The sequence below is a fragment of the Maribacter sp. IgM3_T14_3 genome (genome assembly GCF_049603095.1).
Taxonomy (GTDB): Bacteria; Bacteroidota; Bacteroidia; order Flavobacteriales; family Flavobacteriaceae; genus Maribacter.
On sequence record NZ_CP187138.1, the window covers coordinates 3429040 to 3486710 of the forward strand.

Consider the following 57671-nt stretch of genomic DNA (forward strand, 5'->3'; position numbering starts at 1 on the left):
TTAAACATCGTAAAACAACGTTTTGATGAGGTTTCAGACCTTATAATTCAACCGGATATTATTACCGATCAGGAAAGATATGTGAAACTCACAAAAGAGTATAAGGATCTTAAGGATTTAATGGAAAAACGAGAAGAATACCTTGAGTTGACCAATAATATCGCGGAGGCTGAAGAAATTATTGCTGATGGTAGTGATGCAGAAATGCTAGAGATGGCAAAAATGCAAATGGAGGAGGCTAAAGGTGCTATACCAAAACTTGAAGAGGATATAAAGCTCATGTTGATTCCTAAAGATCCGGAAGATGCAAAAGATGTAGTTGTTGAGATAAGAGCAGGAACGGGTGGTGATGAAGCTAGTATTTTTGCTGGTGATCTTTTTAGAATGTATACTAAATACTGTGAGTCTAGAGGATGGAAAACTAATGTAATCGACCTTAGTGAAGGTACTAATGGCGGATATAAAGAAATTCAGTTCGAAGTTACCGGTAACAATGTTTATGGTACATTAAAATTTGAAGCTGGTGTACACCGTGTACAGCGTGTACCACAAACAGAAACTCAAGGTAGAGTACATACTAGTGCTGCTACGGTTATGGTTTTGCCAGAGGCCGAAGAGTTTGATGTGCAAATAGAACCTAAAGATGTACGTATAGATTTTTTCTGCTCATCTGGTCCTGGTGGTCAGTCGGTGAATACAACATATTCAGCAGTTCGTTTAACGCATATCCCAACCGGATTGGTAGCGCAGTGTCAAGATCAAAAATCTCAACATAAAAACAAAGACAAGGCTTTTAGAGTATTGCGTTCCAGATTATATGATATGGAATTGGCAAAGAAGCAAGAAGAAGATGCCGCTAAACGAAATTCTCAAGTAAGTAGTGGTGACCGTTCTGCTAAAATTAGAACATACAATTACCCACAAGGTAGGGTAACTGACCACCGAGTCGGATTAACATTGTATGATTTGTCTAATATCATTGATGGTGATATTCAGAGAATTATAGATGAATTAAGTTTTGTAGATAATACAGAGAGATTAAAGGAAGCGTCTGAGATTTTTTAATATATGACCACACAAGAATTAGTTGCCCAAATTCATAAAAAACAAACTTTTTTGTGCATTGGTCTCGATACCGATTTAGAGAAGATTCCAGCTTTTTTATTGGAAGAGGAAGATCCTATATTCTCATTCAATAAAGCTATTATCGATGCAACTCATGAATTATGTGTTGCATATAAGCCTAATATCGCTTTTTATGAAGCATACGGAGTACAAGGCTGGTCTGCTTTACGTAAAACTATTAAGTATTTAAATAATAATTATCCTGATATTTTCACCATTGCCGATGCAAAGCGCGGAGATATCGGTAATACTTCTACAAGATATGCGAAGGCATTTTTTGAAGATTTAAATTTCGATTCTATTACTATCGCTCCGTACATGGGGCGCGATTCTGTTGAGCCATTTTTAGCTTTTGAGAACAAGCATACCATTCTTTTGGCATTAACGTCTAACGAAGGTGCTTTTGATTTTCAGACAAAAAAGGTAGAAGGTAAAGAGCTTTATAAAGAAGTACTGTCTGTGTCGACAACCTATAAAGGTGCCGAGAATTTAATGTATGTTGTAGGTGCTACCAAAGCAGAATATCTTAAAGAGATTCGAAAAATTGTGCCAGAAAATTTCTTGCTTGTGCCAGGAGTTGGTGCACAAGGGGGTAGCTTAAAAGATGTATGTGAATATGGTATGACCAAAAATATTGGTCTACTAATTAATTCATCTCGCGGAATTATTTATGCATCTGATCAAGATAATTTTGCAGATGCAGCCAAGGTTAAGGCTAAAGAATTACAGCAAGAAATGAAGAAAGAGCTAGAAAGACTAAACTAATTCTTCTAACGTTCTTTTAATTTTCTGCGCTTTTGACTCAAAAAATTCTCCTAATTGTGTATTCGCTTGAATAGTAGAAGCTTTTTCTAAAAATATTTGATATTGGTATTCCAATAAGCTAATAATATCATTATTTGCCTCTATTGGTGTTACTGATCCTACTTTACAATACTGCTTGTTCATTATACTAGATTTGTGTTCTTACAAATATACGTTCAGATTTAAATTTTGGACGTTCGTATACTAAGCTGTACAACTAATTATTAGGTAATATGTCTTTTTTTTAACAGTATTGTAGACGAATATTGAAAAGACTATTCATTTTAAGTGAATTTTGATTATCCTAAACCAATAATTGAAAAAGAATTGATACATTGTAGATTAACTGTTTTTTAAAGAGACATTAAGTTGCTTCACTATATAACTTACCGGCATAAAACATCTTCTAAATGGGTCACGTTTGTTCATGGCGCTGGTGGTAGTTCTTCAATTTGGTATAAACAAATAAGAGAATTCAAGAAACACTTTAATGTATTGCTACTCGATTTAAGAGGTCATGGCAATTCTAAACCTAGTTTAAAGAATGTTTTTGATGAGAAGTATACTTTCGATGTTATTACTAATGACATTGTTGAGGTAATTGATCATGAAAAGATTGAGAAATCGCACTTTGTTGGTATTTCGTTAGGTACTATACTTATTCGCAATTTAGCAGAAAATCATCCTGAACGAGTAGAGAGTATGGTTATGGGCGGTGCTATTATGAAACTAAATTTACGTTCTCAAATACTAATAAAACTTGGTGTTGTTTTTAAAACGGTGATACCTTACTTATGGCTATATAAATTCTTTGCCATTATTATAATGCCGAATAAGAACCATCGGGAGTCTAGATTGCTTTTTGTTCGCGAAGCAAAGAAATTGTACCAAAAAGAATTTATTCGTTGGTTTAAGCTTACTTCAGAGATAAATCCGTTACTACGTTTTTTTCGTTCTGCCGATATTAAAATTCCAACCTTATATGTAATGGGCGAAGAAGATTATTTGTTTTTACCTAGTATTCGTAAAATTGTAAAACTTCATGAAAGTTCTCAACTTATAGTAGTTGAAGATTGTGGTCATGTGGTTAATGTAGAGCAGCCTAATTTTTTTAACGAGAAGGTGGTAGCTTATTTAACGAAACAAAGCTAAATGACCGTGCATCTAATTTGAGATAGGTAAAACTAATTCTTTTATAAAAATATTTTAGAATGAAAAAGGCCGATGCTTTACCATCGGCCTTTGACCATTAAACTAAACTATAACTCAATCTTTAATTTACATCCCAAAAAAGTGGTGTAGTTAAATTGTCCCCTCCAATAGCACTAGAAGCTGCGTCATAATTAGCTCCGTTTACTGCAGATTCTTTTACAGGATATATCATCCTTAAAGGAACTTCTTGCTGTGTTTGAGTTGATAGAGCCAATTCTGGCCAATCTAATCTTCTATACTCAGTCCAAGCTTCAAATCCTCTATTGAATAAAGAAATCCATTTTTGTGTACCTATTTTTTGTTTATAATCGCCAGTAGCGGTGGCATATGCAACAGTTGGTTGTGCTAAATAAGCATCTACTTCATCTTGCGTTCCGCCATAGTAAAGAATGGATGCAGTGATTCCTGCATTGTAAAATTCTTCGGCATCGCCAGCAATAAAACCTCTTTCAACAGCTTCTGCTTGAAAGAATGCAACTTCAACATAGTCCATAATAGACCCTGGGTATGTCGGGTCACCAACAATATCAAAGTTAAGATGTGTGTAATTTGCATAAGAGTTGTTACCTCCAATTGGACCGCCAATATATGAATCTTTGTTATCTGTAAAATAATTATCTAGACGGGGATTATTCAGTGCAGTTAACATGTTTACTGATGTTTCACCTGCGATATAATCTTCTCTTCTATTTTGTACTTCAAATAAATTATAAATAGGGTTGATGTTTGTAGTTGGTGAAGATTCATAATAAATGATTGTATTATCATCATTAGATGTAAATACACCAGCATTTACCGCTTCAGAAACTGTAGAACTAGCCAAGGTTGAATTGAAATCGGCTAAACGCATTCCCAATCTTAATTTTACTGAGTTTGCTAATTTTCTCCATTTAACAACATCACCTCCGTAGAAAATATCATTTGTTCCAAACGACTCTCCACCACCTGCTAGTGCAGCTTGTGCAGCAGAAATTCTACTGATTAGATCTAAGTAGATAGTTTCAGCATCATCATATACCGGAAAAAGGTTATTGATATCTGCTGATTCGCTATATGGAATGTTCCCATTTAAATCTACTAAATGCTGATACGTGTACACTTTAATAGTTTCAATTATTGCCAATTGATTTGATTTCTTAGTCGGCTCTAATATTTCATCGGCCTCGATTAATTCAACGGCTGAATTCAAATCATTTATTACGTTATTGTAATAGGTGGTCCAATATGCTTGTGAAGGATCTCTACCAATAACCAAATAATTAGATTCATCTACATAAGTAGCCTGAGACCAGTGTTGTGCCCATAAGCGAAACACATTTGTTCCACTTATTGTTGTAATTCTGTCCGACAAATTTTTTTCGGCGTTCGCAACAAGAGTCTCTGGTGGTACTGCAGTTGGTAACTTTGGGTCATTGTTATAATCTGTTATATCTTCTGTGCAACTAGACAGTAGCATACCTGCCGATGCTAATACTATATATATATTCCTCATTGTTTTTTTTTTAGAATTGCAATTTAATGTTAAAGCCATATTCCTTAACTGAAGGATATGCACCAATCTGGAAGCCTTGTAAGTTACCTGCTCCAAAACTTTGCTCTGGATCCGCGTATGGAAGGTCTTTACTTATTATCCATAAGTTTCTACCAACTGCAGTAAATGACACTGCGTTGAAAGGTAATTTATCTATGAATCTTTTAGGTAAAGAATACCCTAGGGTAACCTCTCTTAATTTTACGTATGATGCGTCGTAAACGAATTGTGAATCTGGTGCGTTACCGTATCTTCCATAAGGATTTTCATATGTGGTAAAGTCTGCTCTAACTGTGTTTGTAGAACCGTCTGCCTGTACGCCCGGTAGTATTACTCCACCAGAGGTGTTATCATTAGTTACAGGGTCTCTTAATGGATTTCCTAAATCATTGACACCAGCTGTAACGTCGTAAATACCAGTAGCCATACCGAAGTATGTATCTCCACTAAATACGCTACCACCTTCTTGAATATCAATTAAAAAGCTAAGGCTGATATCTTTATATTTGAAAGTGTTAGAAAGACCCATTTTCCAATCAGGATTGATATCTCCAAGTACTTCTTGTGATGATTCTGTTTTAAGATATAGCCCATCTTCACCAACAACTCTTTCGCCATTTACATACTCGTAGTCAGTACCCTTTAAAGTACCATAAGCTTCCCCTTTTGCAGCATTTAAACTTACGCCAAAGAAGCTGTTAACTAGTATGTTCTGTGAATCTTCAAAAAGATCTAGCACTTCACTTTTGTAAGCAGAAAAGTTAACGTCTGTTTTCCATGAAAAATCTGGTGTTTTGATCGTAGTAAAGTATAGTTGTGCTTCAACACCTTTGTTAGATACCTCTGCAGAGTTTACCACAGTATTGGTAAAACCAGTTGCAGGAGTTATTTCTACAGGGATGATTGCATCACTAGTGATTTGCTCATAAAGAGAAACATCAAAACCAATACGTCTGTTCCAGAAATTCATCTCTAAACCTAATTCTTTACTTTCAGTTCTTTCTTCTTTAAGATTTGGATTGTTTGATGTTCCAGGGTTAGAGTAAAGTGTTGCTCCTCCGAATCCTGCAATAGGATTGAAAGTGTTCAATAATTGATATGAGGTAGCACCGTTACCAACTTGTGCGTAACCTGCTCTAAGTTTACCAAATGAAACGACATTACTTTCAAATAAATTAGAAAAAACAAAACTCGCAGAAACAGCAGGATAGTAAAATGAATTTTGACCATCAGGCAATGTGGAGAAAGTGTCATTTCTTATAGAACCTTCTAAAAACAACATGTTATCATAATCTATACTTGCATTTGCAAATGCGCCAAATACACGTACATCTGCATCATATTCTGAACTTGCATCAAAAACAATAGGATTAACTGAATTTGAAAGTGCATAAATACCGGCTAGTTTAAGTCCACCATCGGTTGTAGCAGTAACATAATTGTTTTTCGTTTGTCTGTAATTGGTACCTAAAACACCTGAAATTCCAAATTTTTCAGAAAGGTCACCTTTGAAATTCAAGAAAAAATCATAGTTGTATTCAGAAAAGTTAATATTTTTTCTAGAGTACTCTGGAGTATCAATACTACCAATGTTATTTCTTTCTTCTCTTAGTTCTGCATAGTTATCAACGGTTGCTCTACCAAAAATCTCTAGCCATGGTAAAACATCATATGAAATACTACCATAACCAAATAGTCTATTTCTTTCATCGGTATTAAAGTTTTCATATCTGGTGAAATAAGGGTTGTCCCAATACTTGGCACCTAAGCTAGTTGGTCCTGACGGGTTCCATGAAATATTCTGTTTGGTAGCAAAATAAGCATCGCGCTGATCTTTCAAATCTGTGCTGGTAGCCCACCATTGTCTAAAATTTGTCATAATGTTTTCTGCATCATAACCAGTACCATATCTACCTAAGCCAGAGCTTTTAGTATAAGTGGCCTTTCCTGTAACAGTGATTTTGTCGTTCAAATCCATAACACCAACTAAATCGATATTATGCCTTCCGATTTCACTATTTGGTAATATACCTGTTTGGTCTAGTCTAGTATAGCTCATTCTTAAGCTACCTGTTTCAAAACCTTGACTAATTGCAATGTTCTGTGAGCTCGTAACACTATTTTGAAAAATGTATTCGGGGCCATTTTCCGGTGCTACCCACGGACTCTTTTGTAAGTAAGTGTCAAGTTGTGGAAAATAAGAATCCCATTGGTAAAGCATTAAATTAGGATCATATCTTAAACCAAAGGATCCATCTTCGCCTGTAGCTGGTGTAAGGTCTTCAATGCCATCACCGTCAACATCAATTGAGTCAAGATATCCAGCCCCGTAAAATGGGCCATATCCTTGACCATATTCTTGTTGAAAAATCGGAAAAGTATCTTTGTCATATTTACCAATGTTAACTGAGCTGGTAATTGATATGCCTAACCCTTCTCCTTTTTTTCCTTTTTTAGTGTTAATGATAATGACACCATTTGCAGCTCTTGAACCATAAAGTGCTGTTGCTGCCGATCCTTTTAGAACGTTAATACTTTCAATATCATCTGGGTTAATATCACTAGCGGCATTACCATAGTCATATCCGTCACCACCTTCAGCCTGTGAGGTCGAGTTGTTGGTGTCGTTGTTTAGTGGTACGCCATCTACTACGAAAAGAGCTTGGTTGTTACCTGTGATTGAAGAGTACCCTCTTATTACAACGTTAGCAGAGCCCCCTAAAGTAGAACTCTTTTTAATATCTAAACCGGCAACTTTACCAGATAAAGAATTAACGAAGTTTTGATCTTTGGCAGTGTTAACCTGGTCGCCTTGAACTTCTTGTGTTGCATAACCAAGAGATTTTTTTTCTCTAGATATACCAAGAGCTGTTACCACAACTTCGTCCAATGCTTGAGCATCTTCCTCCATTTGAACATTAATTGTGTTTGCTCCTCCTACTGTTTTAGTAGTTTCTTTAAGCCCGATGTACGTGAATGCTAATACATCTCCTGTGCTTGCGGCAATGGAATAATTTCCATCAAAATCTGTTTGAGTACCATTTGTTGTGCCTTTGATAAGAATGTTTACACCAGGCAGGGGTAAACCAGTTTGATCTGTGACCGTACCTGTTATACTCTTGTCTTGCGCAAAGCTAATGTACGCTACAAAAGTAAGTAACAGAGTAAGAAAATTTCTCGCGTTTGTTCTCATAAATTTAATTTGAGTGTTAGTTAGAAAAGGTTAGTAAACAATGTAAAAGAGCCGGTCGATTTTTTAGATAGCTAATCCTTAAATAATGAGATCAAAAAAAGAAATTTTTTTGAAGACAACCGACTCCTTACAATTTGTGCGAAAATAGATGGGGTTGGGTGTTAAAAGGGTAGATTCCGACCTAAGTTAATGGCGATCCGATTGAAATTTACCTTTACTACTTCTGTAAGTAGTTGTTATTTAGTGATTTGTAAAACGGGAAGTTGAATTGTGAAAATTTTAGTATAATTAAGTAAATATTATAATTACACCTTAGAAATTTGTTTTTCTATGTATTCTTTGGGAGTCATGTGCATTCTTTTTTTGAATGCTTTGTAAAAGGAAACCTTGTTGTTAAAGCCACATTCATAGATTAAATCAAGTACTTGTTTTTTTGGGTTTGATTCAATTATATTAACAGCTTCTACTATTCTGTAATCATTGATTAATTCATAGAAATTTTTATTTAAGTCTTGATTTATAACCTGTGAGACACTATACTTATCTACATTAATTACTTGAGCTAGTTTAGATAGTGTAAGTGTGTTGTCTAAATAGATTTTATCATTTTTTAATAAATCAAGTAATTGAGATTTTACCTGAACGCTCATATTTTCGGTAAGACCAGAATTTTTATATTTATTAACTGTTTGATTTGCTTGTGGAATGTCGATGATACCAAGAATGACATTTGGTTGTACAACTAAAAGAACTTCTAAAACTGCAATAAACAGAATAAGGTAAACGGCAATAAAGTATTTTGATATGTAATCAAAAACAAAAATATGTTCGAAAGCGGCTCTAGCTATTAAGAACATGATTAAAATAACAATAAATACAATTAGGGTTAGGATCCAATTTTTAAAACTATGATCTAGCAGCTTTTTATTAAGTTGAAATTCGGCAATTATAAGTATTAGATAGGCAGATAGATGTATGGTTTTTATCCAATTATCGTTCATTATTATATCTAGGGCATTTAAGAGGGGATTGGTCTCAGCGTATACGCTATCATAAAAATTGCCGAATATGACAAGTGCAATCAAAACCAAAAAGAAGGCTAAATAATGAAAAATAAGTTCTTTTCTTTTTATGGAAACACCGAGGTATTTCGTTTTAAGATATAAATATAATGAGGGTGCCCATAAGAAAAATAGAACTCTATAAATGGAAACGGAGGGTGAATATGCAAAAAAATCTTGCCAGTATAATACTAGTTCGATCAATGCTAGTGATATGGCGAAAAGAAAGATGGATAAGAAAATATTACTTTTGGTTGCCCTATGTTTATAGAAAATATAACCCGACGTTATTAACCCAATAATAGCTATTAGAATGAAGATGATATTAAGTAAATATACTTGAACCTTATGTTTGTAGTTATTAACAGCTAATTGACCGTCATTTTCTAAAACAGAGTCTTCACTTATTGGTATATCGATTAATTGTTTTCTGCACTCAATTAAATATAACTGAAGTGAATCTACATTCGCAAAACCTAATGATTTTGCGGAAATAAAATAATCATAAGCTTTTTCAAAATTTTTGCCTTTGTATTCGCATACCCCTAAAATGTAGAAGTCTTCAGCGGTATATTCATTCACCTGGATAGTAGAAAGTGTAACAGATGCTTGATTACAATCTATTAAATTTACTGCTATTGGTTGCGGAGTTGCAGAGATAGGTAAGAATAAGAATAATATGATTACTAATAAATAGTTTTTTGTAGGCACCAATAACGTTTTAGGATATTAATAACTCAAATAATTAAGTCGGGGGATGCTCTAGAAAATTTAAAACTTAACTTCAAAAGTTATATTAAGGACTATCTCATAAAGTGTGTAAATAAAAAAATAGCGGGGGCATGCCCCCGCTATTTTTTTAACTTTAAATTTTCACACCATTATGAAGAAAGAGGAATTATTCAACGATGAGTTCTTAAAACAGTTCAAGACCGGTGACGAGCTGAACGGTTTTCTGAAAGAACTCCAAAAACGTGGTATCGAGAAGATGCTGGAAGGCGAGCTTGACGGCCACCTCGATTATGACAAACATGGAAAGGCCAGGAACGGGAACACACGTAACGGCCATTCGACCAAAAAAGTCCGTACCTCCTTCGGGGAATCAAGGATCGCGGTGCCAAGGGACAGGGATGCCAGTTTCAACCCCATGATCGTGCCCAAGCGCGGTAATATGGTCGACGGTATCGAGAACGTGATCGTATCGCTCTATGCCAAGGGAATGAGCAACAGCGATATCGAAGAGCAGATACGGGAGGTCTACAACTTCGATATCTCCACATCCACCATATCGAGGATAACCGACAAGATCTCCGGGGACATCGTCGCTTGGCAGAACAGGCCATTGGAACCGATATACCTTATCGTCTGGATGGACGGGATCGTGTTCAAGGTACGCGAGAACTCGAAGGTCATCAACAAAACGGTCTATATCGCGGTAGGATTGCGCAGGGACGGTAAGAAAGAGGTCCTTGGGCTTTGGTTGGGCAAGAACGAGTCCGCCGCTTTTTGGATGAGCGTACTGACCGATATACGCGCCCGTGGCACCGAGGACATCCTGATAACCGCAACCGATAATCTGAACGGGTTCACCCAGACCATCAAGAACGTGTTCCCCGAATCCAAGACCCAGATATGTGTGGTGCATCAAATAAGGAATGCCTGTAGGTACGTTGTCTGGAAGGACAAAAAAGCCTTTACAACAGATATGAAACTTATCTACAACGCACCTACACAAGCTGCGGCGAAGGCCGCCCTAAAGGACTTTGCGGACAAATGGGAAGGGAAGTACTCCTATGCCGTCAAAAGCTGGAGGGACAACTGGGACGAGCTTACCGTGTTCTTCGAGTTCCCCATCGAGATCAGGAAAATAATCTATACCACCAACCTTATCGAGAACCTGAACGGCAAGATCAGGAAGTACACCAAGAACAAGCTGTCCTTCCCGACGGACGATGCCGTGATGAAATCCGTATATTTGGCGGTAAGGGAGGCCACCAAAAAGTGGTCGATGCCTGTAAGGAACTGGGGCATAATCCTAAATCAGTTCCTGACGATCTATGAAAAAAGGGTCAGACTTTAGATAAAAGTCCAACCCCTGTTATTTTTAACTTACACAGTTAATGGGATAGTGTCTTATATTAATGGTAAAACTATTGCTTTTTTTACAATTATAAAACAAAAAAACCGGTGCTCCCACCGGTTTTTAAATAACTAACTAACTAACTCAAAAAATAACTAACTCAAAAAATTGAAAATGAATGTTTTAATAGAGTTCCTTAATTTTTAACGCATAATTAATTAAGTTATTGTAGCGTCTGTTAAAAATCTACTTTTTATCTTGAAGCGCAAATACTTTTCTAAGCACATCTGTAGTTCTAGATGAATATTTTGTTCTAATTTCTTCCTCTTCTACGGCAATCATTTTGTAAACACCAGCAAGAGCCTCCCTAGTAACATAATCGGTCAAATCGGGATTAATGTTATTTGTAAGTGGAATGGCATTATATTTTGTAATTATAGAGCTCCATATTTTATCGGCACCTACTTTTTTGAACGAGTTGTTTATTACCGGGTTGAATTTTGCATACAATTCAGAAGTAGTCTTTGTCTCTAAGTAAGTTGTAGCTGCATCGTTACTACCTAAAAGAATATTCTTTGCATCTGCAAATGACATCTCTTTTACTGCATTTACAAATATTGGTGTCGCTTCAGATACAGCATCTTCTGCTGCTCTGTTTAAAACTTTTAGCCCCTCATCTGCTAAATTACTTAACCCTATATCACGTAATGTTTTATCTACCTTTTGTAAATCTTCGGGTAAAAGAATTTTTACTAATTCATTTTTATAGAAACCATCTGTTTGGGTTAATTTGCTTACTTGCTTTTCTATACCTTGGTCAAGAGCTTCTTTTAATCCGTTGGCAATGGCATCATTACTTAGAACACCTTCGGTTGAGCCCGGTAATTGATTTACTACTTGCTGTAATTCGGCACATGAAAAGGCTAATAACATGCATATGGTCAAGCTTGCTTTTTTAATCATCAGAATATAATTTATATTGGGTTTACTTTACTTACGAGAATATCACTGTTTTATTGTTGTACACCATCGTTTTGCGCGCAATATGAAGCTTTACTCCTCTTGAAAGCACTATTTTTTCTAAATCCCTTCCTTTGGTAATAAAATCTTCAATGGAGTGGGAGTGGGTTACGGTGGTTACATCTTGCTCAATAATAGGACCCGCATCTAATTCTTCGGTAACATAGTGGCTCGTAGCACCAATAATTTTTACGCCTCTTTTAAAAGCCGCGTGATATGGTTTTGCTCCAGCGAACGCAGGTAAGAACGAATGGTGAATATTTATAATCTTATTTGGAAACCTGTTGATAAGCGTACCACTTACTATTTGCATATATCTAGCCAATACTATAAAATCGACTTCATATTTTTCTAGTAGGGCTAGTTGCTCTTTTTCTGCTTTAGTTCTATTTTCTTTTGAAAACGGAATGTGAAAAAAAGGAATTTCAAACTGGTCTGCTATGTATTTTAAATCGTTGTGGTTGCTTAGAATAAAAGGTATTTCTACCGCGAGTTCCCCAGAACGGTATCTGCTTAGTAAATCGTACAAGCAATGGTTATACTTAGATACAAATATTGCCATTTTAGGTAACTTATCGTCAGTGTGTAAGCTCCATTCCATTTGGTAAGTGGTAGCTAACTCATTTTCAAATAAAGTTTTAAAATGATCTAAGTCGGCAAAATCGTCTTCAAATTCGACCACGGTACGCATGAAAAATACGTTTGCCGGTTTGTCTACATGTTGGTCAAGGTAGACGATGTTCCCTTTATTTTTATGAATAAAACCAGTGACGGTGCTTATAATGCCAGCTTGATCTGGGCAATTGACTAGAATAGTTGTTTTCAATGCAAAAATAATTATAGCCTCAAAAATAGACCATAATTTTTAAAATTGTACTTGTTACCAGTAAATAAGGGTGATAATAAGGCGATTATAAGTGGTCAGATTTCCAAGCTTTATATGATTTTCTAAAACTCTTTATCTCTTTTCTAAGCAAATTAATGTACTCAGTTTCTTTTACACCATGCTTCTCTAATCCCATACAATAAGAATTTATGTTTCTTATGATAATATTGATGTATGAAATTGTTTCTAAACGTTCATTACTACATTGAGAATATTCTACTTGAGCGATTTTTTGGGGTATTAATATTGAATCGGTCAAGATAGAATTAGCCATAATATCTCTTAGACTTTTGGATTCGCAAAGTCGCATTAAATCTTTATTGAAAGATACGTACGAAGCAATCTCTCTGCTCATTGTGCAGAGTTCCAATGCTTTCCTATAAATAGGCAAATGTCTAAGACTTCTATATGCCATTTGTGGGGTGTTGTTAAGGCTACATAAAATTACGTTAGTTATTTGAAAATTTTCTATTGATTATAAATGTAATTTGTATTTTTACCATTGATAATAAATATTTAAACGAAAATACTTTTGAATCCAAAGATAGACGAGCTTAACTGGAAAATACTGAAACAGTTGCAAAATAATGCAAGAGAATCTTTTGCAAACATTGGTCGTACCGTAGGGCTTACGGCGCCCGCGGTGGCCGAACGAGTAAAGAAAATGGAAGACCTTGGTATTATACTCGGTTATAAGGCTAAAGTATCTCATGCGCTTACGGGGCACCAGTTAAAAGCGATTATTACTTTAAGGGCATTTATGGGTAAATTGAAACCCTTTTTAGCGGTTGTACCAAACTTGCAAGAAGTCATCAATTGCTATAGAATTACGGGTAATGAGAATATTGTAATGGAGGTGGTTCTAAAAGATCAGTTTCATTTAGAAAGGTTTATAGATCAGCTCATTCAATACGGAGAAACTAGAACGCATATAGTTTTATCGCAGGTAATTTCTAATGCGCCAATGCATAAAATAAAATAGCTGTTTTGTATCATAGTTTTGATTAGCTTTAAATGATGGATTTAAATGTTGATTTTAATCAGATACATTTATTTTACAAAAGACATTTTCTAGAAAATTGTTTTGGCTAGATTTTTGATGGAAATTATATGATGAAAAAAATACTACTACTTGCCCTGATATTAAATTCTACCTTTTTTTATGCTCAAGAATTGAGACTGTTAAGGGGTGCCATTACAGAAAATTTAATAGTGAACGATAGTGTAAATGAAACATATTCACTTTATTTACCAACTTCTTTTAGTGTAGACAGAGCTTGGCCCGTAGCTTTCGTTATGGATTTGGAAGGTAAGGGTAAAGCAGCGGTTTCTATGTTGATGAATGCTGCAGAGCAAGAAGGCTATGTACTGGCCAGTTCTAATAATATTAGCGATTCGCTTTCAATTTCTCAAAATGTTCTTATTGCAAATAGAATGTTCAATTCTGTCTTTAATACTGTGCCAACGGCAAAAAATCGAATGTATACAGTCGGCTTCGGCGGTGGGGCTATGTTTGCTTCAATAGTACCAGCCTTTATTAATGAAGTTAAGGGCGTTATTTCTATTGGTGCTGCAATTGGTAGTTTTGAAGTTTTAAATCCTAAACAGCCATTTCAGTTTGTTGGTGTGGTGAATAGATCAGACTTTAATTTTTTATCAATGTATGAGGCTAAGTTTGAACTTAATAAATTGAAATTCCCGAACCAATTAATAGTTTTTGATGGTGATAGAAATCTGCCGGAAATTGAAACGGTTTCTAAAGCATTTAGAATGTTGACATTGACCAGTATGGCGAAAGGTTATTTAGCGCAGAATGATAGTTTAATTAAGGCGTCTTATAATGATTTTTTTGTTGATGCGAATGCGAATGTTACAAACCAGAAACCTCTTTTGGCTACGTATCAAATGTCTGATATGGAAAAGATTTTCTATCCATTTATGAAGCTGGACTCTTTAAAGGAATCTCAGAAAATACTACGACGTAGCCCTATTTTCAAACAAGCAAATAGAAGTCAAAACAGCTATTTTTTAAAGGAATCGTTTACAAAAGATGATTATAGTTATTATCTAGAAGAAGATATTATTTCTTACAACTATGCTAATTTAGGCTGGTGGAATTATCAAATGCAAGAATTGAACAAACTTGATAAAAGTTCCATTTTGTTCGAAAAACAAATGTCTAGTAGGCTGCGAGGGTATATCAATGCTTTAATTTCTGATAATATCGATTATGTAGCTGCTGATAAAGAACCAGATTTAGAGGCCCTGAATTTGTTGTATATGATTAAAACTATTACAGCCCCTAATGAATATACAAGTTATTTGAAAGTAATATCTACTAGCTCAAAAATGGAAGATTATGGTACTGCGTTGTTTTATTTAGAAGAACTATTGAAAAATGGGTATATAGATACGCAAACTTTATATTCTATAGAGCACACAGCATTATTTAGAATTATGCCTGAGTTTAACGAGGTGGTCGAAAAGTACCTGAAAGGTGCTAGATATGATGTTATTGAACAGTAAGGTGTGGTACTTTTTCTAATTCCCAATCAATAACCAGCCCTTTAGCTAGAGATTTGGCAATCTCTTTTCCGTATAAAACTTCACATAAGTATAGTGCAGCTTCAAAGCTTTTTGCACCGCCTGCAGAGGTTAAGTATTTTCCGTCGTGTACGAATAGTACATTATCTTTTATATTAAGATCAGGAAACATCTTTCTGTAATTTTCTACATCACTGGGGAAAGTTGTAGAGGCAACCGAATCTAAAATTCCCGTTTTCGCTAAAGGAAAAGCTCCATCACAATGGCTAGTCATATACAACGCATTCTTGTCGACCTTTTTGATGAAATCTAACATGGCAATGTCTTTTAAATCGCTATTCATCGAATGCTCTGCGCTGGGCACTACCAATATGTCTATTTTAGGTAAATCGTCTTTCGTGTAATTATAATCTGGTAGTATGCGCACCCCTTCAAAGGTGGTTATAGGCTCTAAGGTGTTTGCAACGGTAAACGTATTCATAGCCTTTATACCCTCTCTATATTTAGTATGCTGAAAAATATCGAAAGGTGCAGTAAATTCAGTATTGAAAGTACCATCCATAATAAGAAATGCAACGTTGTAGCTTTCAGGATTTAACTCTGGCATTATTCTAATATCTTCAGTGATGATCTCTTTTTCAACGGTAGTTTTTTTCTCTTGACAGCTTATTAAAATTATAAGAAATAGCGGTAAAATATAGGTGAATTTCATATTAAAAAAGTATAAGGTTCTAAAGTACGATTATATGTAAAAAAAACTTACAATGAATAAATTGTATTTTTGAAGTGTAAAGTTAGAGATATGAGATTATGTATTGCTGTTTTGGTTTTAGGTATGTTGATTTCGTGCGGACAAGAAAAGAAATATCATGATGTTAAGAATGATGTGGCATCTACCGTAACTTCAGATAAATTAGCAGATATTTTATTGTTTCAAAAAGAATTGAATGCGGAGTTTAAAGACCCAGAAACTTCCCCATTGGCGGATCGTTTTCGTATAAATTTTGAAACTTTAGATTTCTTTGAGGCAGATACAAATTACGTAGTTGTTGCAGAGTTTATTAGAACTCCGGGAGCACTTCCTTTTTCAATGCCAACCACTACAGATAGAGAATCAACAGAGGTGCTTTATGGTATTGCGAAATTTACATTAAACGGTAAGGCGCATCAATTAGAAATATACCAGACTCCCGAATTAATTACCCAAGAAAAATATAAAGATTATTTGTTTTTACCTTTTACCGATGCTACTAATGACCAAGAGACCTATGGTGGTGGGCGGTATTTAGATTTAAGAATACCAGAAGGGAATACTATTGTTTTAGATTTCAATAAAGCATACAACCCATACTGTGCTTATAACAAGAAATTCAGTTGCCCATTGGTGCCTTCGGTAAATAATTTAAAAACTGCAGTGAAAGCCGGGGTAAAGGCTTTTGAACATTAGGTTGTGAAACTAAAAAACCTCGGCAGGTATTGCCGAGGTTTAAAACTTAAACTATAAAATCAACCATTAATTTTATCAACTACTTAGAAAGAGTAGATAGCTGCTACTGCAAAAGTAGATAGACTATTAGTTGTGCCGATACCATCACTTTCTATAAATGGCTCAGCGTCGTTACCAAAACTATCTAATCTAAATTCCGGCTTAATAATTAAATTATCTTTTGTAAAACTTCCTGTAAGAGTTAATCCAAGTACAGGAACGTCATCATCAAGTAAATCATCAGTAAATGCAATATACTCTCCTCTTAAACCAATAGCAAAACTCTCTGAAGTTGTTAATTGTGGGTAAATTGCTGCTCCATAAAAACCAGTTCCAGTTTCTGAGTTGTCATTGTAAGCTGCATTGATGCCAAAGAAGAAATCTTCAGAAATATCAAATCCACCCGTATAATCTATTTCAAATCCTAGACCACCGCTAGTACCATTATCGTAGTATAAATTAAGGTACTGTCCTGAAACACCTAATTGTGCACCATAAGCGTATTCACCTGTAGTACTGGTGTCATTAACATCCCAAGGATTTGAAACCGATAACATTAAGCTAACATCATCTGATAAAGCGATATCAGCTTTAACACCTAAGTGAGAAAAAGGTCCATTTGAAAATAAATAAGAAACACTGTAGTTAAAATTGGCAGCAGGTGCTATTACCTCGTAACCTAAAAATGTATTCCAACGACCAGCTGTAAGTGTAACTTTGTCAGAGACATTCCAATAAGCATAAGCTTGATTAATAACACCATTTAAAACGTCGTTCTCAAAAGTAGCCTCTGTTCCTCTAGGTCCAAAAACTAAATCGACAACAACCCCAGTATTCTCCATTTCATAGCTACCTACAATGTTGGCCATACCTAATGCAAAACCAGTTTGATTAGCAAAAGATGTTCCTGTTGCTGTTGTTGCAGCACCACCATCTTTAAAAGCTGTTCTCCAGTAAGCATCAATTGATCCACTCAAGGTGAATTTTTTCTCTTCTTCCTCTTCTTGAGCTACTACACCAGCAGCTGCAAAAAGCATAAGACCTGTTGCGAAAATATTTTTTACGTACTTTGTATTAATAATCGTTTTCATAAGCTTTAAATTTTATCCTCTCAGGGATGAATTAATTTGAGTTATTATTGATAAGGTTATGTAACGGAGCGTTCTGCAAAACGCTCCGTATTTTTTTAGTGTTGATTCATTCTAAAATCAGCATAAGCATCCATACCGTGCTCATGAAGATCTAAGCCTTCAACTTCTTCTTCTTTAGAAACTCTAAGTCCCATTGTTGCTTTAAGTACACCTAAGATGATACCAGAAGAGACAACACAGAACCCACCTACGATTAATACACCGTATAGTTGCGTCATAAATTGTGCTCCACTAGCCATGCTTCCGAAAATACCTACTGCTAATGTTCCCCAGATACCACAGATCAAGTGAACTGCTACCGCACCTACAGGATCATCTAATTTAATTTTATCTACTAATGCTACACCACCAACGATGATGATACCTGCGAGGAAACCGATTACTACAGCTTCATTAGGTGACATTAAATCTGCACCTGCAGTGATACCAACTAATCCACCTAGAATACCATTTAAGAACATGGTTAAATCTAAATTTTTATATAATATAGTTGATGTAATCATTGCGCCAAAACCACCAGCTGCTGCTGCTAAACTTGTAGTAACCAATACTAGAGAAGTTAATTCTGGATCTGCAGATAATACTGATCCACCGTTAAAACCGAACCAACCTAACCATAGTATTAATACACCGGCAGTTGCCATTGGTATACTATGACCTGGTATTGCATTTGGCTTACCGTCTTTACCGAATTTTCCAATTCTAGAACCTAATAAGAAGATTGCTACTAAAGCAGCCCATCCACCTACTGAGTGTACTAATGTTGAACCTGCGAAATCATAGAATCCCATTGAATCTAAGAATCCACCACCCCATTTCCAAGCGCCTACAATTGGGTATACTAAACCTACGTAGATAACCGTGAATATCATGAATGCACCAATTTTCATACGTTCTGCCACTGCACCAGATACAATTGTAGCTGCTGTTGCTGCGAACATTCCTTGAAAAAGAAAATCTGTCCACCATGTATAACCTCCGTCTGCGTATTCTGCAGTCATTCCGCCTTCTGGGGCAGCAATACCGAAGCCTGCAAATTTTAAGATGCCCATGTCACCTTCTTCGAAACCAGGGTACATTAAATTGAAACCCCATGCGTAATAAAGTAATAGACCACCTGTAATAATAAAGATGTTCTTAAATAATATGTTTATTGTGTTCTTTTGTCTGGTTAAGCCAATTTCTAAAAAGGCAAATCCTGTATGCATGAAGAATACCAATGCGGTGGCCAACATCATCCATATATTATTAGCTGTAAATAATCCTGCGTCCATTTCGTTTAGTTTTTAGTTATTTAGTTTTAGGGTTTAGTTGATACCTGCTAAGCCGTCTTCTTTGGTTCTTATTCTATATGCTTCAAGTACTTCAGAAACAAATATTTTACCGTCACCTACATTACCGGAGTATGCAGCTGAAAGAATAGCGTTAACTGTTTTTTCAAGAAAGTCGTCTGATACTACTATAGTTAAGTACCTACGTTGAATGTCGGTAGTGCTATAAGAGATACCGCGATAAACGTGGCCTTCTTTTTCATTACCTACTCCTGTTACATCCCAGTAGCTGAAGAAGTTGACCTCTATATTGTGCAACGCCTCTTTGACATCGTCAAACTTTGATTTTCTGATAATTGCCTCGATTTTTTTCATTTGAATACGTTTTTGATATTGCCAAATATATGTTAAAAAAATTCAGACCCTAAAATTAATAGGGTCTGAATACTAATTTTTATCAGTATGATAATATATACCCCTAAAAAATTAGGGTATTGTTATTTTAAGATGATAATACTGAAGATATTAAGAAGAGCTAAAGACGATTTAGGCTACATCATAGAATAATCGTCAGGAAAATGAGTGATTATCTAACGATTGTTTAATAAAATAGCAAATACTTAAAAAAATGAATAAAAATAAAATAGTGGATGGTGAATGTTAAATCTATAACATTTTGCAAATCCATAGCCCTAGTGATATAGCTAGTATGCCAATCGCTACACTAAAACCCATATATAGGGATGCTTGGAGTAATGAAGATTCTTTGAGTAATATGTTACTTTCTAATGCATATGTTGAGAAAGTAGTGAAGCCCCCGCAGAAACCAGTGGCCAATAATAATGTTTGATTTTCTGAAATGTAATTGTTCTTAAGAGAGAGACCAATTAGTATACCTATGAATAAGCAGCCAATAATATTGACTAGAAAAGTACCTAAGTAGAAATTTGAATAATAGGCGTTGAGGTTTTTAGATATGTAATACCTTAATATGCTACCAAAACCACCACCTAAAAAAACCAGTAAAAATTGTTTCATACCTTATAAAGGTAAAAACTAAACTGCTTTCTTGTAGCTTGTAGTAAGTAAATCTAACGGATAGATTACAGAAGTTGGTTGTTTAGCCGATTTTTGAGATGGTGTTTTCGCTTTTTGCGAAACACTAATTAAGCTAACGGCAACTAACGCAATGTTAATACCTACTAATACTAAGAAAATTGTAAGAAATGTCATCATAATATATTACACCTTATAGATGAATAACGCAAAATTACGGTATTTGGTATATTAAACGCTGATATTCACTGTTTTGTTGTGAAAATGTTAATTTTTGTAGTGTAGGAAAAAAATTAACTATTCTTTTAGGATATACTTCATAATTAATAACAGTATTATGAATAGTGCAAAGAAAATGCCAATCCACTTAACGCCTTTAAAATTCTTTTGGTGTAATTTGAAGTCCTTTTTATAAGTAAAGACAATAATTATGGCGAAAACCACTGCAAAAGCGATTGCAAAAATGATTTGTCCGGTGCTAAACATATTTCATATTTTTATGCAAAGCTAACGGAAAACAGTATAATAAAGATGAAAAACAAAATCAAAGCAGTAGCAGAGTTTCATAATTCATTTGGTCTAGGGGTATCAGAGAATATGATAGCAGATTTAGGGGAGGCAAAAAATATGTTGCGTTTCAATTTAATGGATGAAGAGAATAAAGAATATTTAGAAGCGGCACAGAATAATGACTTAGTTGAGGTTGCCGATGCTCTAGGTGATATGCTTTACATTTTATGCGGTACTATTTTAGAGCATGGTATGCAGTATAAGATTGAAGAGGTATTCAAAGAAATACAAAGAAGTAATATGAGTAAACTTGGTGAAGATGGTAAACCTATTTACCGTGAAGATGGTAAGGTGTTAAAAGGGCCTAATTACTCTAAGCCAAATATTGGTGTTATATTAGATAAATAAAAAAAAGGGGCGTTACGCCCCTTTTTTTTATGCCTTTACTTTAACTCTCCAGCCATATTTGTCTTCAGACTTATTGTATTGTATGTCTGTTATGGTCTTTTTAAGTAATAGACCATAGCTATTTTCTAACTCTGGTAAATCATAATCGGTATCTCTAAAACCAAAACCTGCAATTGGTGATATTACTGCTGCTGTACCTGCACCGAACATTTCTTTTAAAGATCCGTCTTTAGCTGCATCAACAACTTCTTTTACGGTAATTTTTCTAACTTCTGTTTTAATGCCTAAATCTTTGGCAATTTCTAAAATACTTTTTCTGGTAATACCATCAAGAATTCGATCACTAGTTGGCCCTGTTAATAAGGTATCGTTAATTCTAACGAAAATATTCATGGCACCTGCCTCTTCTATAAATTCGTGGTTGGTATCATCTGTCCAGATTACTTGGTTGTACCCTTTAGCTACAGCTAATTGTGTTGGGTAAAACTGACCGGCATAGTTACCACCTGCTTTGGCATAACCAACCCCGCCATTGGCAGATCTAGAATATTTTTCTTCTATAAGTACTTTTACTTTTCCAGAAAAATATGCTCCAGATGGTGCAAACGCGATAATGAATTTATATTCGTCGGCCGGCGATGCATGAAATCCATTACCTGATGCGAACATAAATGGTCTTATATACAATGAGCTACCATCTTGTGTTGGTATAAAATCTTTTTCAAGATTTAGAAGTGCAATTAGACCTTCCATGAAATAATCTTCAGGAATTTGTGGAATACACATTCTCTCGGCAGAAATATTAAAACGCTTATGGTTTTCTAACGGTCTAAATAAAAAGACATCATTATTTTTATCCTTATAGGCTTTCATACCTTCAAAAATAGATTGCCCGTAATGAAAAATCTTTGACGAGGGGTCAAGCGTAATTGGTTGGTAAGGTGTAATCTTTGGTGTTTCCCATGCACCATTTTTATAGGTACAGACTAACATATGGTCAGTAAATACTGATCCGAAAGCAAGATTGTCAAAATCTATTTGATCAATTTTTGAAGTTTTAACCTTTTCTACTATGATATCTTTAGTTGAAATACTCATGAAATACGTAACTTTAGTTGATTAAAATTAAACAAATATCCATACTAGCACTTCTTTTTTAGTTTTAAATTGATGAGTTTTGTAGGGAAATCAACATTTTTAGGATTTATGAAAGGATTTAACATTTTATTTGTGTTTTTATTTGGCGTTTTTTCGTGTTTAGCACAACAGGAAGCTAAAAATGGATCGGCAGAATTCTATGGCGATGAGTTTAAAATTACTTCTTTAAGTAGTAAAGATGATGTAATGAAGCAATTTGCATCAATGCCAGTTTCAGATTCTTTAAATCTTCAATTTAAAACAAAGGTGAAAGAGGTTTGTAAAGTAAAAGGATGTTGGATGATTGTTGAGCTACCACAAGGCGAACAGGCTATGGTTCGTTTTAAAGATTACGGATTTTTTATGCCTGCAGATATTCTAGAGAAAGAAGTTGTTTTAAACGGATTGGCATTTGTTGAAGAAATGAGTATTGATGATCAAAAGCATTATGCAAAAGATGGTGGTAAGACAAAAGATGAGATAGCAAAAATTACAGCTCCAAGAAGAACCTATAGTTTTGAAGCATCAGGAGTATTAGTCCCAAATTAATTTGAAAAGAGAAATTATTACTACAGGCGATGGTTCTAAAACCATCCAGATTATGGACTGGCAAGAGCAGTATCACTCTAAACACGGTGCTATTCAAGAAGCTTATCATGTATTTATTAAATCAGGTTTAAATCTATTCAAAGGCCAAGAACTTCATATTCTTGAAATTGGTTTTGGTACCGGTCTTAATGCATTTATTACGTTAATTGAATTTGAAAAGCGCAATCTGCAAATTAAATATACCGGTGTAGAGGCATATCCTGTTTCAAACGAAGAGCTCGAACAGCTTAATTATTTAGAAGAATTAAAATCACTTTCTAGAAAAGAAGATTTTGATTTTATGCATTCATCACCATGGAATAAAGTGGTTGAAATTAGTCCGAATTTCAGTTTACTTAAAGAACAAAAGTTTTTCAAAGAGATTGATGCGGTCGCCGAATATGACCTTATTTATTTTGATGCTTTTGGTGCCCGCGTACAACCAGAATTATGGACGGTCGAAATCTTTCAAATCATGTTCAATGCCATGAAAAATGGCGGGTATTTGGTTACTTATGCAGCTAAAGGTAGTGTTAGGCGAGCTATGTTAGAAGTTGGCTTTCTGGTAGAGCGGCTTCCTGGCCCACCAGGTAAGCGCGAAATGCTGAGAGCAAAAAAACAATAATATTTTTCTTGTTCGTATAACTTTAACGCGCTGCACATCAATAGGTTCGGCGACAATGTTAAATCGGAATTAAATTGTGCGTCAAGAATATTCAAAATTGATACCTTTATTCCATGAAAGTATTGATTACAGGTGCGACGGGTTTAGTTGGTAGCGAGTTAGTCTCTCAATGTCATGAAAAAGGTTATTCAGTTAACTACTTAACTACGCGTAAAAATAAGATTGTCTCTGAAGATAATTATCAAGGTTATTTCTGGAACCCCAAGTCGGGCGAAATAGATTCTAAGTGTTTAGATGGAGTTTCTGTTATTATTAATTTGGCAGGTTCTAGCATTTCTAAACGTTGGACGACTAGTTATAAAAAAGAAATTATAAATAGTAGGGTCAACACCTTAGAACTACTTAAGAATACACTTTTAGCGAATGAAAATCATACGGTAAAATCACTAATATCTGCATCTGCGATAGGTATTTATCCAGATTCTGTAAGTAATTTTTATACGGAAGAAGAAGCTGCTATTGATGATAGTTTTTTAGGTGAGGTAGTTGCTGTCTGGGAGAAAAAAATTAATGAATTTAAACCCTTAGGGTTAAAGGTTGCCAAAGTTCGTATTGGTTTGGTGATGTCAAAAGACGGCGGTGCATTGCCAGAAATGGCAAAACCCGTTAAATATTATGTAGGTGCAGCTTTTGGTTCTGGTCAACAATGGCAATCTTGGATACATATTACAGACCTGGCAGCCATATTTCTTCATATTGCTAAATATGAATTGAAAGGTACATATAATGGAGTCGCTCCAAACCCCGTTACTAATGCAAAGCTGGTCAAAGAAATTGCGAAAGCATTAGATATGCCGCTAATTTTACCGAATGTTCCCAAATTTGTAATGTATACCGTACTTGGTAAAATGGCATACATTTTATTCGCAAGTCAGCGTGTAAGCAGTAAAAAAATTGAAGAAGAAGGGTTTATTTTTAAATACGCCAATATCTGTCAGGCACTAGGGGCTATTTATGATACTAATGCTGAATGTGCGCCCTCTAAAGGTAACGTGACAAAACAATACGTGTCTTAAAAGTTAATCTTTTATTCAGATGAAATGAAATCCGCTTTTGGCGGATTTTTTTTTAATCTTTTGCGACATTGTGACATTTTGACATTTTTAAAGAATTGGCAGTACTTTTGCCTGCTTTTAATCAGCGATTTAAATTACAATAAATTATGAGTGATAAAGAAAACACTTTGGATGATGAATTCTTGGAAGATGCGCTATTAGATGGCGAAGGTCAAGAACAAAAGCTAGAGAATGAAGAGGAAGAGGAAGAAAAGTCGGTAGAAGAAACGCTTAGCGACGAACTAGCAAAAGAAAAAGATAAGTTTTTAAGACTATTTGCAGAATTTGAGAATTATAAAAGACGTACTTCTAAAGAGCGTATGGATTTATTTAAGACTGCTGGGCAAGAAGTAATTGTTTCGTTGTTACCAGTTTTAGATGATTTTGATAGAGCTATGAAAGAATTGGCAAAGTCAGATGATAAAGATGCTTTTACCGGTATTGAACTGATTAATGTTAAGCTTAGAGAGACCCTTAAAAATAAAGGTCTAGAGATGGTAGAGGCTAATGCCGGCGATGTTTTCGATGCAGAAATACATGAAGCAATAACTCAAATACCAGCACCTGACAAAAAGATGAAAGGTAAAATTATCGACGTTATTGAAAAAGGTTTCAAGTTGGGCGATCGTATTATTAGGCATCCAAAAGTAGTAGTAGGAAATTAAAAAATTGGAATGAAGGAAGATTATTATGAAGTATTAGGCATCAGTAAGAGTGCAACTGCTGCAGAAATAAAGAAAGCATACCGTAAAAAGGCGTTGCAATATCACCCAGATAAAAATCCGGGCGATAGTTCTGCCGAAGAGAAATTCAAAAAATCTGCAGAAGCTTATGAAATATTAAGTGATGCCGATAAGAAAGCTCGTTACGATCAGTTCGGTCATTCTGCCTTTGAAGGCGGCGGTGGCGGCGGTTTTGGCGGTGGCGGTATGAATATGGATGATATCTTCAGCCAATTTGGTGATATTTTCGGCGGCGGCTTCGGCGGCGGGGGCTTTGGTGGCTTCGGCGGTGGCGGTGGTCAACGAAGAGTGAAAGGGAGTAATCTTCGTATTAGAGTATCATTGACGCTAGAGGAGATTGCAAATGGTGTCGAGAAAAAAGTTAAGGTAAAACGAAAAGTCCAGGCTGAAGGGGTTACCTATAAAACATGCTCTACTTGTAATGGTAGAGGTCAGGTTACCAAAATTCAGAATACTATATTAGGTAGAATGCAAACAGCTGCTGTTTGTAGTACTTGTGGTGGTAGTGGTCAAATTTTAGATGGTAAACCTGGCGATGCAGATGCACAAGGTCTAAAGGTTGTCGAAGAAACGGTTTCTATCAATATACCGGCAGGTGTAGAAGAAGGTATGCAGTTAAAAGTACCTAATAAAGGTAATGATGCTCCAGGAAACGGAGTGCCAGGAGATTTATTGGTTGCCATAGAAACTCAAGAACATAGCACACTTAAAAGGGAAGGTGATAATTTACATTATGATCTTTATGTAAGTATTTCAGAAGCCGTTTTAGGTACTTCGAAAGAAATTGATGCAGTAGGTGGCAAAGTTCGTATTAAGTTAGAAGCGGGTATTCAATCTGGTAAAATACTTAGACTTAGGGGTAAAGGTATTACTAGTTTAAATGGTTATGGTGCCGGTGATATATTGGTGCATGTAAATGTTTGGACACCTAAAGAATTAAATAAAGAGCAGAAAGAGTTTTTTGAAAAAATGCAGGGCAATGATAATTTTGAGCCTAAACCAGAGAAATCTGATAAGTCATTTTTTGAAAAAGTTAAAGATATGTTCTCATAGATCAAAATATTTTGTTTTTAAATAAAAAACGTATATTTGAGATAATATTGGGCAACCAATATTAATTTTCTTTTTCATAGCAATTTTTTTCCCATCCTTGATTTATCAAGGGTGGGTTTTGCTTTTTAGGTCAAAAATGACTTCTCTTCCCATTGATTTAAAATGTTGTTTTATAAAGGAATCATAAAGAGCATAGCTAGTCGAAACATTTCAATATCTTTGAATAAATTGAGTACATGAGTCACATTTTGGTCGCTAAAGATGTCACCAAACAGTTTGGGAGCCATACCGCATTAAAAAACGTTTCCCTCGAAATTCCTAAGAATAGTATTTATGGTTTACTGGGTCCGAATGGGGCTGGTAAAACCACGTTAATACGTATAATAAATCAAATTACATATCCTGATCAGGGGTCCGTTTATTTTGACGGCGAACTATTGAAATCTGAACATATTGCACAGATTGGTTATTTGCCCGAAGAACGTGGCTTGTATAAAAGCATGAAGGTGGGTGAGCAGGCACTTTATCTTGCTCAGCTAAAAGGTTTGTCTAAAGATGAAGCAAAAAAACGCCTAAAGTATTGGTTCGAAAGATTGGAAATTGGCGATTGGTGGAACAAAAAAATACAGGAACTTTCTAAAGGTATGGCGCAAAAAATACAGTTTGTGGTTACCGTACTGCACGAGCCAAAACTATTGATTTTTGACGAACCGTTCAGTGGTTTTGATCCTATTAACGCCAATATTATAAAAGAGCAGATCTTAAGCTTAAAAGAAAAAGGTACCTCTATAATTTTTTCTACCCATAGAATGGAATCTGTTGAAGAATTATGCGAGTATATCGCCTTGATTCATAAGTCGGAAAAAATATTGGACGGCAGACTATCAGATATTAAGAAAGCCTATAAGAACAATATTTTTAAAATTGGTTTAGAGACCGATAATCAAGAAGTACTTGTGCGAGAAATGCAAGATAAGTTTGATGTGCTTACCCAAGAGTATAATAGCATTGAAAAACAATTGAACCTAACCGTTCAGTTACCTTCTAACCAGTCTAGCGAAATTTTATCTTTCTTAGGTACTAGAGCCAATGTAAATGGTTTTGTAGAGACAATACCTTCTGCAAATGACATTTTTATTAAGACCATCCAAAATAAAAATCTGGACAATGAATAAGTTACCTCTAATTATAAAACGGGAATATATCGCGAAGGTTAGAAATAAGTCTTTTGTCGTTATGACATTTTTGAGTCCTTTTTTAATGGTTGGTATGATTTTGTTGATCGCATATTTAACCCAGTTAAATGATAATGACAAAAAGGTCATAGGTGTATTAAACGATAGTGGCTATTTTGCAAATGAATTTGTAACATCAGAAGCTACGTCCTATATAAATTTCAGAGATATTTCATTGGCTGCTGCTAAAGATTCTACCCTTAGTTTAGGCTTTTACGGACTTATTTATTTACCAGACGAACCTGATTTAGAGCAAGTTGCTCAACGTGCATTCTTTTATAGTAAAGATGCACCAAGTGCTACAATTCTAGACAAATTAGAAAATTCGATTACCGGCAGGTTACGGCAAGAAAGACTGCGTGAAATGGGGTTGTCGCCAAAAGAATATGCTGAAATGGATCGCAGTTACAATATTAATATTGAAACATTCGATGGTAATCAAAATATAAAGGGTATTAATGAAATCAAAGCGATAATCGGTGGCGCTTTTGGGTATTTAATTATGATGTTCATTATAATATATGGCGGTTTTGTAATGCGAAGTGTTATTGAAGAAAAAACGAGTAGAATTATCGAAGTGATTATATCTTCTGTAAAACCATTTCATTTAATGATGGGTAAAATTATAGGTACCTCTTTGGCAGGTATTACCCAATTTGCAATTTGGATCGTCTCTGGCGCTATTTTGCTATTTATCGGTCTGGCTATTTTCGATATTGACCCTGCTAGTTTAACCAAAGGTGGCGGTATGGCACCGGGCATGGCTAATGGTGCAAATGTAGATGTTGATGCCCTTACTCAAAATATTCAATTATACGCTCAAGAAATTTTTGATTTGCCCATTTTTGCGATGCTGTTTTTTTTCATTGTCTATTTCGTTTTGGGTTATTTGATTTATAGCTCTATTTACGCTGCTATTGGTGCTGCAGTGGATAATGAAACCGATACGCAACAATTTATTTTTCCCGTAATTCTACCATTAATGCTTGCGATTTATGTGGGGTTCTTTTCTGTATTCAGCAATCCGAACGGACCTATAGCTGTTGCATTTTCCCTTTTTCCTTTGACATCACCTATAGTAATGTTAATGCGTTTGCCCTGGGGTATTGGTGAAGGTGGCGTACCGGTTTGGCAATTGATTACATCAATTCTAATATTAATAGGTACTTTTATTGGTATTGTTTGGGTGGCCGCAAAAATATACCGCGTAGGTATTTTAATGTATGGTAAAAAACCAAGCTATAAAGAATTGTATAAGTGGCTTAAATATTCGTCATGATCCAAGAAAGTACAGAGAAAATAAAAGAAATAATAGAAGATGATATTTGGGGGTCTATAAAGAAATTTTTAGACCTAGGTTATCATTTCGGCGAAGGTGATAAGTCTATAAATATAACCATAGGGCTACTATTATTACTTACTGTGGCTTTTTTATTGACTAGTACTATTCTACAGGGAATACGTCGGTTTTTTACAAGAAAAATGGAAGCCGATGATAAACTCAAGTTTATCAGCATTTTTAAGTTTATTAAATATCTGGTATATGTTATAGTCATACTTTTTACAATGAGTGCGGCTGGTATAAATATTACCATTCTTATTACTGCATCGGCAGCATTATTCGTCGGACTTGGGTTGGCTTTACAAGAAATTTTTCAAGATATCATTGGTGGTATTTTCATTATTGTAGATAAGTCATTAAGGGTTGGTGATATTATAGAAATAGATAATAAGGTAGGTAAGGTGTTTGAAATTAAATTACGTACCACAAGAGCTATTACCAGAGACGATAAAGTGATAATAATACCAAATCATAAATTCATTAGTGATATCGTTTATAATTATACCCAGAATCATAAAACGACAAGAGAATTAGTACGTGTGGGTGTGGCTTATGGTAGCGATATTGAATTGGTGACTAACTTGCTTTTAGAAGTTGTTAAATCGCAAAGAAATATTTTAAAGAGTCCGAAACCATTTGTCATTTTTGAAGATTTTGGAGACTCGGCTTTAATTTTTGCAGTGAACTTTTATATTACAGATAGTTTTACTGATCCACGTGTAAAAAGTGAAGTGCGTTATAAAATCGATGCCGCTTTTAGAAAAAATAATATTTCGATACCATTTCCTCAAAGAGATATTCACCTGTTTCAACAGGGTCCCTTTAAGCATAGTAATGTTTCAAATGCAGAGAATAATGATAAAGCATAGCAGACTATTTCTGTATATCGGCTTGTTGATTTTTTCTATGAATTCAATGGTAGCGCAAACTCCAGATGTTTTTAGGTTAGAATATATGCTAATGCCAGAAAATAGTGGCGATGTTGAAACCTCACGAATAAAATTGGTTTTGAACGTACCTATTGCGGTTCGCGATAAAAAAGATTTTTTGGTGTTGGGTGCAGAGTATAATAGATATAACTTCGAAGTACCAGATGATTTATTCCCAAATTCAGGAGATTTAAATAAGTTTCATGTACTAGATTTAAACTTGGCATACATGTATAAGTTGAGTGAAACTTGGCGATTAATAGGTGTTGTAACGCCAAGATGGTCTTCGAATTTTGTACAAGAATTACAGAAAGAAGATTTTAATATGAACTATACCGCTGGGGCATATAAAAATATAAAAGATGTAGACAAACCCTATATGTTGGTTTTAGGTATTTCATATAATGGTACTTCGCCAATAGATGTTCCTTTGCCGTTTGTGTATTTCGAGAAACGATTTCATCCTAACTGGTCTTACACGTTAGGGGTTCCAAAATCAGGTATGAAGTACTTTACTAAAAAAGGACATTTCTTTCAGACCGAAATATTTTTAGATGGGTATTATGTAAATATTCAAAACGATATTTTGTTGCCGGGTAATAATTTATCTACCGATGTTTCTTCTACGGCATTATTATTGACATTAGGGTATCAGTATAAGATAACTAAAGATATGTCCGTTTACTTTATAGGTGGTCGGTCTATTTATCAAAATAGTGCATTACGTAATGAAGATAGAGATGACATTTTTACATTGAACGATGCATCGGGTCTTTATTTTAGAACAGGAATAAGAATAGGAATTTAAAAAGCAGTTATGTCAAAAATATTAGTAATAGAAGATGAAGCGGCCATTAGAAGGGTATTGGTCAAAATTTTATCCGAAGAAAACGATTCATACTCTGTAGAGGAGGCTGAAGACGGATTAAAAGGTATTGAAACTATTAAAAATAACGACTATGATTTGGTGCTCTGCGATATAAAAATGCCTAAGATGGATGGCGTAGAGGTACTTGAAGCTGCAAGAAAGATTAAACCTGAAATTCCGTTTATAATGATATCTGGACACGGGGATTTAGATACTGCGGTAAATACAATGAGGTTAGGCGCCTTCGATTATATCTCAAAACCGCCAGATTTAAATAGACTGCTTACTACTGTTAGAAATGCTTTAGATAGAAAAGTTCTTGTTGTAGAGAATAAAAACTTGAAGAAAAAAGTAAGTAAGAATTACGAAATGATCGGCGATAGTAGCGAAATAGGTACTATCAAAGAAATGATAGAGAAAGTTGCGCCAACAGATGCTCGTGTTCTAATTACAGGATCTAATGGTACGGGTAAAGAACTTGTAGCACATTGGTTACATGAAAAAAGCGCTAGAAGTTCAGGTTCATTTATTGAAGTGAACTGTGCTGCTATACCATCAGAATTAATAGAAAGTGAGTTGTTCGGGCATGTAAAAGGGGCATTTACATCGGCAGTAAAAGATAGAGCTGGTAAATTTGAAACTGCTAATAAAGGCACGATTTTCTTAGATGAAATTGGTGATATGAGTCTTTCTGCCCAAGCAAAAGTACTTAGAGCGCTTCAAGAAAGTAAAATATCGCGTGTAGGTTCAGATAAAGATATTAAAGTCGATGTGCGTGTAATCGCAGCTACCAATAAAGATTTAAAAAAGGAAATTGAAGAAGGTAATTTTAGAGAGGATTTATACCACAGGTTGGCAGTTATTCTTATACAAGTACCCAGTCTTAATGATAGACGCGATGATATTCCGTTATTAATAGAACATTTTTCAAATAAAATTACAGAAGAGCAAGGTATGGCTGCCAAAACTTTTTCTGATACGGCAATTAAATTGTTGAAAGCCTATGATTGGACAGGTAATATTCGTGAACTTCGAAATGTTGTAGAACGTTTAATTATACTTGGCGGTCAAGTGGTTTCAGAAGATGATGTAAAATTGTTTGCCAGCAAGTAGTCTTTAATGATTATTTAGTAGCAGCGCAATTACCAATTTTATTCAATGCTTCTTGGGTAATTTCTTTGGTGCGTAAGTTGTAATATTTACTTCCTTCCGAAATATTCGGTTTTAGTAATTGAGCTTCACATTCATCGTGAATTCTACGGGCGAATGCGGTTGCATCTTTACAGTTTACGCTCTCAACTACTTTATCAAGTGAGATACGATACTTTTCTAGAGAAATATCAATAGTTTCGAACAAGCTCTTGTTATACGATACTTTGCTAATTGGTGTTGAATTTGTGTTCACCGAAAGTGCGTCGCTAGTATAGGCACTTTCATGAGTATCGTGAGATTCTAAGACTAAGATAGTATTGTTTGTTAGTTCTATAGATGCGTTCAAATAATTAATAGTACCTTCTAATGTAGTAGATTTCGTAGCAAGTAATAATACTTCTATATTTTCAAGCATGCTTTCTTTTGCATATTTACAGCCACAAACATTTAATTGATTCTTAGATTTTTCTAAAGCACTTAGCGCTTTGTAAGCATAAAATCGTGCTTGATTTATATCTTGTGTTTGTAATGCTGCATTGATTTGCGATTTCGCATAACCCATATTAGAATTTGCATATTCGCACTCTACATTCGAGCTGAAGGAGGATAAGGATAGTAGTGCAATAGCACAGAAAAAAAAGATATTTTTCTTCATAAGTAGGTATTTTAGATGTAAGATTTGGGATCTTACACCGATAAATTTATATCCTTTACCTTGTTGAAAATATTATTTTCGATACAATACACATCAATTAGGATGAACGGAATTTGTGAGAATTATATTACTTAGCTTTTGTTGCCAAATTAGTATTCATAACTATTAAATTTTATATTTCAGAATGGATAAAATAAAAGTAGACAATTATAGAACCAATAAGAACTTTAAAATCTCTGATAATGAGACTTTTGAAGATTTTGGTAAGTCTGAAAAGGAACTGAAAAAAGAACTATCAAAAATTAGAAGAGAACTAGGGGAGTTTCAAGACACTATATATGCCCACGGTAAATATAGTATTCTGGTATGCCTACAAGGTATGGACACCGCTGGTAAAGATAGTTTAATACGAGAGGTGTTTAAAGATTTTAATGTTAGTGGTGTAGAGGTGCATAGTTTTAAAGTACCTACAGAATTAGAACTGAGCCATAATTATCTTTGGCGTCATTATTTAGTATTGCCTGCAAAAGGTAAATTTGGCGTTTTTAATAGAACCCATTACGAAAATGTATTGGTAACTAGAGTGCACCCAGAATATATTTTAAATGAACATATACCGGGTATACATACGGTAGAAGATATTGATCAGAAATTTTGGGATAAAAGATTTGAACAGATCAATGATTTTGAACGCCATCTTGCCGAAAACGGAACCTTAATATTTAAGTTCTTTCTTAATCTCTCTAAAGAAGAGCAACGTCAACGTTTATTAAGAAGGCTTGCCTTAAAAGAAAAACACTGGAAATTTTCTCCAGGAGATTTAAAAGAGCGTAAATTATGGAACGTGTACCAACATTGTTACGAAGAAGCTATTTCTAAAACAACCCACGATCATGCGCCATGGTTTGTAGTGCCTGCAGATAATAAGAAAGCAACAAGAATAATTATCGCCTCTATTTTATTAGAATCGTTAAAAAAATACAAAGATATCAAAGAGCCTATGTTGAGCGAAAAAATAATGGCTAATTTAGACAGCTATGAAGAACAACTACAAAGTGAATAGTAAACTTGCGCTTTTATTTGTTATCGCTTTCACATATGTGGGGTCGTCACAAAATACAGATCAAGAACAGATAAAGAAACTTTATGATGTAGCATTGACAGAAGGTGCTGGTTATAATTGGTTGAATTATTTATCGAATCAAATTGGTGGGCGACTATCGGGATCTATACAGGCTCAACAAGCTGTCAATTATACAAAGTCTCAATTAGATTCTTTAGGCGTTGATAAAGTTTGGTTGCAACCGGTTATGGTACCTAAGTGGGTTAGGGGCACACCTGAATTTGCTTATTACGAAACTTCGCCAGGGGCAACTACGAACGTTGCTATTTGTGCATTAGGTGGTTCAGTACCCACTCCGCAACAGGGTATTAAAGCAAATATTATTGAAGTTGATGGTATAGAGCAGTTGGCTATTTTAGGAAAGGATAAAATTTCTGGTAAAATCGTATTCTTCAATAAACCGATGGATGCTACCCAGATAGATACCTTTACTGCATATTCTAATTGTGTTGATCAGCGTTATGCCGGTGCAGAAGAAGCTTCTAAATACGGTGCATTGGGTGTAATTGTACGCTCGTTGAATCTGCGATTAGATGATTACCCGCATACGGGTTCAATGGGTTATGGGGAACAGCCGGAATCAGAAAGAATACCTGCTGCTGCAATTAGTACCAATGGGGCTGAATTATTGAGTACTTCGTTAAAATTGAATCCTGAAATTAATTTTTATTTCAAACAAAATTGTAAGCAATTTAATGATGTAGAGTCATTCAATGTTATCGCAGAAATTAGAGGCACAACGAAACCTGAAGAGGTAATCGTAGTTGGCGGGCACCTAGATTCTTGGGATTTAGGCGATGGTTCTCATGACGATGGTGCCGGTTGTGTTCAAAGTATGGAGGTTTTAAATCTTTTCAAAAAAACTGGTTATAAACCCAAACATACCGTTAGAGTTGTTCTTTTTATGAATGAGGAAAACGGATTAAGAGGTGGTAACAAATATGCCGAAGTTGCCAAAGCCAATAACGAGAAACACATATTCGCTTTAGAAAGTGATTCTGGCGGATTTACACCTCGCGGATTTACTATCGATAGTTCGGATAAGAACTTTGAGAAAATATTGACCTGGAAAAATCTTTTTGAGCCTTACCTAATTCACTCTTTTGAAAAAGGATTTAGTGGTGCAGATATTGGTCCTTTAAAACAAGAAGGATTAGTTCTTGCAGGGTTAAGACCAGATTCTCAACGTTATTTTGACCATCATCATGCCGAGAACGATACTTTTGAACATGTAAATAGACGCGAACTACAGTTAGGTGCTGCTTCTATGGCAAGTTTGGTATACTTGGTAGACAAATACGGATTCTAATTAAATAAAATATTCTGCAACAGTTTTTCGGTTTTGAACTAGACGAAATGTACAAATCGTTAAATTTCTTTACCTTTGCTGCATACTTAAAAATATTAAAATGGAAGAAGGAATTTACGCCAAGTTCAATACAAATAAAGGCGAAATACTAGTAAAATTAACTCATGATAAAACTCCTGGTACAGTTGGGAATTTTGTAGCCTTAGCAGAAGGTGATAAAGAAAATAGTGCCAAAGGTAAAGGTGAGCCTTATTATAATGGTTTAAAATTTCATAGGGTTATTCCTGATTTTATGATCCAAGGTGGTTGCCCTCAAGGTAGAGGTACTGGTGACGCCGGTTATAAATTTGATGATGAATTTCACCCAGAATTAAAGCATGATGCACCTGGTGTGCTTTCAATGGCTAATTCGGGTCCGGGTACTAATGGTAGCCAGTTTTTTATTACGCATGTGCCAACTCCTTGGTTAGATAACAAACATACTATTTTTGGTAAAGTTGAGTCTGGTCAAGATGTTGTAGATGCTATAGCACAAGATGATTTTATTGAATCTTTAGAAATTGTAAGAGTTGGTGATGCTGCCCAAAAGTGGGACGCATTAAAGGCTTATGAAGATTTTAACGCCTCTGGTGAAGTAAGATTAGCGAAAGAAAAAGCAAAGCAAGAGGCTGAGCTAGATAAAGTTGCTGCAGGTTTTGAATCTACACCCTCTGGTCTTCGTTATAAAATGATTCAGAAAGGTAGTGGAGCGCAAGCTGAGAAAGGAAAAAAAGTTTCTGTGCATTATGAAGGTTCACTTCTAGATGGTCAGGTTTTTGATTCATCTTACAAGCGTAATTCTCCAATTGATTTTCAATTGGGTATCGGTCAAGTTATACCAGGTTGGGATGAAGGTATCTCATTATTAAAAGTTGGTGATAAGGCACGTTTCGTAATTCCTTCAGACTTAGCATATGGGTCGGCTGGTGCTGGCGGGGTAATACCACCTGATGCCACATTGATATTTGATGTAGAGTTAATGAAAGTGGGTTAAGAAACCACTTCAAAATTATAGATAAGCACCTGTATTGTAATGATATAGGTGTTTTTTATTTGATGATTATTTTTTGCGGGTAATAAAACTTCCTAAAAGCAATACTACATTAACAAACATCAACACTAAAAATACGGTCAAAAATGTGGTCATAAATACATGTATAAGGTCGGGGAACCGTTCTTGTTTAATCTATAGATATGTATTTAGGTAAAAGGTTGCGTTTTAATTGAACAAATTTTTTAAAAAAAATAAGCATAAAAAAACCCGAACCAATTGGTTCGGGTTTTAAACTATAAAAAAGTTAAATCGTTACCTAGTCAAGTACCTTCACATTAACGGCGTTTAATCCTTTTTTACCTTGTTGTAGTTCAAATTCTACAACATCACCTTCACGAACTTCATCGATTAAGCCAGAAATGTGTACAAAATGATCTTCGTTTGAACCATCTTCAGTGATAAATCCGTAACCTTTAGAATCATTGAAGAATTTTACTGTTCCTTTACTCATAATAGAAAAATTAAATATTAATTAAAGCACGAAGATAGTTTTTTTTTGTTTAAAAACTTAAAATCTTATATGTTATCTTAAGGTTAACAATTTTTGTCTAATGTATTGAGGATGAACCCATTTTTAGAACTATGCAGTAGGGTCTGGTGTCATTCTCAAATATGGTTTTACCTCGGTAACTCCTTTAGAAAACATATCTTTTGCGTCAGCAGTAGATATTGCGGGGCTAACCACCACTTCTTTACCTTTTTCCCAGTTCGCCGGTGTAGCAACTTTATGGTATGCAGTAAGTTGTAAAGAATCTATAACTCTTAGCAATTCGTAAAAATTTCTTCCAGTTGATGCTGGGTAAGTCAAAGTTAACTTTACAGATTTATCTGGTGCAATTATAAAAACTGAACGTACTGTTAGGTTATTATCTGCATTTGGGTGTATCATATCATATAAATGAGATACCTTTTTATCTTCATCTGCAATGATTGGAAAGTTTACAACTGTGTTTTGAACTTCATTAATATCCTTTATCCATTCTGCATGTGACGCTGCACCATCAACACTTAGCGCAATCATCTTTACATTTCTTTTATCGAACTCATCTTTGAATTTTGCCGCCGTACCTAACTCTGTAGTACAAACGGGAGTGAAATCTGCAGGGTGAGAAAATAATATTCCCCAACTATCACCTAGGTAATCGTACAAATTAATAGTGCCCATTGAGCTATCTGCAGTAAAATTTGGTGCTTTATCACCTAAACGTATTGTTGCCATAAAATTATGATTTTGTATATTTATTTTATTATCCTATAAAATTAGTAGATTATATAATGTTGTGGGTAGGTTTTAGGTTAAAAGTCTATTAAAATTTTTACATTTAGTACATGGAAGAATTAGAAAAATTAAAGTACCCGATTGGTCTTTTTAAATGTCCTGAGCATATTTCGAAAGATGATATTGCAAATTGGATAACTATATTAGATACATTGCCTAAACGTTTGTCAAATCTGGTACATGATTTTTCTGAAGAACAGTTAAATACGCCTTATCGAGAAGGTGGATGGACGGTTAGGCAAGTAGTACACCATATGGCAGATAGTCATCACCATAGTTATACTCGGTTTAAATGGGCATTGACGGAGAATAGACCGCTTATAAAAGTTTATGAAGAAAAATTGTGGAGCGAACTTATAGATGCCAAAACAGCACCAATTTCTTTATCGCTTTCTTATTTAAAGGCATTGCATGCTAAACTGGTCTTTTTATTAAATCACCTTGAATCGGCAGATTTTGAGAAAAGTTATATTCACCCAGAGGGTAGTGTTAATGTTTCAGTTGCCGAAAATATTGGTAAATATGCATGGCACAGTAACCACCATTTGGCACATATTCAAAATTTGGTAGATAGAAAAGGTTGGTAGAATACTTACAAATTCTTCTGTAGTAAATACATTGGTTTTTCTTCTTCAATAACATTGTTGAACGGTACTTGAGTGTTCGCAACAATTGTATAAGAATGTGATAAGTAAAAGGGTAGTGCTAGACCTTTTTGCATAGACTCTAGAAAAATGGCCTTTTTAGAATAGTCTATAGCAATTTGCTCAACAAATTTTAGACTTTTAGAGCCTAAACCTTTTCCAGAGAATTCGTTAAGAATATAGATTTTGTCAAGGTATAATGCATCGGCTTGGCTATACTCTTGTAGTTTTTTGTGCAGGGTAATTTTTAGAATACCCACGTATGTCGAATTTGTCTGTATAAGATATAGAACAGTGTCTTCGTCTTGCTCTTCATTTAAGAGTACTTCTTCGGTAAAACTGTTTTTAATATAGGTAGTTGTGTCGCCATTAGGCCAAAGATGTTTGTAATGTTGATTATAGGCTTTGGTACCTATTTCAATATACGCGTTGTAAAGTTCTGGCTTCAGTAGTACAAACTGAATATTATTCTCCATAATTTAAAATAAAAAGCTATTGTATTTAAGCGTTAGATTTCCATTTTATATTACAACCAATACTAGGTTTTTGAATAGAATTAATTTCTTCGCCTTTTAATAGGTTTTCAATGGCATCTCTAAGATCTTTGCCAGTTAATGGCAATCCGTTACCCGGTCTAGAGTCGTCTAATTGACCTCTGTAAACCAATTTTAACCCTTTATTAAAAAGATAAAAATCGGGAGTACAAGCAGCATCATATTTTTTGGCTACAGATTGATCTTCATCATATAAATAAGGGAACGTATAATTTTCGGCTTTTGCCTTTATTCTCATGTAATGTGGTCCATCTTCGGGGTAGTTCTCCACATCATTACTAGATATGGCAATAAAATGAATACCCTTTTTTTGATATTCTAAAGCCATTTTAGTTAGTTCGGGATTTACATGAATAACAAACGGACAGTGGTTACAGATAAACATGATGACCGTTCCTTTACTACCATTTAAAGAGTGAAGGTTCATGGTTTTTTTACTAACCGTATCTAACAGACTAAATTCTGGTGCAACGGTACCTAATGCCAACATTTTGCTTTCTGTTCTTGCCATATCAATTAATAATTTATGGTACTAAGTTAACGAATTTATTACCCTTGTCTTTTCTTTATAGTGTTCATAAAACTATAAAAATGACTATTATGGAAAATTCATATATTTCTTTATCTATCGCAATTAAAGCTTTGCAAAAAGAAGGTTACACCGAAGATTTTAATCTGTGTGATGCCGGTATAGAAAATAAAAGCAAGAAGAATATTCATAACGCTACAGAATTAAATGTTGTAAAATTCTATCGTTTCGAAGGTATGAGCAACCCCGATGATAACACTATATTATATGTTATTGAAACGATTACTGGTGAAAAGGGCTTATTAGTAGATGCATATGGCATGTATGCAGGCAATGTACCTAAAGATTTAATAGAAAAGCTTAAATTGAGCTAATGGAAGAACCTATTTCGTGGCAAGATTTTAGTAAAATAGATATGAGGGTAGGCACGATCATAGCCGCTCTAGACTTTCCTGAGGCTAGAAATCCGTCGTACAAGTTACATATAGATTTTGGTGAAGAAATAGGAGTGAGAAAAACATCTGCCCAAATTACAGAAAAGTATACTAAAGAGGAGTTGATCGGACTTCAAGTGACTGCTGTTATTAATTTTCCGAAAAAACAAATTGCCAATTTTATGAGTGAATGTCTTATATTAGGTGCTGTAGACAATAGTTCGGTGGTGCTGCTTCAACCTCAAATGAAAGTGCCAAACGGACTAAAAATTTCCTAATTTTTTGACTGATACTATCTTAGATAACATTCATATAAATTTTGATTCAGGTTCATTATGGATAATGAACATTGTTTTAAGTTTGGTAATGTTTGGCGTAGCCTTAGAAATTTCAATATCAGATTTTAAGCCCCTTTGGTCAAAACCTAAGTCTTTATTAGTTGGGTTATGTAGCCAATTTATTATTCTGCCAGCAATAACCTTTTTACTTGTTTATATTATAGAACCGCTGCCCAGTATAGCTTTGGGTATGTTTATGGTGGCTGCTTGCCCAGGCGGCAATATTTCTAATTTTATATCTTATTTATCTAAAGCAAATACGGCATTATCTGTTAGTCTTACTGCCATTGCTACTATGTTAGCGGTTCTAATGACACCATTGAATTTTCATTTTTATTCAATGTTGTACGAGCCTAGTTCTAGGCTTATTCAAGATATAACCATATCACCTATCGAAATGATAAAATTGGTTTTTTTGCTTTTGGGTCTGCCTTTATTATTAGGTATGTATGTGAATTACAAAAATCCGGTGTTAGCTTTAAAAATTGCTAAGAAGCTTAAAATAGTGTCTTTGGTATTTTTCATTGGCTTGGTATTTATTGCCTTATACAATAACCGAGTCATCTTTATGGATTATATTTTTTATGTTTTTTGGATTGTTTTAATTCATAATCTAATAGCATTGTCTACAGGGTATAGCCTTGGTCGAATTTTTAAATTACCAGAAGATAGTGTTCGATCCATAACCATAGAAACAGGAATTCAGAATTCTGGATTAGGATTGTTATTGATTTTTACTTTTTTTGACGGATTAGGAGGTATGGCTCTTCTTGCGGCCTTTTGGGGAATTTGGCATATAGTTTCGGGGTTAATTTTGGCTGCTTTTTGGAAAAGAAAACCAGTTGTTAAAGAGACGTTAGCGTGAGTACAATTCTATATTCGTTAGTAAAATCTGTAGTAAAAACAGGGCTCTACGGCTACCATAAGAAAATTGTTATTTCAGGGTTGGAGCATATACCAAAAGATAAGCCTGTAATGTTTCTGCCTAATCATCAAAGTGCATTGATTGACGTATTGTTGATTGCTACAGATTGTAATCGAAAACCGTACTTTCTAACCCGTTCAGATGTTTTTAAGGGTAAATTGCTAAAACGTATTTTTTCATATTTTCAAATGTTGCCAATTTACAGAATGCGCGACGGTCGAGATACGCTTTCTAATAATGACGCTATTTTTAATTCATGTGCAGAAATTTTAAATAGGGGTGAAGCCTTGCTTTTGTTTCCTGAAGCCAATCATAATTTACAGCGTAGGGTTAGACCATTGAGTAAAGGTTTTACAAGAATACTCTTTAGAACTTTTGAAATGTACCCAGCGTTAGATGTTCAATTGATACCTGTTGGGTTTAATTATAAGCACGCAGCTCATTTTCCTGATGAGGTGACTATATGTTACGGAAAACCAATTTCGGCAAGAAGTTTATTTGATGGGAATGATTTGAATACTTCTTCCATAAATATAAAAAATCAGATTTCGTCAAGTCTAGAAAATTTGACTACTCATATTCTAATTGATGAAGATTACGATGCCATTTTAAATAGGTTAAAAGCAGAAAAGGTTGATTTTCTTAATCCTACCTCTGTCAACGAAAAAATAAAAGTACTAACCCAGCCAGGTATAGATAGCTCAAATATGCCAGTCTCAGAAAAGCGAAAGTTCAATTTATTTAGTTGGCTGTTTGCATTTCTAAACTACCCAGTAATAATAATTTGGAGATTATGGGTAAAGCCAAAAGTACTCGAAGATGAATTTTTGGGTACGTTCAGGTTTGCGTTTGCGATGATATCTTATCTTATTTATATGATTTTTGTTTTTGCGGTTATAGCAATAGTATTTACGTCATATATTGCAATAGGTGGTATCTGTATTTTGACTTTACTAAATTTATGGATGGTGAAGTATGCATTAAAGTAATTATCAAATACCCAGAAAATAAAAAACGACCCTTAAAAAGAGTCGTTAATTTTTTAAAAGATAGTTTTAAAATTAGATGTCTTCGAAACGAACATCTGTAAAACTAGAAGTAGTAGAGGTGTTTTCTACTGGTATTTCAACTTCTGTTTCAGAATCTTCTTTCTTAAAATCTTTTTGATGTCTTTCAGAAATTACTTCAGAACCTTTTTCGTTGATGATGAAATCCATCATTTCTTCTACATTTTCTTTAAAGGCGTCGAAGTCTTCTTTATATAAATAGATTTTATGCTTCTTATAATGGAACGAACCATCGTCATGTGTAAATTTCTTACTTTCTGTAATCGTTAAATAATAGTCCCCTGCCTTAGTACTTCTTACATCGAAAAAGTACGTTCTTCTACCTGCGCGTAAAACTTTGGAGTGAATTTCTTCCTGATCTGATAAATCTCTTTCGCTCATTTCTAATGTTTAGTGTCGTTATGCTATCAAAAATGAAAAAAAAATCGTTATCCGACAACAATTTTCTAACTTTCTTTCTCTGAGAGCTGTTTGCTATAGAGGTCTTTATAATACCCTTCTCGAGTATTTAATTCGTCGTGCGTACCCTCTTGAATGAGTCTGCCGTCATCTAACACCAATATTTTATCGGCATTTTTTGCCGAAGAAACCCTGTGACTTACAATTAATGTAGTTCTATTCTTAGAAGCTTTTTTAAGGTTGCTTAAAATTTCTTCTTCTGTTTCTGTGTCAACAGCAGAAAGACAATCATCGAACAAATAAATTTGCGGTTTTTTAATTAATGCTCTTGCAATCGACACACGCTGCTTTTGTCCGCCACTTAACGTAATACCTCTTTCACCTAATACCGTATCGTATTTTTTAGAGAAGCCCATTATGTTTTCGTGAACAACGGCATCTTTTGCGATGTCAATAATTTCTTGGTCTGTAGCGTCTTCTTTTCCGAATTTAATATTGTTCTTTATACTATCAGAAAATAGAAATGCATCTTGTGGTACTGCCCCAATAGATTCTCTTAAACTGGTTAGGTCAATATTTTTAATTGGCTCGTTATCTATTAAAATTTCACCCGATGTAGTATCGTATAACCTGGCAACTAAATCTAGAATTGTAGATTTGCCTGATCCTGTTTTGCCAATAATAGCTGTGGTCTCCCCTTCGTTTATAGTAAACGATAAGTGCTTTAAGGCATTGATGTTGGTATCTTGATAAGTAAAATCAACATCTTTAAACTCAATTTTTCCTTTTACCGTATGCTCGTGAGTGGGCGTGTTTTTAATTTCTGACTCCTGATTTAAAAATTCGTTGATACGTTCTTGACTTGCAGCAGCTCTTTGAACGATAGATGTGAGCCATCCTACAATTGCAACAGGCCACGTTAACATGTTTACGTACAATATAAACTCCGCAATTAAGCCAACTTCAATTTCACCCGCCAAATATTGTTTTCCTCCTATATATATGACCAAAATATTACTGATACCTATTAATAGTATCATTAGAGGGAAAAACCAAGCATTTACTTTTGCCAGACTAACACTCTTTTCCTTTCCTTCAATGGCAAGTTTTTCTAAATCTTTATTAGTTTGTGGCTCTAACGCATATGCTTTAATAACCGAAACACCTGAAAATATTTCTTGTGTAAAAGTTGATAGCGTAGATAAATATTGCTGTACAATGGTACTTCGCTTGTGTATTACTTTACTTATTTGATAAATTAAAACAGATAAAAAAGGCAATGGTAATAAGGTGTACGCAGCCAAAGTAGGTGCTTTGATAAACATTAGTGGAATTAAACAGGCAAATAAAGTAAGTGTCTGTATGCCGTACATAATAGCCGGACCCGCATACATACGTACTTCATTTACATCTTCACTTATTCTGTTCATTAAATCTCCAGTTCTATTTTTCTTATAGAAGTTGAGACTTAATTTTTGGTAGTGATCGAATATTTCGTTTTTAAGGTCGTATTCTATATATCTCGAAATATTGATAATTAATTGACGCATTAAAAAAGTGAAGAATCCAGATAATAAAGCGGCGCTTACTATTATTAGTATGTACTCCATTAACAAATCTTGCGCGGTAGATTTTTCTATTTCAGCTTTTATATATTGCTCAACTACGGTAATAGAATTATTGACGTAAGACGGCATGATCAATTGAAATAGCCTGGCTATTACAGTAATTATAATCCCGAAAAAAAGCTTAAGCCAGTATTTTTTGAAGTATTTATTTAGATGCTTAAGTTCTTTCATAAGTAGTAGAAAAGGTAATAGTATAAATTTCTATGGGCAAAGATAGTTTTTTGACCTAAAACGATATGTTATAAATAAGCTAAGATAAATACGATTGCTATTGTGACCCTTTAAATAGATACTTACCTTTGCGGCTTTATTTACTCGATAATCGAGATTTAAAAGCTTCGACGCCTGCCTGAAAGGCGCTTGCGTGGAAATATTAATTATGTTTTAAATTCAATGCCTCGCGGGCTTGTCCCCAAGGTAATTTACTAATATATTAAATAAGTTCTTTCAAATGCTTACAAGAAGGCACATTAGGGTTAAGGTAATGCAGAGCATATACGCACTCATTCAATCTAAAGATGATTCGTTACAAAAACAAGAGAAGTTTTTAAAAGTAAGCATAGAAAATACCTATACGCTATACTTGTTGTGGCTAAGTCTTTTTGTAGAGATACAAAAAAGGGCAGCAGACCAGATATCTTTATCTGCTAATAAATACATTAACGACAAAAAGAAAGAATTTTCTAATCCTAAAAAGTTTATTCAAAACAGATTGCTGTTGCAAATTGTTGAGAACAAGACTTTAGAGGAAGAAATTACTCATAGAAAGTTAGATAACTGGTACTTGAACGAAGAGTATGTAAAACTTATCTATAAAGAGATTATCGAGAGCGAGGCATATCAAGAATACATGTCTACACCTGAAAGCGACTATGCGGCAGATAAAGAATTAGTGCTGAACTTGTTTAAGAACATTATAGCCCCCAACGATAAAATTTACGATTACTTTGAAGATGATAAGTTAACTTGGGTAGATGATATACCTATTGTTAATACCTTTATATTAAAGCATTTAAAGAAGGCAAAACAAGTACACCCAGAATCTTACTTTTTGCCAAGTTTGTTGAAAGATGATGATGATATGACTTTTGCCATGCAATTGCTATCTAGAACATTATTAAAGAACGATGCATTAGAAAAAGAGATTGAAGGTAAAACGCCGAATTGGGATAAAGATCGTATCGCAGGTATTGATAGTATATTATTAAAAATGGCTATTTGCGAGTTGTTACATTTTTCTTCTATACCAGAAAGGGTAACCATAAATGAGTATTTAGAAATTGCTAAAGAATACTCTACACCAAAAAGTAGCATATTTATAAACGGAATTCTCGATAAGCTTACTAAAGAATACAAGTCAGAAGGAAAGCTTAACAAGATCGGAAGAGGTCTATTATAAAAATATTTTATAATTTTACAAATAATTGATAAATCTAAATAGTATGAAAAAAATAGTTCTAATTGTTGGTCTTGTATCAATGGTAGCTTTTACTTCTTGTAAAGACAACGCATCAAGTAAAATTAAAACTGATAATGTAGCAGAGGCTGCGGTAAGAGATGAGGCTGCTAAAGCAGTACCTGTAATGTCTTTCGAGAAGGCAGAGCATGATTTTGGTACAATTGAGCAAGGTACTCCACAAGAGACTGTATTTGTATTTACCAATACTGGTAATGCCCCATTAATTATTACCGATGCTAAAAGTAGCTGTGGTTGTACAGTTCCTAATCCTCCAAAGGATCCTATTGCACCAGGTGAAAAAGGTGAGTTGAAAGTTAATTTCAATGGTTCTGGACAAAACCAGGTTACTAAAACTATTACAGTTACGGCTAACACTGAAAAAGGTTCTGAGCTTTTAAGAATCAAAGCTTTCGTTAACCCAAAAGGAGCAGCTCCATTAGGACCTGTTAAATAATTATAAATTACAGATATACCAAACATGGGTGATATAGGGCAGTTTCTTCCGATGATTTTAATTTTTGTGGTCGCATATTTTTTTATGATCAGACCTCAAATGAAAAGACAGAAGGATGAAAAGAAATTTTCAGCAGAATTAAAACGTGGTGATCGTGTTATTACCAAAAGTGGTCTGCACGGTAAAGTAGTAGATTTGAACGACAATGATTTTTCTTGTGTATTGGAAACAATGGCCGGGAAGTTAAAGTTTGATAGATCTGCCATATCCATGGAAATGAGCGCTAAATTAAACGCTCCAGAGAAAAAGTAATTCTTTCTGAATTCATATAAAAAACACCGATGGAAACATCGGTGTTTTTTTTTGCTCAATTGTGTTATATTTAAGTGCACTTAAATCAATAACATGCTACAAAATAGAAGAAATTTTATAAGAAAAGGAACTGCAGGATTGTTAATGACTGGAGCATCGTTTATGTTTCCTATGGAATTGTTATCAATGATGCGAAAGAAAGTTGGGGCAAACGATACTATAAATGTGGGTTTGGTAGGTTGTAAAGGAATGGGGTTTTCAGATTTGAGTTCTTTTCTAAAAATGAGCGAAATTAATGTTATTGCTCTGTGTGATGTTGATGAGAATGTGCTAAGAGAGAGAACTTCCGATTTGGAAAAAGCAGGAATTAGAAAACCAAAGTGGTATAGCGATTATAGAAAGCTATATGAGAACAAAGATATTGATGTAGTTATCATTGGTACACCAGATCATTGGCATTGTCTACAATTAACAGATGCGTTGCAGGCAGGTAAAGATGTCTACTGTGAGAAGCCAATTGCTAACTCTGTGCAAGAAGCGAACATTATGCTAGATTTTGTGCAATCTCGAGATAGAATGGTACAAATTGGGCAGTGGCAACGTAGTCAACCGCATTTTGTAGACGCTATTAAATATGTGCATACGGGCGCATTGGGCGAAATACGTTTGGCAAAAGCTTGGGCATACCAAGGATGGATGAAACCTGTGCCTGTAGTAGCTGATAGTGCTGCTCCTGCGGGAGTTGATTATAAAATGTGGCTGGGTCCTGCACCAGAAAGAGCATTTAACAAGAATAGATTTCATTTCGATTTTAGATGGTTTTGGGATTATGCAGGCGGATTAATGACCGATTGGGGAGTTCATTTAATGGATTATGCTCTGTATGGTATGAAGGCTGAAACTCCTAAATCTGTAATGGCTTTAGGTGGTAAATTTGCGTACCCGAACGATGCATCAGAAACTCCGGATACATTACAAACAGTATATGAGTATGACGGATTCTCAATTCTATGGGAACATGCAACAGGTATTGATGGTGGTAATTACGGTCGAAATCATGGCATTGCTTTTATAGGTAATAATGGCACCCTTGTTTTAGATAGAGGTGGCTGGGAGGTTATTCCTGAAAATGAATTTAAAGGTTGGGGTAAAGATGGTATTCCAAAAATGGAAGCGATGACATATGATAATGGTGGACTTAGTGGATTAGATTTACACACACAGAATTTTATCGATGCGGTCAAAAGTAGAGATAATTCTAAATTGAATGCACCTATAAAAGTAGGTTATGATGCTGCTTTGGTATCGCATATGGGTAATGTTGCCTTTAAGACAGGAAATAGAATTTATTGGGATGAAACTACAGGGCAATTTAAAAATGAAGAAGCTAATCAATTCTTAAAAGCTAATTATCATAATGGATGGAAGCTGCCCACATTATAAATAATTTTTTCGGTAAATGTCATGTATTCCCCTGCCAGCTAATATCAACGGAACTATCTTTTCTAATCTAGATAGTTTTGTTTTCTCTTGTTTGGCGGTTGCAATGTACTCGGCATAGTCTTTTTGTTTTGAATAGGTTAATTTGTTAAAAGCATTTTTTATGTCCTCGTTGTTTTCAAGTGTAATTGATAGGTGAGTAGGAATGACAATTTTTGTTTTCGGCTTTCTATTTACCTTTATTTCTAATCCCTTCTTATGATTTTCTATAGCTTCCGTTAAGTACGCTGTAATTTCCTTTTTATCGATAGCTTCAAGTGAAGAAAATTTCCAATGTCGCATTGCCATGGTTTTTCCTTCTTGTGCATTTTCTAATACATTTCTCGAATCACTTAAAAACACTCCGTTAAAGAACCAGATTCCGAAGTGGTTTTTGAATTTGTTTATGGCGATGATATTTTTATTATCTACCATATATGTGGGGAAACTCCATTTGTAAGTTTCTGTCATTCCACAGGCTAAGGCAAGAGTTCTTAATATTGCTACTTCATTTTTAAAGTGATGTGGCTCATCATAGAATTCATCTAATTTCTCTTGCTTTTCCATCGTATCATTGATTTGCTGTTAGCTCACAAATACGTACAATAACTTCAACCGCTTTTTGCATACTCTCTACGGGCACATATTCATACTTACCGTGAAAATTATGTCCGCCAGCAAATATGTTAGGGCAAGGTAAGCCCATATAACTTAACTGAGAACCATCGGTGCCACCGCGTATTGGTTTAATAATTGGTTTTATGCCGATATCTTGCATTGCCTTTTTAGCGATTTCTACAATATGAAAAACAGGTTCTACCTTTTCTTTCATATTAAAGTATTGATCTTTTAATTCTAGCTCAATACAATTGTCGTAAACGTTATTAAATTTTTGGACGATGTCTTTTACTAATTGTTTACGTTGCTCAAAATGCTTTAAATCGTGATCTCTAATTATTAGCTCTACAGTTGCATTTTCGATTTCTCCGTCAAAATGATGTACATGAAAAAAGCCTTCTCTACCAGATGTTTCTTCAGGTACTTCGTGCTTGGGTAAATCGCTTATAATTTTATTGGCTATTAAAAGTGAATTTACCATTTTGCCTTTTGCATAACCTGGGTGTACACTTTTTCCTTTTATAGTTATTTTGGCACCTGCTGCATTGAAATTTTCATATTCCAATTCACCAATCTGGCTACCATCCATAGTATATGCCCATTCTGCACCAAATTTTTCTACATCAAATTTATGTGCACCACGACCAATTTCTTCATCGGGTGTAAACCCAATTCTTATATTGCCATGCTTTATTTTAGGATTATTGATCAAATACTCCATAGCTGTTACAATCTCGGCAATACCTGCTTTATCATCGGCACCTAACAATGTTGTGCCATCTGTAGTAATTAGTGTCTGACCAATATACTGCAGTAAATCATCAAAATAGGATGATGATAGAATGATGTTTTTTTCCTTATTCAGAACAATATCTTTACCGTCGTAATTTCTGATAATTTGCGGATTTACATTAGTGCCAGAAAAATCAGGAGAGGTATCAACATGCGAGATAAAGCCTATAGTAGGTACATCATGTTCAACATTAGATGGTAGTGTTGCCATGATATAGGCATTTTCATCTATGGTCACATCAGATAAGCCTATTGAACGTAATTCATCAACTAATTTATTCGCTAAATTCCACTGTTTTTCAGTACTCGGGGTGGTCTCTGATGATGAATCGCTTTGCGTATCAATAGTAATGTAGCTTATGAAACGGTCAATTATATGTTGCATTGTAAATGGTTTTATCAAAAATAAGCTTATATATTGTAATTTAGTAGACGTAAGATTTTATAAATTTTGATATGAATAATTTTAGATTTTTGGTACTAACGGCTTCTGTTTTATTTTTCGTAAACGGATATTCGCAAGCAGATTGCATATTAGGGGTAGGGGTTACCGATGATGCTACTATAGCAGAAATTTTTCAATTCAATGAGTTGCAAAATGAAAAATTAAAAAATCTTAGTGCCGATTTAAAATCTAAAAGTGATGAGCTAAATAACGAATTGGTAAATATAAAAGACAGTCACCCGCAGAGCAGTGTTACCGAATTGCGCCAATTGGCAGATAAGTACAAGGACGTCATGGATAGTTTGGGAAAAGTTCAAGCAACTACTGATAAAAAAATGTTGGCTTTATTCAACCCCAAGCAATACGAACTGTACCAATCTTTATGTAAAGAGGCTTATCGTTCTCCTTATATTGTTGCGCCCACAATGTACACAGATAGTATTGTTGATGAAAACAGATAAGTTCTAACTAACTTTCTCATTTACAGTTTGTATTTTTACGGCTTCTAAAATATAGACATGTATAGGCTTTTTATTAGACCTCTTTTATTTCTTCTTGATCCCGAGAAAGTTCATCATATTAGTTTTACAAGTATTAAGTTTTTCTCTAAAATAGGACTATCTGGTCTTATTAAATCTATGTTCGTTATTGAAGATAAATGTTTGGAACGTGAGCTATTCGGATTGAAATTTAAGAATCCGGTTGGTTTGGCCGCTGGGTTTGATAAAAATGCTGTTTTATATAATGAACTTTCAGATTTCGGATTCGGATTCGTAGAAATTGGCACCCTTACCCCTAAACCGCAAGACGGCAATCCGAAGAAAAGATTATTCCGTTTAAAAGAAGATAAGGCAATCATAAACAGAATGGGTTTCAATAACCACGGAGTTTTCGAAGCTGTAGAGAATTTAAAGAAAAACCATAAGGTGCTTATTGGTGGTAATATTGGTAAGAACAAAGTGACACCAAATAATGAGGCAATTAAAGACTACTTAATCTGTTTTGATGCCTTATTCGATCATGTAGATTACTTTGTTGTGAATGTAAGTTCACCAAACACACCTGGCTTAAGAGAATTACAAGATAAAGAGCCATTAACGGCTCTGTTAAATGAGCTTCAAATAGAGAATTCAAAACAAAGTGAACGCAAGTCGACTGTACGTAAACCTATTTTATTAAAAATTGCGCCAGACCTTACCGATAGCCAATTATTAGATATTATTGATATTGTAAAAACAACAACTATTGATGGTATTATAGCTACTAACACTACCATTTCTAGAGAGAATTTAAAATCTCATGCTTTGGTAACGGAAGAAGCTGGCGGACTAAGTGGTGCTCCATTAAAAGATAGAAGTACTGAGGTGATTCGTTTTTTAGCGGAGAAGAGTAACAAGGCATTCCCTATTATTGGTGTAGGTGGCATAAATTCTGCTGAAGATGCTATCGAGAAATTAGAAGCTGGTGCCGATTTAATTCAATTATGGACGGGCTTTGTATATGAAGGTCCGGCTTTGGTAAAGGAAATTAACAAAGCGCTTATAGAAAAAGCTGCTGTTTAGATATTTATTACTGTGGTAAAATATAAATGCCCTTGTACAAATTGTGCAAGGGCATTTTATATATGTAAGATTTTAATTTACATTTTGGTCCAGTAATCAACTACAAAGACATCATCTAAAAACGGAGTCAGCACAGCGCCAAATGCTTTGTGGTCGGGGTGCGGTAAGTAAATGGCGCGATCCTCCTCACTTTCAAATGTTAGAAAAAAGGCATGTGTAAAGCCTTTGTTCAAACCTTCTGGACTATTGTTTAATCCCCATTCATACCCTTTTATTTGTTCGATTTTTGAAGGTAATGCGCTGAAAGCATCTTCTACTTTTTTCATTTGTTCGGCAGTTGTACCATCTTTGAACTTAAAAAAAACAGTATGCCTTAAAAGACTATCGCTTTGTATCATGTTTGTAGTGGTCATGTTTTCATCTGTCGTGGCAAAAGCATTAGACATAAATGAAATACTAATTAGTAATACAATTAATTTGATTTTCATAGTGTATCGATTTTTAAACAAGATATTAAAAATAGGTGTAATTATAGGTTATTCGTACATTTCATGTAGAACTAAAAACCTTAAAATTGAATTACGATATTTTATTAGCCTTTTCTGTAGCAACCTTTGTTTTGTCTTTGTCGCCTGGTCCTGACAATATTTTTGTTCTTATACAGAGTATAAGTAATGGTAAAAAACAAGGATTGGCTGTTGTCGCAGGTTTAATGTCTGGTTGTTTGGTGCATACTACTCTTTTAGCATTTGGTGTTTCTGCGGTTATAAAAGATAACCCAACCATATTTACGGGTATTAAAGTATTTGGTGCTGCGTATTTATTGTATCTCGCAATAATGGTTTATAGAGGAGGCGATGCCATTGCAATAGAAGGAGAGTCAAAGAATAAAAAAAGTCTATATGCATTATATAAACAAGGGTTTATAATGAATGTATTCAACCCTAAGGTGATTATTTTCTTTTTAGCCTTTTTTCCCGGATTTCTATTTTCAGACTCTTTAAGTACTGTACTCCAATTTTATACGCTTGGTTTTCTGTTTATTTTGGTTTCATCGGTTGTGTTTAGTGGTATCGCCATTTTATCTGGTCAGATTTCAAATTTTTTAAAAACTAAAAATCGAACAGGCTTTATATTAAAATGGATTCAGATTGTGGTCTTCATTGGCATTGCTGTTTATTTATTTTTCGGTTAGTTTATTTGAATTATTAATAGGAGATACTTATTTAGAGTTTGTATTTTTACGAAATGTCTAATTCAAAGATAAAATTAGTAGAATGCCCACGAGATGCCATGCAAGGCATTAAGATGTTTATACCCACCGATGAAAAGGTAAGGTATATACAATCGCTGCTGGGTTGTGGTTTTGATACCTTAGATTTCGGAAGCTTTGTTTCGCCAAAAGCAATACCGCAAATGGTAGATACTGCTGAGGTTTTGGCAAAATTAGACTTATCAAAATCGAATACAAAGCTACTTTCTATTGTAGCTAATGTACGTGGTGCAGAAGATGCAGTTTCTCACCCTGAAGTTGATTATTTAGGTTTCCCTTTTTCTATTTCAGAGAACTTTCAAATGCGTAACACGCATAAGACTATTGCGCAATCTGTAGAAACTTTACAAGAAATATTCAACTTGGCAGATGCCGCCAACAAAGAAGTGGTGACTTATATTTCGATGGGATTTGGTAATCCTTATGGTGATCCTTGGGATGTTGATATTGTAGGGGAGTGGACAGAGAAGTTAGCAAAAATGGGCGCTAAAATATTATCTCTTTCAGATACCGTTGGTTCATCTGATCCCGAAACTATTTCATATTTGTTCTCGAATCTTATTCCTAAATATCCGAATATCGAATTTGGAGCACATTTGCATACGACACCAACTAAGTGGCACGAGAAAGTATCTGCTGCTTACGAATCTGGTTGTAGACGTTTCGATGGTGCCATACAAGGTTTCGGTGGTTGCCCAATGGCTAAAGATGACTTAACCGGTAACATGCCTACCGAGAAAATGCTATCTTATTTTACTTCAGAAAAAGTTGACTCGGGTGTTAATTGGATGGCTTTTGAAGCTTCTTACAATAAAGCTACTGAGTTGTTTACAGCCTATCATTAGGTAACTTATTATATTTCAACCTCATATTATTTAAACGTTAAGTTTATTTAGATTTAATACAGATAAGCTTGTTTCGTATTAAAACATGTTATACGTTTGCATTATTATTTAAAACAAGTCTAAATAAAAACGGATAATAAAATGAATAAATATTTTTTGGCTTTTTCTGCCATTGCAGGTTTAACCTTTACCTCATGTAGTTCTGATGATGATAGTTTAGAGCTTTCTCCATGCGACAATTGTTTTGTTGAATTTGAAGTGCCAGATTCTTACGTATTTACTAGAAACGGAGCTTCTACGGTTAGTTTTGATGGGCAAACCACTAGAATAAAAATGGGGCAAGAGCTTCTGTCAAATTTTAACATACCAACCAATACGCTTGATGATTTAAGTGGAATGTTCGCTCATGTCGAAGGAGATATCGATTTTGAAGAAGCTGCATTAAATGAGTCAGATAAGAGTCTTCGAAGTAAGGTTGCCGCTTCTGCAGATTATTTTTCTACAAATGCAACAGATCAAGCTATAATTCGTGGTGATCTTGATGGATTTATTAGTGCTCAGGTTACAGACATTTATCCTAATTGGGAAGTTGCCGCTACAGCTGGTACTGCAGGGCAATTAGCTGATGGTGAAAGTACACGTTATGTAAATGCGAATGGTTTGGAATATAATCAAATGTTCGCAAAGTCATTAATAGGTGGCTTAATGACAGATCAGATACTTAATAACTATTTAAGTACTGCTGTATTGGATGAGGCAGACAATGTTGCTAATAATGATGCAGATGTAGTAGAAGAAGGTACGGACTATACTACGATGGAGCACAAATGGGATGAAGCTTATGGTTATGCCTATGGTTTAAATGCCGATCAAGCAAACCCTAATGCCGATTTGGGGGCAGATAGTTTCTTGAACGAATATATAGAACGTGCCAATGGAGATTCTGATTTTGAAGGCATTGCAGATGATATATTTGACGCTTATAAATTAGGGCGTGCCGCAATTGTTGCCAAAGATTATGATATTAGAGATTTGCAAGCAGAAATAATCAAAGCGAATATTTCTAAAGTAATCGCTATTAGAGCTGTTTATTATTTACAAAATGGTAAAATAAAATTAGACGGTGAATCTCCTAATATTGGTGGTGCGTTCCATGCACTTTCAGAGGCATACGGTTTTATCTATAGTTTACAATTTACTAGAAAACCAAACTCTGCTGATCCTTATTTTACAAAAGCTGAGGTTGATGCATTCTTAACAGATTTGTTAGATGATGGTGATAATGGTCTATGGAATGTAGAATCAACGACATTAGATTCTATTTCAGAAGATATAGCAGCCAGATTTGATTTTACGGTACCACAAGCTGCCGAATAATAGCGTAAAAAAAAGCTGTTCATGCTGATAAGTATGAGTAGCTTTTTTTATTTTTGCATTTAATTAGAATAAATAAAAATAAGAGATGAAAAGAATTATTGGATTTTTTATTGTTTTAACCTTGGTTTGGGCATGTTCCAGTGATACTGATGATACGGTGATTGTTGATCCGTTGGTTGAGGTTTCTTTTGAGCGTAGTGCCATGTTAATTAACTGGGCCGATAATATTATCGTACCATCATATGAAGCATTTTCTGGTGATTTAGATGCTTTAATAAATTCATTCAACACTTTTAAAGTTGATGCTAATGAAAGTAATTTATTGACATTTCGCTCTGCATGGGTAAATGCCTATACATCTTGGCAACGTGTTGCTATGTTTGAAATTGGTCCTGCAGAAACGGTAGGGTTTCAGTTGAATATGAATATTTATCCTACCAACACCGATAATATAGATGAATACATTTCTACAGGTAATTATGATTTATCGCTTTCTTCGAACAGGAGCTCTAAAGGTTTTCCAGCATTAGATTATTTGTTGAATGGTTTAGGAGAGGATGATGCATCAATATTAGCTTTCTACAATGGTGATGGTAAAGATGCTCTGTTTACGTTTACAGAAGATGTTTTGTTAGATATGAAATCGCTAACAGATACTGTCCTGTCAGACTGGAAAGAGGGCTATAGAGATACGTTCGTTTCTAATGATGGTGCTTCATCTACTGCCTCTGTAGATCGTATGGTAAACGATTATATCTTTTATTATGAAAAGTATTTAAGAGCAGGTAAAATGGGAATTCCTTTAGGTGTTTTTTCTGGAGCTCCTTTACCTCAAAATGTTGAAGCGTATTATGACGCTACTGTTTCTAATGAATTATTTTTAGAAGGATTAAATGCTGTTCAGGATTTTTTCAACGGTAAACATTTTAATTCCGAAACTGAAGGGGAAAGCCTTGCTTCTTATTTAGATGCGTTGAATACAGTAAAAGATGGCGAAGATTTATCTTCTCTTATTATTACTCAATTCAATACGGCAAGAGATATGGTTCAAGATTTGGCAGCCTTTAGAGAGGAAATTGAAAATAATAATACGCCAACTGCTATGTTTTTAGCATACGACGAAGTGCAAAAAGCAGTGCCAATGTTAAAGGTAGACATGGTTTCTGCCATGAGTATCAGTATTGATTTTGTTGATGCAGATGGTGATTAATGAAATCGATAATAGATACATATATAAAAGCTCCCGTAGAGGCCGCCCCATTGGCGGTCTTTCGTATTTTATTTGGTTTAATGATGCTTTTAAGTATTGTTAGATTTTGGGCTTATGGGTGGATTGATAAATTTTATCTGCAACCAAAGTTCTTTTTCTCCTATTATGGATTTGAATGGGTAAAACCAATTGGCGAATTCACTTATTTAATTTTTATCGTTTGTGCAATTTCTGCCATATTGGTAGTTCTAGGTTATAGGTATAAACTGGCTATTATAGTTTTCTTTTTAAGCTTTACCTATATAGAGCTTATGGATAAGACGACGTATTTAAATCATTACTATTTTATTAGTCTGTTAAGTTTTTTGATGATTTTTTTACCGGCAAATGCCTACTATTCTTTAGATGCTTATAGGAACTCCAATAAAGCTTTTCAATACATACCAAGTTGGACTATAAACAGCATAAAGTTGTTATTAGGTATCGTATATTTTTATGCAGGTTTAGCAAAATTAAATTCAGATTGGTTGCTAAAAGCCATGCCTTTAAAAATATGGTTGCCCTCTAAATTTGATACTCCCTTAATTGGTAGTTTTCTTGGCGAAGAGTGGGTGCACTATGCTTTTAGTTGGTCAGGTGCTTTGTTCGATTTATGTATTCCTTTTTTACTTCTCAATAAAAAGACGAGAACTTTTGCATTCGTAATGGTGGTAATATTTCACGTGCTTACTAGGGTGTTGTTCCCAATTGGAGTTTTTCCTTTTGTAATGATCATATCTGCCATGATATTTTTCGATGCCAGTATTCATTTAAAAATAATAGGCTTCATTTCCAAACTTTTTAAGATTGATTCTAGTAGTTTCAATACAGGGAAAGTTTTTAAGCAAATACCGACTTTTAAAATTAAAATAAAATATGGAATATTAGCACTTTTCTTTTGTTTACAGCTATTGTTGCCATTTAGATACGTATTGTATCCGGGAGAGTTGTTTTGGACAGAAGAGGGGTATCGTTTTTCATGGCGTGTTATGTTAATGGAAAAAACGGGATATGCGCAATTTAAAATAGTGAATGGAGATACGGGTCGATGGTTTTATGTGAATAATTCAGATTTTTTAACTCCTATTCAAGAAAAACAAATGGCTTTTCAGCCAGACTTTATATTGGAATATGCTCATTTTTTGAAAGAACATTTTGAAAACGATGGACATGAAAATGTACAAGTATATGTAGACTGCCAAGTAAGTTTAAACGGAAGATTAAGTACAAAATATATAGATTCTACCATTGATTTGTCAAAGGAGGAAGAGTCTTTTTTACATAAGAATTGGATAACACCATTTAAAGATGAGATTAAAGGAATTTAGTTTTTTGCTATTGTTAGTATTTCTGTCGTTCCCTGTTTTTGGGCAATTTAGTATTACTGGGCAAGTATTGGATACAGAAGGCGAGCCAATACCAGATGCAGAACTGTATATTAAAGAATTAGAACGCTTAGAAACTGCCAATTCTCAAGGTGATTATGTGCTAGATAACTTAAGTTCTGGTACTTATACACTTGTTGCATTTGCATATGAATTCGAGATTTTAGAACAAGATCTCGTTGTCAACGCTAATACGACATTCAATATAGTTTTGCAGCAATTAAAAACTCAAAACCTGTCAGAAGTGGTACTTACGCAGAAAAGAGAAGAAGTTTTTGCTTTAAAACAATTAAAGAAAGTAGATGGTACCGCAATTTAC

62 protein-coding genes (2 of these 62 only partly in view) are annotated in these 57671 nt (G+C 34.6%); 38 read left to right on the top strand and 24 right to left on the bottom strand.

Annotated features, from left to right (window positions below):
* A protein-coding gene (prfA, locus tag ACPF9A_RS15350; RefSeq protein ID WP_423998336.1) for a peptide chain release factor 1 crosses the window boundary here: on the top strand, positions 1–1065 show its 3' portion. Its footprint begins 12 nt before the window's first position; 1065 of the gene's 1077 nt are visible here — the last part of the coding sequence; the start codon falls outside the window, past its left edge; its stop codon occupies positions 1063–1065.
* A 3-nt stretch (positions 1066–1068) separates the two neighbouring features.
* Complete coding sequence (pyrF, locus tag ACPF9A_RS15355) at positions 1069–1890, top strand: orotidine-5'-phosphate decarboxylase (RefSeq protein WP_423998337.1); 822 nt, start codon at positions 1069–1071, stop codon at positions 1888–1890.
* Here the strand turns inward: pyrF and ACPF9A_RS15360 are convergent.
* Positions 1882–2073, bottom strand: a complete 192-nt coding sequence (locus ACPF9A_RS15360; protein WP_423998339.1) for a hypothetical protein — start codon at positions 2071–2073, stop codon at positions 1882–1884. The genes pyrF and ACPF9A_RS15360 overlap by 9 nt on opposite strands.
* A 225-nt stretch (positions 2074–2298) precedes the next feature.
* Between ACPF9A_RS15360 and ACPF9A_RS15365 the strand changes: the two genes are divergently transcribed.
* Positions 2299–3081, top strand: coding sequence for an alpha/beta fold hydrolase (locus ACPF9A_RS15365; protein ID WP_423998341.1), 783 nt, complete (start codon positions 2299–2301; stop codon positions 3079–3081).
* Between the two features lie 121 nt (positions 3082–3202).
* Here ACPF9A_RS15365 and ACPF9A_RS15370 read toward each other — a convergent pair whose 3' ends face one another.
* The 3 genes from ACPF9A_RS15370 to ACPF9A_RS15380 form a co-directional block, all read right to left on the bottom strand.
* A complete protein-coding gene (locus ACPF9A_RS15370) occupies positions 3203–4633 on the bottom strand; it encodes a SusD/RagB family nutrient-binding outer membrane lipoprotein (RefSeq protein ID WP_423998343.1) in 1431 nt (476 codons plus the stop codon).
* Between the two features lie 10 nt (positions 4634–4643).
* Positions 4644–7865 (bottom strand): SusC/RagA family TonB-linked outer membrane protein, encoded by a 3222-nt coding sequence (locus ACPF9A_RS15375; RefSeq protein ID WP_423998345.1) that lies wholly within the window; start codon positions 7863–7865, stop codon positions 4644–4646.
* Between the two features lie 305 nt (positions 7866–8170).
* Positions 8171–9637 carry a helix-turn-helix domain-containing protein gene (locus tag ACPF9A_RS15380; RefSeq protein ID WP_423998347.1) on the bottom strand — a complete coding sequence of 489 codons (1467 nt, stop codon included), beginning with the start codon at positions 9635–9637 and terminating at the stop codon, positions 8171–8173.
* Positions 9638–9809: 172 nt separating this feature from the next.
* Here ACPF9A_RS15380 and ACPF9A_RS15385 point away from each other — a divergent pair, with 172 nt between their 5' ends.
* Positions 9810–11006, top strand: coding sequence for an IS256 family transposase (locus ACPF9A_RS15385; RefSeq protein ID WP_423997793.1), 1197 nt, complete (start codon positions 9810–9812; stop codon positions 11004–11006).
* 246 nt (positions 11007–11252) lie between these two features.
* On the opposite strand, the gene ACPF9A_RS15390 is transcribed toward ACPF9A_RS15385, so the two are convergent.
* The 3 genes from ACPF9A_RS15390 to ACPF9A_RS15400 all read right to left on the bottom strand — a co-directional run bounded on the left by ACPF9A_RS15390 (position 11253) and on the right by ACPF9A_RS15400 (position 13267).
* Positions 11253–11969: a DUF4197 domain-containing protein gene (locus ACPF9A_RS15390; RefSeq protein WP_423998349.1), complete on the bottom strand. Its 717-nt coding sequence runs from the start codon at positions 11967–11969 to the stop codon at positions 11253–11255.
* Positions 11970–12000: 31 nt separating this feature from the next.
* Positions 12001–12852, bottom strand: coding sequence for a formyltetrahydrofolate deformylase (gene purU, locus ACPF9A_RS15395; protein WP_423998351.1), 852 nt, complete (start codon positions 12850–12852; stop codon positions 12001–12003).
* Positions 12853–12937: 85 nt separating this feature from the next.
* Positions 12938–13267, bottom strand: coding sequence for a hypothetical protein (locus ACPF9A_RS15400; RefSeq protein ID WP_243835295.1), 330 nt, complete (start codon positions 13265–13267; stop codon positions 12938–12940).
* A gap of 177 nt (positions 13268–13444) precedes the next feature.
* Between ACPF9A_RS15400 and ACPF9A_RS15405 the strand changes: the two genes are divergently transcribed.
* Positions 13445–13894 (top strand): Lrp/AsnC family transcriptional regulator, encoded by a 450-nt coding sequence (locus ACPF9A_RS15405; RefSeq protein ID WP_423998354.1) that lies wholly within the window; start codon positions 13445–13447, stop codon positions 13892–13894.
* A 128-nt stretch (positions 13895–14022) separates the two neighbouring features.
* Positions 14023–15438, top strand: coding sequence for an alpha/beta hydrolase (locus ACPF9A_RS15410; protein ID WP_423998356.1), 1416 nt, complete (start codon positions 14023–14025; stop codon positions 15436–15438).
* Here ACPF9A_RS15410 and ACPF9A_RS15415 read toward each other — a convergent pair.
* Positions 15425–16168, bottom strand: coding sequence for a DJ-1/PfpI family protein (locus ACPF9A_RS15415; RefSeq protein ID WP_423998357.1), 744 nt, complete (start codon positions 16166–16168; stop codon positions 15425–15427). The two genes, ACPF9A_RS15410 and ACPF9A_RS15415, sit on opposite strands and share 14 nt — an antisense overlap.
* A gap of 90 nt (positions 16169–16258) precedes the next feature.
* Between ACPF9A_RS15415 and ACPF9A_RS15420 the strand changes: the two genes are divergently transcribed.
* Positions 16259–16903: a DUF1684 domain-containing protein gene (locus tag ACPF9A_RS15420; RefSeq protein WP_423998358.1), complete on the top strand. Its 645-nt coding sequence runs from the start codon at positions 16259–16261 to the stop codon at positions 16901–16903.
* 83 nt (positions 16904–16986) lie between these two features.
* Here ACPF9A_RS15420 and ACPF9A_RS15425 read toward each other — a convergent pair whose 3' ends face one another.
* From ACPF9A_RS15425 to ACPF9A_RS15445, 5 genes are all read right to left on the bottom strand, one after another.
* On the bottom strand, positions 16987–18033 hold the full coding sequence (locus tag ACPF9A_RS15425; protein WP_423998359.1) for an outer membrane beta-barrel protein: 1047 nt from the start codon (positions 18031–18033) through the stop codon (positions 16987–16989).
* A 95-nt stretch (positions 18034–18128) separates the two neighbouring features.
* Positions 18129–19367, bottom strand: coding sequence for an ammonium transporter (locus tag ACPF9A_RS15430; protein WP_423998360.1), 1239 nt, complete (start codon positions 19365–19367; stop codon positions 18129–18131).
* 33 nt (positions 19368–19400) lie between these two features.
* On the bottom strand, positions 19401–19739 hold the full coding sequence (locus ACPF9A_RS15435) for a P-II family nitrogen regulator (protein ID WP_423998361.1): 339 nt from the start codon (positions 19737–19739) through the stop codon (positions 19401–19403).
* Between the two features lie 291 nt (positions 19740–20030).
* Positions 20031–20402, bottom strand: a complete 372-nt coding sequence (gene crcB, locus ACPF9A_RS15440) for a fluoride efflux transporter CrcB (RefSeq protein ID WP_423998362.1) — start codon at positions 20400–20402, stop codon at positions 20031–20033.
* Positions 20403–20420: 18 nt separating this feature from the next.
* The gene (locus tag ACPF9A_RS15445) at positions 20421–20600 is read right to left on the bottom strand and encodes a hypothetical protein (RefSeq protein WP_133672411.1); all 180 of its coding nucleotides are present in this window, start codon (positions 20598–20600) and stop codon (positions 20421–20423) included.
* A 351-nt stretch (positions 20601–20951) separates the two neighbouring features.
* Between ACPF9A_RS15445 and ACPF9A_RS15450 the strand changes: the two genes are divergently transcribed.
* Entirely contained in the window at positions 20952–21338 is a 387-nt protein-coding gene (locus ACPF9A_RS15450; RefSeq protein WP_423998364.1) for a hypothetical protein, read from the top strand.
* A 27-nt stretch (positions 21339–21365) separates the two neighbouring features.
* Here ACPF9A_RS15450 and ACPF9A_RS15455 read toward each other — a convergent pair whose 3' ends face one another.
* Positions 21366–22436: a branched-chain amino acid aminotransferase gene (locus tag ACPF9A_RS15455; protein WP_423998365.1), complete on the bottom strand. Its 1071-nt coding sequence runs from the start codon at positions 22434–22436 to the stop codon at positions 21366–21368.
* A 108-nt stretch (positions 22437–22544) separates the two neighbouring features.
* On the opposite strand from ACPF9A_RS15455, the gene ACPF9A_RS15460 reads away from it, so the two are divergent.
* The 10 genes from ACPF9A_RS15460 (at position 22545) to ACPF9A_RS15505 (ending at position 32086) form a co-directional block, all read left to right on the top strand.
* Positions 22545–23024 (top strand): DUF4920 domain-containing protein, encoded by a 480-nt coding sequence (locus ACPF9A_RS15460; RefSeq protein WP_423998367.1) that lies wholly within the window; start codon positions 22545–22547, stop codon positions 23022–23024.
* 1 nt (position 23025) lies between these two features.
* Positions 23026–23688 (top strand): tRNA (5-methylaminomethyl-2-thiouridine)(34)-methyltransferase MnmD, encoded by a 663-nt coding sequence (gene mnmD, locus ACPF9A_RS15465; RefSeq protein WP_423998369.1) that lies wholly within the window; start codon positions 23026–23028, stop codon positions 23686–23688.
* Between the two features lie 113 nt (positions 23689–23801).
* Positions 23802–24764: a TIGR01777 family oxidoreductase gene (locus tag ACPF9A_RS15470; protein ID WP_423998371.1), complete on the top strand. Its 963-nt coding sequence runs from the start codon at positions 23802–23804 to the stop codon at positions 24762–24764.
* Between the two features lie 146 nt (positions 24765–24910).
* On the top strand, positions 24911–25468 hold the full coding sequence (locus ACPF9A_RS15475; RefSeq protein ID WP_423998373.1) for a nucleotide exchange factor GrpE: 558 nt from the start codon (positions 24911–24913) through the stop codon (positions 25466–25468).
* Positions 25469–25477: 9 nt separating this feature from the next.
* Entirely contained in the window at positions 25478–26599 is a 1122-nt protein-coding gene (gene dnaJ, locus ACPF9A_RS15480; protein WP_423998375.1) for a molecular chaperone DnaJ, read from the top strand.
* 236 nt (positions 26600–26835) lie between these two features.
* Entirely contained in the window at positions 26836–27774 is a 939-nt protein-coding gene (locus ACPF9A_RS15485; protein ID WP_423998376.1) for an ABC transporter ATP-binding protein, read from the top strand.
* Positions 27767–29113 carry an ABC transporter permease gene (locus ACPF9A_RS15490; protein ID WP_423998377.1) on the top strand — a complete coding sequence of 449 codons (1347 nt, stop codon included), beginning with the start codon at positions 27767–27769 and terminating at the stop codon, positions 29111–29113. Before ACPF9A_RS15485 ends, ACPF9A_RS15490 begins: the two co-directional genes overlap by 8 nt.
* Positions 29110–30045, top strand: coding sequence for a mechanosensitive ion channel family protein (locus ACPF9A_RS15495; RefSeq protein WP_423998378.1), 936 nt, complete (start codon positions 29110–29112; stop codon positions 30043–30045). Before ACPF9A_RS15490 ends, ACPF9A_RS15495 begins: the two co-directional genes overlap by 4 nt.
* On the top strand, positions 30032–30913 hold the full coding sequence (locus tag ACPF9A_RS15500) for a DUF6268 family outer membrane beta-barrel protein (RefSeq protein ID WP_423998379.1): 882 nt from the start codon (positions 30032–30034) through the stop codon (positions 30911–30913). Before ACPF9A_RS15495 ends, ACPF9A_RS15500 begins: the two co-directional genes overlap by 14 nt.
* A gap of 9 nt (positions 30914–30922) precedes the next feature.
* Positions 30923–32086: a sigma-54-dependent transcriptional regulator gene (locus ACPF9A_RS15505; protein ID WP_423998380.1), complete on the top strand. Its 1164-nt coding sequence runs from the start codon at positions 30923–30925 to the stop codon at positions 32084–32086.
* Between the two features lie 10 nt (positions 32087–32096).
* On the opposite strand, the gene ACPF9A_RS15510 is transcribed toward ACPF9A_RS15505, so the two are convergent.
* On the bottom strand, positions 32097–32780 hold the full coding sequence (locus tag ACPF9A_RS15510) for a hypothetical protein (protein ID WP_423998381.1): 684 nt from the start codon (positions 32778–32780) through the stop codon (positions 32097–32099).
* Positions 32781–32964: 184 nt separating this feature from the next.
* On the opposite strand from ACPF9A_RS15510, the gene ACPF9A_RS15515 reads away from it, so the two are divergent.
* From ACPF9A_RS15515 to ACPF9A_RS15525, 3 genes are all read left to right on the top strand, one after another.
* Complete coding sequence (locus tag ACPF9A_RS15515; RefSeq protein WP_423998382.1) at positions 32965–33843, top strand: PPK2 family polyphosphate kinase; 879 nt, start codon at positions 32965–32967, stop codon at positions 33841–33843.
* Positions 33818–35212 carry a M20/M25/M40 family metallo-hydrolase gene (locus tag ACPF9A_RS15520; RefSeq protein ID WP_423998383.1) on the top strand — a complete coding sequence of 465 codons (1395 nt, stop codon included), beginning with the start codon at positions 33818–33820 and terminating at the stop codon, positions 35210–35212. The genes ACPF9A_RS15515 and ACPF9A_RS15520 overlap by 26 nt, the downstream gene beginning before the upstream one ends.
* A gap of 100 nt (positions 35213–35312) precedes the next feature.
* On the top strand, positions 35313–36245 hold the full coding sequence (locus ACPF9A_RS15525; RefSeq protein WP_423998384.1) for a peptidylprolyl isomerase: 933 nt from the start codon (positions 35313–35315) through the stop codon (positions 36243–36245).
* Positions 36246–36561: 316 nt separating this feature from the next.
* Here ACPF9A_RS15525 and ACPF9A_RS15530 read toward each other — a convergent pair whose 3' ends face one another.
* Positions 36562–36756 (bottom strand): cold-shock protein, encoded by a 195-nt coding sequence (locus ACPF9A_RS15530; protein ID WP_068486174.1) that lies wholly within the window; start codon positions 36754–36756, stop codon positions 36562–36564.
* Between the two features lie 129 nt (positions 36757–36885).
* Positions 36886–37524 (bottom strand): peroxiredoxin, encoded by a 639-nt coding sequence (locus tag ACPF9A_RS15535; RefSeq protein ID WP_423998385.1) that lies wholly within the window; start codon positions 37522–37524, stop codon positions 36886–36888.
* Positions 37525–37634: 110 nt separating this feature from the next.
* Between ACPF9A_RS15535 and ACPF9A_RS15540 the strand changes: the two genes are divergently transcribed.
* A complete protein-coding gene (locus ACPF9A_RS15540; protein WP_423998386.1) occupies positions 37635–38171 on the top strand; it encodes a YfiT family bacillithiol transferase in 537 nt (178 codons plus the stop codon).
* A 5-nt stretch (positions 38172–38176) separates the two neighbouring features.
* On the opposite strand, the gene ACPF9A_RS15545 is transcribed toward ACPF9A_RS15540, so the two are convergent.
* Positions 38177–38704, bottom strand: coding sequence for a GNAT family N-acetyltransferase (locus ACPF9A_RS15545; protein WP_423998387.1), 528 nt, complete (start codon positions 38702–38704; stop codon positions 38177–38179).
* Between the two features lie 25 nt (positions 38705–38729).
* Positions 38730–39293: a thioredoxin family protein gene (locus ACPF9A_RS15550; protein ID WP_423998388.1), complete on the bottom strand. Its 564-nt coding sequence runs from the start codon at positions 39291–39293 to the stop codon at positions 38730–38732.
* Between the two features lie 89 nt (positions 39294–39382).
* Here ACPF9A_RS15550 and ACPF9A_RS15555 point away from each other — a divergent pair, with 89 nt between their 5' ends.
* Genes ACPF9A_RS15555 through ACPF9A_RS15570 form a run of 4 tightly spaced genes read left to right on the top strand, consistent with a single transcriptional unit; the run spans position 39383 to position 41997 of the window.
* Positions 39383–39685 carry a phosphoribosylpyrophosphate synthetase gene (locus ACPF9A_RS15555; protein ID WP_423998389.1) on the top strand — a complete coding sequence of 101 codons (303 nt, stop codon included), beginning with the start codon at positions 39383–39385 and terminating at the stop codon, positions 39683–39685.
* The gene (locus tag ACPF9A_RS15560) at positions 39685–40023 is read left to right on the top strand and encodes a tRNA-binding protein (RefSeq protein WP_423998390.1); all 339 of its coding nucleotides are present in this window, start codon (positions 39685–39687) and stop codon (positions 40021–40023) included. The genes ACPF9A_RS15555 and ACPF9A_RS15560 overlap by 1 nt, the downstream gene beginning before the upstream one ends.
* A 4-nt stretch (positions 40024–40027) precedes the next feature.
* Positions 40028–40948: a bile acid:sodium symporter family protein gene (locus tag ACPF9A_RS15565; protein WP_423998391.1), complete on the top strand. Its 921-nt coding sequence runs from the start codon at positions 40028–40030 to the stop codon at positions 40946–40948.
* The gene (locus ACPF9A_RS15570) at positions 40945–41997 is read left to right on the top strand and encodes a lysophospholipid acyltransferase family protein (RefSeq protein WP_423998392.1); all 1053 of its coding nucleotides are present in this window, start codon (positions 40945–40947) and stop codon (positions 41995–41997) included. The genes ACPF9A_RS15565 and ACPF9A_RS15570 overlap by 4 nt, the downstream gene beginning before the upstream one ends.
* Before the next feature lie 72 nt (positions 41998–42069).
* Here the strand turns inward: ACPF9A_RS15570 and ACPF9A_RS15575 are convergent, their stop codons facing one another.
* Together ACPF9A_RS15575 and ACPF9A_RS15580 are read right to left on the bottom strand one after the other, a co-directional pair.
* Positions 42070–42456 (bottom strand): PUR family DNA/RNA-binding protein, encoded by a 387-nt coding sequence (locus tag ACPF9A_RS15575; RefSeq protein WP_423998393.1) that lies wholly within the window; start codon positions 42454–42456, stop codon positions 42070–42072.
* Between the two features lie 65 nt (positions 42457–42521).
* On the bottom strand, positions 42522–44273 hold the full coding sequence (locus tag ACPF9A_RS15580; protein ID WP_423998394.1) for an ABC transporter ATP-binding protein: 1752 nt from the start codon (positions 44271–44273) through the stop codon (positions 42522–42524).
* Between the two features lie 280 nt (positions 44274–44553).
* Between ACPF9A_RS15580 and nusB the strand changes: the two genes are divergently transcribed.
* From nusB to ACPF9A_RS15600, 4 genes are all read left to right on the top strand, one after another.
* On the top strand, positions 44554–45501 hold the full coding sequence (gene nusB, locus ACPF9A_RS15585) for a transcription antitermination factor NusB (protein ID WP_423998395.1): 948 nt from the start codon (positions 44554–44556) through the stop codon (positions 45499–45501).
* A gap of 43 nt (positions 45502–45544) precedes the next feature.
* On the top strand, positions 45545–46015 hold the full coding sequence (locus ACPF9A_RS15590) for a DUF1573 domain-containing protein (protein ID WP_423998396.1): 471 nt from the start codon (positions 45545–45547) through the stop codon (positions 46013–46015).
* 24 nt (positions 46016–46039) lie between these two features.
* On the top strand, positions 46040–46327 hold the full coding sequence (gene yajC / locus ACPF9A_RS15595; protein ID WP_068486194.1) for a preprotein translocase subunit YajC: 288 nt from the start codon (positions 46040–46042) through the stop codon (positions 46325–46327).
* Positions 46328–46420: 93 nt separating this feature from the next.
* Complete coding sequence (locus ACPF9A_RS15600) at positions 46421–47770, top strand: Gfo/Idh/MocA family protein (RefSeq protein ID WP_423998397.1); 1350 nt, start codon at positions 46421–46423, stop codon at positions 47768–47770.
* On the opposite strand, the gene ACPF9A_RS15605 is transcribed toward ACPF9A_RS15600, so the two are convergent.
* Together ACPF9A_RS15605 and pepT are read right to left on the bottom strand one after the other, a co-directional pair.
* The gene (locus ACPF9A_RS15605) at positions 47765–48373 is read right to left on the bottom strand and encodes a YdeI/OmpD-associated family protein (RefSeq protein WP_423998398.1); all 609 of its coding nucleotides are present in this window, start codon (positions 48371–48373) and stop codon (positions 47765–47767) included. The two genes, ACPF9A_RS15600 and ACPF9A_RS15605, sit on opposite strands and share 6 nt — an antisense overlap.
* A gap of 4 nt (positions 48374–48377) precedes the next feature.
* Entirely contained in the window at positions 48378–49601 is a 1224-nt protein-coding gene (gene pepT, locus ACPF9A_RS15610; RefSeq protein ID WP_423998399.1) for a peptidase T, read from the bottom strand.
* A 71-nt stretch (positions 49602–49672) separates the two neighbouring features.
* Here pepT and ACPF9A_RS15615 point away from each other — a divergent pair, with 71 nt between their 5' ends.
* Positions 49673–50122, top strand: a complete 450-nt coding sequence (locus ACPF9A_RS15615) for a hypothetical protein (RefSeq protein ID WP_423998400.1) — start codon at positions 49673–49675, stop codon at positions 50120–50122.
* 57 nt (positions 50123–50179) lie between these two features.
* Complete coding sequence (locus ACPF9A_RS15620; protein ID WP_423998401.1) at positions 50180–51223, top strand: quinone-dependent dihydroorotate dehydrogenase; 1044 nt, start codon at positions 50180–50182, stop codon at positions 51221–51223.
* Positions 51224–51300: 77 nt separating this feature from the next.
* Here the strand turns inward: ACPF9A_RS15620 and ACPF9A_RS15625 are convergent, their stop codons facing one another.
* The gene (locus ACPF9A_RS15625; RefSeq protein ID WP_423998402.1) at positions 51301–51711 is read right to left on the bottom strand and encodes a Dabb family protein; all 411 of its coding nucleotides are present in this window, start codon (positions 51709–51711) and stop codon (positions 51301–51303) included.
* An 86-nt stretch (positions 51712–51797) separates the two neighbouring features.
* Between ACPF9A_RS15625 and ACPF9A_RS15630 the strand changes: the two genes are divergently transcribed.
* The 6 genes from ACPF9A_RS15630 to ACPF9A_RS15655 all read left to right on the top strand — a co-directional run.
* Entirely contained in the window at positions 51798–52418 is a 621-nt protein-coding gene (locus tag ACPF9A_RS15630) for a LysE family translocator (protein ID WP_423998403.1), read from the top strand.
* A 53-nt stretch (positions 52419–52471) separates the two neighbouring features.
* Entirely contained in the window at positions 52472–53341 is an 870-nt protein-coding gene (locus ACPF9A_RS15635; protein WP_423998404.1) for a hydroxymethylglutaryl-CoA lyase, read from the top strand.
* 141 nt (positions 53342–53482) lie between these two features.
* Positions 53483–54718, top strand: a complete 1236-nt coding sequence (locus ACPF9A_RS15640; RefSeq protein ID WP_423998405.1) for a DUF4856 domain-containing protein — start codon at positions 53483–53485, stop codon at positions 54716–54718.
* Between the two features lie 85 nt (positions 54719–54803).
* Positions 54804–55928 carry an imelysin family protein gene (locus tag ACPF9A_RS15645; RefSeq protein ID WP_423998406.1) on the top strand — a complete coding sequence of 375 codons (1125 nt, stop codon included), beginning with the start codon at positions 54804–54806 and terminating at the stop codon, positions 55926–55928.
* Positions 55928–57295: an HTTM domain-containing protein gene (locus tag ACPF9A_RS15650; RefSeq protein WP_423998407.1), complete on the top strand. Its 1368-nt coding sequence runs from the start codon at positions 55928–55930 to the stop codon at positions 57293–57295. The genes ACPF9A_RS15645 and ACPF9A_RS15650 overlap by 1 nt, the downstream gene beginning before the upstream one ends.
* Positions 57276–57671: the 5' portion of a TonB-dependent receptor domain-containing protein gene (locus ACPF9A_RS15655; RefSeq protein ID WP_423998408.1), read on the top strand. Its footprint extends 2079 nt past the window's final position; only the first 396 of its 2475 coding nucleotides appear in the window; it begins with the start codon at positions 57276–57278; its stop codon lies off the right edge, out of view. The genes ACPF9A_RS15650 and ACPF9A_RS15655 overlap by 20 nt, the downstream gene beginning before the upstream one ends.

Coding starts and splice junctions, on each gene's coding strand:
- pyrF (WP_423998337.1), top strand. CDS start 1,069: ATGACCACACAAGAATTAGTTGCCCAAATTCATAAAAAACAAACTTTT.
- ACPF9A_RS15360 (WP_423998339.1), bottom strand. CDS start 2,073: ATGAACAAGCAGTATTGTAAAGTAGGATCAGTAACACCAATAGAGGCA.
- ACPF9A_RS15370 (WP_423998343.1), bottom strand. CDS start 4,633: ATGAGGAATATATATATAGTATTAGCATCGGCAGGTATGCTACTGTCT.
- ACPF9A_RS15375 (WP_423998345.1), bottom strand. CDS start 7,865: ATGAGAACAAACGCGAGAAATTTTCTTACTCTGTTACTTACTTTTGTA.
- ACPF9A_RS15385 (WP_423997793.1), top strand. CDS start 9,810: ATGAAGAAAGAGGAATTATTCAACGATGAGTTCTTAAAACAGTTCAAG.
- ACPF9A_RS15390 (WP_423998349.1), bottom strand. CDS start 11,969: ATGATTAAAAAAGCAAGCTTGACCATATGCATGTTATTAGCCTTTTCA.
- ACPF9A_RS15400 (WP_243835295.1), bottom strand. CDS start 13,267: ATGAGCAGAGAGATTGCTTCGTACGTATCTTTCAATAAAGATTTAATG.
- ACPF9A_RS15410 (WP_423998356.1), top strand. CDS start 14,023: ATGATGAAAAAAATACTACTACTTGCCCTGATATTAAATTCTACCTTT.
- ACPF9A_RS15415 (WP_423998357.1), bottom strand. CDS start 16,168: ATGAAATTCACCTATATTTTACCGCTATTTCTTATAATTTTAATAAGC.
- ACPF9A_RS15420 (WP_423998358.1), top strand. CDS start 16,259: ATGAGATTATGTATTGCTGTTTTGGTTTTAGGTATGTTGATTTCGTGC.
- ACPF9A_RS15425 (WP_423998359.1), bottom strand. CDS start 18,033: ATGAAAACGATTATTAATACAAAGTACGTAAAAAATATTTTCGCAACA.
- ACPF9A_RS15430 (WP_423998360.1), bottom strand. CDS start 19,367: ATGGACGCAGGATTATTTACAGCTAATAATATATGGATGATGTTGGCC.
- ACPF9A_RS15435 (WP_423998361.1), bottom strand. CDS start 19,739: ATGAAAAAAATCGAGGCAATTATCAGAAAATCAAAGTTTGACGATGTC.
- crcB (WP_423998362.1), bottom strand. CDS start 20,402: ATGAAACAATTTTTACTGGTTTTTTTAGGTGGTGGTTTTGGTAGCATA.
- ACPF9A_RS15445 (WP_133672411.1), bottom strand. CDS start 20,600: ATGATGACATTTCTTACAATTTTCTTAGTATTAGTAGGTATTAACATT.
- ACPF9A_RS15450 (WP_423998364.1), top strand. CDS start 20,952: ATGAAAAACAAAATCAAAGCAGTAGCAGAGTTTCATAATTCATTTGGT.
- ACPF9A_RS15455 (WP_423998365.1), bottom strand. CDS start 22,436: ATGAGTATTTCAACTAAAGATATCATAGTAGAAAAGGTTAAAACTTCA.
- ACPF9A_RS15460 (WP_423998367.1), top strand. CDS start 22,545: ATGAAAGGATTTAACATTTTATTTGTGTTTTTATTTGGCGTTTTTTCG.
- ACPF9A_RS15470 (WP_423998371.1), top strand. CDS start 23,802: ATGAAAGTATTGATTACAGGTGCGACGGGTTTAGTTGGTAGCGAGTTA.
- ACPF9A_RS15475 (WP_423998373.1), top strand. CDS start 24,911: ATGAGTGATAAAGAAAACACTTTGGATGATGAATTCTTGGAAGATGCG.
- dnaJ (WP_423998375.1), top strand. CDS start 25,478: ATGAAGGAAGATTATTATGAAGTATTAGGCATCAGTAAGAGTGCAACT.
- ACPF9A_RS15485 (WP_423998376.1), top strand. CDS start 26,836: ATGAGTCACATTTTGGTCGCTAAAGATGTCACCAAACAGTTTGGGAGC.
- ACPF9A_RS15490 (WP_423998377.1), top strand. CDS start 27,767: ATGAATAAGTTACCTCTAATTATAAAACGGGAATATATCGCGAAGGTT.
- ACPF9A_RS15495 (WP_423998378.1), top strand. CDS start 29,110: ATGATCCAAGAAAGTACAGAGAAAATAAAAGAAATAATAGAAGATGAT.
- ACPF9A_RS15500 (WP_423998379.1), top strand. CDS start 30,032: ATGATAAAGCATAGCAGACTATTTCTGTATATCGGCTTGTTGATTTTT.
- ACPF9A_RS15505 (WP_423998380.1), top strand. CDS start 30,923: ATGTCAAAAATATTAGTAATAGAAGATGAAGCGGCCATTAGAAGGGTA.
- ACPF9A_RS15510 (WP_423998381.1), bottom strand. CDS start 32,780: ATGAAGAAAAATATCTTTTTTTTCTGTGCTATTGCACTACTATCCTTA.
- ACPF9A_RS15515 (WP_423998382.1), top strand. CDS start 32,965: ATGGATAAAATAAAAGTAGACAATTATAGAACCAATAAGAACTTTAAA.
- ACPF9A_RS15520 (WP_423998383.1), top strand. CDS start 33,818: ATGAAGAACAACTACAAAGTGAATAGTAAACTTGCGCTTTTATTTGTT.
- ACPF9A_RS15525 (WP_423998384.1), top strand. CDS start 35,313: ATGGAAGAAGGAATTTACGCCAAGTTCAATACAAATAAAGGCGAAATA.
- ACPF9A_RS15530 (WP_068486174.1), bottom strand. CDS start 36,756: ATGAGTAAAGGAACAGTAAAATTCTTCAATGATTCTAAAGGTTACGGA.
- ACPF9A_RS15535 (WP_423998385.1), bottom strand. CDS start 37,524: ATGGCAACAATACGTTTAGGTGATAAAGCACCAAATTTTACTGCAGAT.
- ACPF9A_RS15540 (WP_423998386.1), top strand. CDS start 37,635: ATGGAAGAATTAGAAAAATTAAAGTACCCGATTGGTCTTTTTAAATGT.
- ACPF9A_RS15545 (WP_423998387.1), bottom strand. CDS start 38,704: ATGGAGAATAATATTCAGTTTGTACTACTGAAGCCAGAACTTTACAAC.
- ACPF9A_RS15550 (WP_423998388.1), bottom strand. CDS start 39,293: ATGGCAAGAACAGAAAGCAAAATGTTGGCATTAGGTACCGTTGCACCA.
- ACPF9A_RS15555 (WP_423998389.1), top strand. CDS start 39,383: ATGGAAAATTCATATATTTCTTTATCTATCGCAATTAAAGCTTTGCAA.
- ACPF9A_RS15560 (WP_423998390.1), top strand. CDS start 39,685: ATGGAAGAACCTATTTCGTGGCAAGATTTTAGTAAAATAGATATGAGG.
- ACPF9A_RS15575 (WP_423998393.1), bottom strand. CDS start 42,456: ATGAGCGAAAGAGATTTATCAGATCAGGAAGAAATTCACTCCAAAGTT.
- ACPF9A_RS15580 (WP_423998394.1), bottom strand. CDS start 44,273: ATGAAAGAACTTAAGCATCTAAATAAATACTTCAAAAAATACTGGCTT.
- nusB (WP_423998395.1), top strand. CDS start 44,554: ATGCTTACAAGAAGGCACATTAGGGTTAAGGTAATGCAGAGCATATAC.
- ACPF9A_RS15590 (WP_423998396.1), top strand. CDS start 45,545: ATGAAAAAAATAGTTCTAATTGTTGGTCTTGTATCAATGGTAGCTTTT.
- yajC (WP_068486194.1), top strand. CDS start 46,040: ATGGGTGATATAGGGCAGTTTCTTCCGATGATTTTAATTTTTGTGGTC.
- ACPF9A_RS15600 (WP_423998397.1), top strand. CDS start 46,421: ATGCTACAAAATAGAAGAAATTTTATAAGAAAAGGAACTGCAGGATTG.
- ACPF9A_RS15605 (WP_423998398.1), bottom strand. CDS start 48,373: ATGGAAAAGCAAGAGAAATTAGATGAATTCTATGATGAGCCACATCAC.
- pepT (WP_423998399.1), bottom strand. CDS start 49,601: ATGCAACATATAATTGACCGTTTCATAAGCTACATTACTATTGATACG.
- ACPF9A_RS15615 (WP_423998400.1), top strand. CDS start 49,673: ATGAATAATTTTAGATTTTTGGTACTAACGGCTTCTGTTTTATTTTTC.
- ACPF9A_RS15620 (WP_423998401.1), top strand. CDS start 50,180: ATGTATAGGCTTTTTATTAGACCTCTTTTATTTCTTCTTGATCCCGAG.
- ACPF9A_RS15625 (WP_423998402.1), bottom strand. CDS start 51,711: ATGAAAATCAAATTAATTGTATTACTAATTAGTATTTCATTTATGTCT.
- ACPF9A_RS15635 (WP_423998404.1), top strand. CDS start 52,472: ATGTCTAATTCAAAGATAAAATTAGTAGAATGCCCACGAGATGCCATG.
- ACPF9A_RS15640 (WP_423998405.1), top strand. CDS start 53,483: ATGAATAAATATTTTTTGGCTTTTTCTGCCATTGCAGGTTTAACCTTT.
- ACPF9A_RS15645 (WP_423998406.1), top strand. CDS start 54,804: ATGAAAAGAATTATTGGATTTTTTATTGTTTTAACCTTGGTTTGGGCA.
- ACPF9A_RS15650 (WP_423998407.1), top strand. CDS start 55,928: ATGAAATCGATAATAGATACATATATAAAAGCTCCCGTAGAGGCCGCC.